Annotated in this window: 53 protein-coding genes, 1 tRNA gene, 1 pseudogene and 1 other annotated feature (1 of these 56 cut by a window edge); of the genes and pseudogenes, 32 read left to right on the top strand and 23 right to left on the bottom strand. The window is 66.6% G+C overall.

Going from position 1 to position 55,846, the window contains the following annotated elements; genetic code table 11:
* Positions 1-46, top strand: a pseudogene (locus ACODRZ_RS21000) (ArdC-like ssDNA-binding domain-containing protein) (its annotated part extends 86 nt beyond the left edge of the window); the annotation flags it as partial.
* A 60-nt stretch (positions 47-106) separates the two neighbouring features.
* Here ACODRZ_RS21000 and ACODRZ_RS20995 read toward each other — a convergent pair.
* Together ACODRZ_RS20995 and ACODRZ_RS20990 are read right to left on the bottom strand one after the other, a co-directional pair.
* Positions 107-490: a hypothetical protein gene (locus tag ACODRZ_RS20995; protein ID WP_488973160.1), complete on the bottom strand. Its 384-nt coding sequence runs from the start codon at positions 488-490 to the stop codon at positions 107-109.
* 31 nt (positions 491-521) lie between these two features.
* Positions 522-1,196, bottom strand: coding sequence for a ParB/RepB/Spo0J family partition protein (locus ACODRZ_RS20990; protein ID WP_488973157.1), 675 nt, complete (start codon positions 1,194-1,196; stop codon positions 522-524).
* Between the two features lie 368 nt (positions 1,197-1,564).
* Here ACODRZ_RS20990 and ACODRZ_RS20985 point away from each other — a divergent pair, with 368 nt between their 5' ends.
* The gene (locus ACODRZ_RS20985; RefSeq protein WP_488973158.1) at positions 1,565-2,251 is read left to right on the top strand and encodes a hypothetical protein; all 687 of its coding nucleotides are present in this window, start codon (positions 1,565-1,567) and stop codon (positions 2,249-2,251) included.
* A 520-nt stretch (positions 2,252-2,771) separates the two neighbouring features.
* A protein-coding gene (locus ACODRZ_RS20980) for an IS630 family transposase (protein WP_488986234.1) occupies positions 2,772-3,718 on the top strand; the annotation gives its coding sequence in 2 pieces (ribosomal slippage) (positions 2,772-3,108 and positions 3,108-3,718; 948 coding nt in all).
* Between the two features lie 54 nt (positions 3,719-3,772).
* Here ACODRZ_RS20980 and ACODRZ_RS20975 read toward each other — a convergent pair.
* Both ACODRZ_RS20975 and ACODRZ_RS20970 read right to left on the bottom strand, forming a co-directional pair.
* Entirely contained in the window at positions 3,773-4,531 is a 759-nt protein-coding gene (locus ACODRZ_RS20975) for a tyrosine-type recombinase/integrase (protein ID WP_488972528.1), read from the bottom strand.
* 282 nt (positions 4,532-4,813) lie between these two features.
* Positions 4,814-4,904 (bottom strand) — tRNA-Ser (locus ACODRZ_RS20970).
* A gap of 78 nt (positions 4,905-4,982) precedes the next feature.
* Here ACODRZ_RS20970 and ACODRZ_RS20965 point away from each other — a divergent pair.
* Together ACODRZ_RS20965 and ACODRZ_RS20960 are read left to right on the top strand one after the other, a co-directional pair.
* On the top strand, positions 4,983-5,987 hold the full coding sequence (locus ACODRZ_RS20965; protein ID WP_488972527.1) for a peptidylprolyl isomerase: 1,005 nt from the start codon (positions 4,983-4,985) through the stop codon (positions 5,985-5,987).
* Positions 5,984-6,310 (top strand): DUF1905 domain-containing protein, encoded by a 327-nt coding sequence (locus tag ACODRZ_RS20960; RefSeq protein WP_488972526.1) that lies wholly within the window; start codon positions 5,984-5,986, stop codon positions 6,308-6,310. The genes ACODRZ_RS20965 and ACODRZ_RS20960 overlap by 4 nt, the downstream gene beginning before the upstream one ends.
* Positions 6,311-6,369: 59 nt before the next feature.
* On the opposite strand, the gene ACODRZ_RS20955 is transcribed toward ACODRZ_RS20960, so the two are convergent.
* Positions 6,370-8,463 carry a RelA/SpoT family protein gene (locus ACODRZ_RS20955; protein ID WP_488972525.1) on the bottom strand — a complete coding sequence of 698 codons (2,094 nt, stop codon included), beginning with the start codon at positions 8,461-8,463 and terminating at the stop codon, positions 6,370-6,372.
* A gap of 333 nt (positions 8,464-8,796) precedes the next feature.
* Between ACODRZ_RS20955 and ACODRZ_RS20950 the strand changes: the two genes are divergently transcribed.
* The 6 genes from ACODRZ_RS20950 (at position 8,797) to ACODRZ_RS20925 (ending at position 13,670) form a co-directional block, all read left to right on the top strand.
* Positions 8,797-9,261 (top strand): PilZ domain-containing protein, encoded by a 465-nt coding sequence (locus ACODRZ_RS20950; protein ID WP_488972524.1) that lies wholly within the window; start codon positions 8,797-8,799, stop codon positions 9,259-9,261.
* A gap of 37 nt (positions 9,262-9,298) precedes the next feature.
* On the top strand, positions 9,299-10,027 hold the full coding sequence (rutB, locus tag ACODRZ_RS20945) for a pyrimidine utilization protein B (RefSeq protein WP_488972523.1): 729 nt from the start codon (positions 9,299-9,301) through the stop codon (positions 10,025-10,027).
* A gap of 3 nt (positions 10,028-10,030) precedes the next feature.
* Positions 10,031-10,414: a pyrimidine utilization protein C gene (gene rutC / locus ACODRZ_RS20940; RefSeq protein ID WP_008827797.1), complete on the top strand. Its 384-nt coding sequence runs from the start codon at positions 10,031-10,033 to the stop codon at positions 10,412-10,414.
* Positions 10,407-11,189, top strand: a complete 783-nt coding sequence (gene rutD / locus ACODRZ_RS20935) for a pyrimidine utilization protein D (RefSeq protein ID WP_488972522.1) — start codon at positions 10,407-10,409, stop codon at positions 11,187-11,189. Before rutC ends, rutD begins: the two co-directional genes overlap by 8 nt.
* 3 nt (positions 11,190-11,192) lie before the next feature.
* Complete coding sequence (gene rutA / locus ACODRZ_RS20930; RefSeq protein ID WP_488972521.1) at positions 11,193-12,263, top strand: pyrimidine utilization protein A; 1,071 nt, start codon at positions 11,193-11,195, stop codon at positions 12,261-12,263.
* 417 nt (positions 12,264-12,680) lie between these two features.
* Positions 12,681-13,670: a helix-turn-helix transcriptional regulator gene (locus ACODRZ_RS20925; RefSeq protein WP_488972520.1), complete on the top strand. Its 990-nt coding sequence runs from the start codon at positions 12,681-12,683 to the stop codon at positions 13,668-13,670.
* A gap of 45 nt (positions 13,671-13,715) precedes the next feature.
* Here ACODRZ_RS20925 and ACODRZ_RS20920 read toward each other — a convergent pair whose 3' ends face one another.
* The 5 genes from ACODRZ_RS20920 to tsaD all read right to left on the bottom strand — a co-directional run bounded on the left by ACODRZ_RS20920 (position 13,716) and on the right by tsaD (position 18,809).
* A complete protein-coding gene (locus tag ACODRZ_RS20920) occupies positions 13,716-14,333 on the bottom strand; it encodes a hypothetical protein (protein ID WP_488972532.1) in 618 nt (205 codons plus the stop codon).
* A gap of 154 nt (positions 14,334-14,487) precedes the next feature.
* A complete protein-coding gene (locus ACODRZ_RS20915; RefSeq protein ID WP_488972519.1) occupies positions 14,488-15,210 on the bottom strand; it encodes an OmpA family protein in 723 nt (240 codons plus the stop codon).
* Between the two features lie 31 nt (positions 15,211-15,241).
* The gene (locus ACODRZ_RS20910) at positions 15,242-16,783 is read right to left on the bottom strand and encodes a lipopolysaccharide biosynthesis protein (protein ID WP_488972518.1); all 1,542 of its coding nucleotides are present in this window, start codon (positions 16,781-16,783) and stop codon (positions 15,242-15,244) included.
* Positions 16,780-17,778: an NAD(P)H-dependent glycerol-3-phosphate dehydrogenase gene (locus tag ACODRZ_RS20905; RefSeq protein WP_488972517.1), complete on the bottom strand. Its 999-nt coding sequence runs from the start codon at positions 17,776-17,778 to the stop codon at positions 16,780-16,782. The genes ACODRZ_RS20910 and ACODRZ_RS20905 overlap by 4 nt, the downstream gene beginning before the upstream one ends.
* Positions 17,775-18,809 (bottom strand): tRNA (adenosine(37)-N6)-threonylcarbamoyltransferase complex transferase subunit TsaD, encoded by a 1,035-nt coding sequence (tsaD, locus tag ACODRZ_RS20900; RefSeq protein ID WP_488972516.1) that lies wholly within the window; start codon positions 18,807-18,809, stop codon positions 17,775-17,777. Before tsaD ends, ACODRZ_RS20905 begins: the two co-directional genes overlap by 4 nt.
* A 44-nt stretch (positions 18,810-18,853) precedes the next feature.
* Here tsaD and hemC point away from each other — a divergent pair, with 44 nt between their 5' ends.
* From hemC to ACODRZ_RS20885, 3 genes are all read left to right on the top strand, one after another.
* Entirely contained in the window at positions 18,854-19,804 is a 951-nt protein-coding gene (gene hemC / locus ACODRZ_RS20895; protein WP_488972515.1) for a hydroxymethylbilane synthase, read from the top strand.
* A gap of 124 nt (positions 19,805-19,928) precedes the next feature.
* A complete protein-coding gene (locus ACODRZ_RS20890; protein WP_488972514.1) occupies positions 19,929-20,639 on the top strand; it encodes a uroporphyrinogen-III synthase in 711 nt (236 codons plus the stop codon).
* Positions 20,639-21,544, top strand: coding sequence for a hypothetical protein (locus ACODRZ_RS20885; RefSeq protein ID WP_488972531.1), 906 nt, complete (start codon positions 20,639-20,641; stop codon positions 21,542-21,544). The genes ACODRZ_RS20890 and ACODRZ_RS20885 overlap by 1 nt, the downstream gene beginning before the upstream one ends.
* Positions 21,545-21,659: 115 nt before the next feature.
* Here the strand turns inward: ACODRZ_RS20885 and ACODRZ_RS20880 are convergent, their stop codons facing one another.
* Complete coding sequence (locus ACODRZ_RS20880) at positions 21,660-22,454, bottom strand: SPOR domain-containing protein (RefSeq protein WP_488972513.1); 795 nt, start codon at positions 22,452-22,454, stop codon at positions 21,660-21,662.
* Between the two features lie 3 nt (positions 22,455-22,457).
* Entirely contained in the window at positions 22,458-24,206 is a 1,749-nt protein-coding gene (gene argS / locus ACODRZ_RS20875; RefSeq protein WP_488972512.1) for an arginine--tRNA ligase, read from the bottom strand.
* 724 nt (positions 24,207-24,930) lie between these two features.
* Between argS and miaB the strand changes: the two genes are divergently transcribed.
* Both miaB and ACODRZ_RS20865 read left to right on the top strand, forming a co-directional pair.
* Positions 24,931-26,277: a tRNA (N6-isopentenyl adenosine(37)-C2)-methylthiotransferase MiaB gene (gene miaB / locus ACODRZ_RS20870; protein WP_488972511.1), complete on the top strand. Its 1,347-nt coding sequence runs from the start codon at positions 24,931-24,933 to the stop codon at positions 26,275-26,277.
* Positions 26,274-26,966: an alpha/beta fold hydrolase gene (locus tag ACODRZ_RS20865; RefSeq protein ID WP_488972510.1), complete on the top strand. Its 693-nt coding sequence runs from the start codon at positions 26,274-26,276 to the stop codon at positions 26,964-26,966. The genes miaB and ACODRZ_RS20865 overlap by 4 nt, the downstream gene beginning before the upstream one ends.
* A gap of 141 nt (positions 26,967-27,107) precedes the next feature.
* On the opposite strand, the gene ACODRZ_RS20860 is transcribed toward ACODRZ_RS20865, so the two are convergent.
* Positions 27,108-27,599, bottom strand: coding sequence for an RcnB family protein (locus tag ACODRZ_RS20860; protein WP_036525999.1), 492 nt, complete (start codon positions 27,597-27,599; stop codon positions 27,108-27,110).
* A 261-nt stretch (positions 27,600-27,860) separates the two neighbouring features.
* Here ACODRZ_RS20860 and ACODRZ_RS20855 point away from each other — a divergent pair, with 261 nt between their 5' ends.
* Positions 27,861-28,880, top strand: coding sequence for a PhoH family protein (locus ACODRZ_RS20855; protein ID WP_036525997.1), 1,020 nt, complete (start codon positions 27,861-27,863; stop codon positions 28,878-28,880).
* A 122-nt stretch (positions 28,881-29,002) separates the two neighbouring features.
* Here ACODRZ_RS20855 and ACODRZ_RS20850 read toward each other — a convergent pair whose 3' ends face one another.
* The 4 genes from ACODRZ_RS20850 to ybeY form a co-directional block, all read right to left on the bottom strand.
* The gene (locus tag ACODRZ_RS20850) at positions 29,003-29,725 is read right to left on the bottom strand and encodes a DUF2059 domain-containing protein (protein ID WP_488972509.1); all 723 of its coding nucleotides are present in this window, start codon (positions 29,723-29,725) and stop codon (positions 29,003-29,005) included.
* A gap of 295 nt (positions 29,726-30,020) precedes the next feature.
* Complete coding sequence (locus ACODRZ_RS20845; protein ID WP_172705104.1) at positions 30,021-30,905, bottom strand: LysR substrate-binding domain-containing protein; 885 nt, start codon at positions 30,903-30,905, stop codon at positions 30,021-30,023.
* 55 nt (positions 30,906-30,960) lie between these two features.
* Complete coding sequence (locus tag ACODRZ_RS20840; protein ID WP_488972508.1) at positions 30,961-31,878, bottom strand: hemolysin family protein; 918 nt, start codon at positions 31,876-31,878, stop codon at positions 30,961-30,963.
* Between the two features lie 7 nt (positions 31,879-31,885).
* Positions 31,886-32,392, bottom strand: a complete 507-nt coding sequence (gene ybeY, locus ACODRZ_RS20835; RefSeq protein WP_488972507.1) for an rRNA maturation RNase YbeY — start codon at positions 32,390-32,392, stop codon at positions 31,886-31,888.
* A 140-nt stretch (positions 32,393-32,532) separates the two neighbouring features.
* Here ybeY and ACODRZ_RS20830 point away from each other — a divergent pair, with 140 nt between their 5' ends.
* The 6 genes from ACODRZ_RS20830 to ACODRZ_RS20805 all read left to right on the top strand — a co-directional run bounded on the left by ACODRZ_RS20830 (position 32,533) and on the right by ACODRZ_RS20805 (position 39,331).
* Positions 32,533-33,696 carry an aminotransferase class I/II-fold pyridoxal phosphate-dependent enzyme gene (locus ACODRZ_RS20830; protein WP_488972506.1) on the top strand — a complete coding sequence of 388 codons (1,164 nt, stop codon included), beginning with the start codon at positions 32,533-32,535 and terminating at the stop codon, positions 33,694-33,696.
* Positions 33,693-34,304, top strand: coding sequence for an alpha/beta fold hydrolase (locus tag ACODRZ_RS20825; protein WP_488972505.1), 612 nt, complete (start codon positions 33,693-33,695; stop codon positions 34,302-34,304). The genes ACODRZ_RS20830 and ACODRZ_RS20825 overlap by 4 nt, the downstream gene beginning before the upstream one ends.
* The gene (locus ACODRZ_RS20820; RefSeq protein WP_488972504.1) at positions 34,301-35,086 is read left to right on the top strand and encodes a methyltransferase domain-containing protein; all 786 of its coding nucleotides are present in this window, start codon (positions 34,301-34,303) and stop codon (positions 35,084-35,086) included. The genes ACODRZ_RS20825 and ACODRZ_RS20820 overlap by 4 nt, the downstream gene beginning before the upstream one ends.
* On the top strand, positions 35,083-35,715 hold the full coding sequence (gene bioD, locus ACODRZ_RS20815; protein WP_488972503.1) for a dethiobiotin synthase: 633 nt from the start codon (positions 35,083-35,085) through the stop codon (positions 35,713-35,715). The genes ACODRZ_RS20820 and bioD overlap by 4 nt, the downstream gene beginning before the upstream one ends.
* Positions 35,716-35,735: 20 nt before the next feature.
* Positions 35,736-36,992: an adenosylmethionine--8-amino-7-oxononanoate transaminase gene (locus ACODRZ_RS20810; protein WP_488972530.1), complete on the top strand. Its 1,257-nt coding sequence runs from the start codon at positions 35,736-35,738 to the stop codon at positions 36,990-36,992.
* Between the two features lie 164 nt (positions 36,993-37,156).
* Positions 37,157-39,331 (top strand): TonB-dependent siderophore receptor, encoded by a 2,175-nt coding sequence (locus ACODRZ_RS20805; RefSeq protein ID WP_488972502.1) that lies wholly within the window; start codon positions 37,157-37,159, stop codon positions 39,329-39,331.
* Between the two features lie 187 nt (positions 39,332-39,518).
* Here ACODRZ_RS20805 and ACODRZ_RS20800 read toward each other — a convergent pair whose 3' ends face one another.
* From ACODRZ_RS20800 to ACODRZ_RS20790, 3 genes are all read right to left on the bottom strand, one after another.
* Positions 39,519-40,556, bottom strand: coding sequence for a DUF7064 domain-containing protein (locus ACODRZ_RS20800; protein ID WP_488972501.1), 1,038 nt, complete (start codon positions 40,554-40,556; stop codon positions 39,519-39,521).
* Positions 40,557-40,671: 115 nt separating this feature from the next.
* Entirely contained in the window at positions 40,672-41,502 is an 831-nt protein-coding gene (map, locus tag ACODRZ_RS20795; protein WP_488972500.1) for a type I methionyl aminopeptidase, read from the bottom strand.
* 37 nt (positions 41,503-41,539) lie between these two features.
* A complete protein-coding gene (locus tag ACODRZ_RS20790) occupies positions 41,540-42,367 on the bottom strand; it encodes a DUF4163 domain-containing protein (RefSeq protein WP_488972499.1) in 828 nt (275 codons plus the stop codon).
* Between the two features lie 49 nt (positions 42,368-42,416).
* Here ACODRZ_RS20790 and ACODRZ_RS20785 point away from each other — a divergent pair, with 49 nt between their 5' ends.
* The 7 genes from ACODRZ_RS20785 to ACODRZ_RS20755 all read left to right on the top strand — a co-directional run bounded on the left by ACODRZ_RS20785 (position 42,417) and on the right by ACODRZ_RS20755 (position 48,763).
* The gene (locus tag ACODRZ_RS20785; RefSeq protein ID WP_488972498.1) at positions 42,417-43,799 is read left to right on the top strand and encodes a leucyl aminopeptidase family protein; all 1,383 of its coding nucleotides are present in this window, start codon (positions 42,417-42,419) and stop codon (positions 43,797-43,799) included.
* Positions 43,800-43,907: 108 nt separating this feature from the next.
* Entirely contained in the window at positions 43,908-44,213 is a 306-nt protein-coding gene (locus tag ACODRZ_RS20780; RefSeq protein ID WP_488972497.1) for an SH3 domain-containing protein, read from the top strand.
* On the top strand, positions 44,210-45,133 hold the full coding sequence (argC, locus tag ACODRZ_RS20775) for an N-acetyl-gamma-glutamyl-phosphate reductase (protein ID WP_488972496.1): 924 nt from the start codon (positions 44,210-44,212) through the stop codon (positions 45,131-45,133). The genes ACODRZ_RS20780 and argC overlap by 4 nt, the downstream gene beginning before the upstream one ends.
* A gap of 372 nt (positions 45,134-45,505) precedes the next feature.
* Entirely contained in the window at positions 45,506-45,844 is a 339-nt protein-coding gene (locus tag ACODRZ_RS20770) for a P-II family nitrogen regulator (RefSeq protein WP_008832116.1), read from the top strand.
* Between the two features lie 104 nt (positions 45,845-45,948).
* Positions 45,949-47,358 (top strand): type I glutamate--ammonia ligase, encoded by a 1,410-nt coding sequence (gene glnA / locus ACODRZ_RS20765; protein WP_488972495.1) that lies wholly within the window; start codon positions 45,949-45,951, stop codon positions 47,356-47,358.
* Positions 47,359-47,753: 395 nt separating this feature from the next.
* Complete coding sequence (locus ACODRZ_RS20760) at positions 47,754-48,383, top strand: lysozyme (protein WP_488972494.1); 630 nt, start codon at positions 47,754-47,756, stop codon at positions 48,381-48,383.
* Positions 48,380-48,763, top strand: coding sequence for a DUF1801 domain-containing protein (locus tag ACODRZ_RS20755; protein ID WP_488972493.1), 384 nt, complete (start codon positions 48,380-48,382; stop codon positions 48,761-48,763). The genes ACODRZ_RS20760 and ACODRZ_RS20755 overlap by 4 nt, the downstream gene beginning before the upstream one ends.
* A gap of 114 nt (positions 48,764-48,877) precedes the next feature.
* Here ACODRZ_RS20755 and ACODRZ_RS20750 read toward each other — a convergent pair whose 3' ends face one another.
* The 3 genes from ACODRZ_RS20750 to ACODRZ_RS20740 all read right to left on the bottom strand — a co-directional run bounded on the left by ACODRZ_RS20750 (position 48,878) and on the right by ACODRZ_RS20740 (position 53,448).
* Entirely contained in the window at positions 48,878-50,368 is a 1,491-nt protein-coding gene (locus tag ACODRZ_RS20750; RefSeq protein ID WP_488972492.1) for a SulP family inorganic anion transporter, read from the bottom strand.
* Between the two features lie 74 nt (positions 50,369-50,442).
* Positions 50,443-50,498, bottom strand: a sequence feature (sul1 is cis-regulatory element that is thought to sense ions involved in sulfur or methionine metabolism; They are found in Alphaproteobacteria).
* A gap of 621 nt (positions 50,499-51,119) precedes the next feature.
* Entirely contained in the window at positions 51,120-51,953 is an 834-nt protein-coding gene (locus ACODRZ_RS20745) for an arginyltransferase (RefSeq protein ID WP_488972491.1), read from the bottom strand.
* 238 nt (positions 51,954-52,191) lie between these two features.
* The gene (locus ACODRZ_RS20740; protein WP_488972490.1) at positions 52,192-53,448 is read right to left on the bottom strand and encodes a threonine ammonia-lyase; all 1,257 of its coding nucleotides are present in this window, start codon (positions 53,446-53,448) and stop codon (positions 52,192-52,194) included.
* 181 nt (positions 53,449-53,629) lie between these two features.
* On the opposite strand from ACODRZ_RS20740, the gene ACODRZ_RS20735 reads away from it, so the two are divergent.
* Together ACODRZ_RS20735 and ACODRZ_RS20730 are read left to right on the top strand one after the other, a co-directional pair.
* Positions 53,630-54,565: an NAD(P)-dependent oxidoreductase gene (locus ACODRZ_RS20735; RefSeq protein ID WP_488972489.1), complete on the top strand. Its 936-nt coding sequence runs from the start codon at positions 53,630-53,632 to the stop codon at positions 54,563-54,565.
* Positions 54,562-55,846: amidohydrolase (locus ACODRZ_RS20730; RefSeq protein ID WP_488986233.1), on the top strand; the 1,285-nt coding region annotated here is incomplete at its 3' end. The genes ACODRZ_RS20735 and ACODRZ_RS20730, both read left to right, overlap by 4 nt.

The raw sequence follows: 55,846 nt of genomic DNA, 5'->3' as shown, positions 1-55,846 counted from the left end.
CTGGGACAAAGCCCGGTGCCCTTGCGCGATGCCGCATAACGCCGTGTCCGGACACCATATCGAAGAACCGGCGACACTTGTCATGCCGCCGGTCCACCACTCGGGGTTACGCCGCCTGCGGCATCCGCTCTTCGGCCTCGACGACGGGAGTATCCTCCGCATCGGTATCGACGGGGTCATCCGCCTCGACCTCCGCCGCCTCCTGCCCCACCGCCAGCCGCGCGGCCAACCGCTGGGCGCGTTCTGCGCTGCCGACCCCGCCCCGTTCCATGTAGGAACATGCCGGGAAGGCCATCCAGCGCGGCACCCAGCTATCGCGTTTCACCCTCCCGTTGGTCCCGGAAAGGCAATCGCGCACGATACCGCGCTGAACCTTGGTGGTGGCCTTGGCGTTCTGCGCAGCAATGCCCTCGGCCAGCAGATGGCCCATGACCTCACGGTCCCGTACCGCATCGAGCAGGGCATCGTCTGCCTGCCAGACATCAGCCATAGCGACGCCCATGTGCTGCCCAGCAGTTCGATCAGGCCCGTGCCGACATCCAGCCGCCCTTCGCCTTGGAACAGACCGAATGCTCCCAAGGATGGAACGTCTCGCCCTTGGGCATGACGACAACTTCGCCCCATCCGGCATCGCGATACTGCTCTACCCGATTTTCGACTTCGGGCACCTGAAGTAACCAAAAGGCGTCGGAAGAGGCGAAATAGGCCTCATTTCCGCACAAATCGGCGATGATTTCAATTCTGTAATCGGCCGGATCGAACAGCGCCGAGCCGACCGGGATCGAGGCTCCGCCCAGCAGCCACGCCTTGAGCCACGCCCCGGTCGGTGCCGTGGCCCGCTCGTCGTCGTGCAAGGCCAGCCATTCCTTCTGCTTCGCGTTGGATATCATGGTGAGATGCCGCAGCGACACCGCATCAATGCCGTACGCCCGGTAGAGATTGCGCAAGCGCGGGATCAGGTTGCCCAGCGCCAGCGTGCTGTTCACCTGCAAGGTCGTCAGCCCGAAGGTCAGGGCGATGCCGTCCACATCGCGGCCTTCCCGGACCAGCCGGGTGAACGTCTCGCAGCGGGTCATCTCGTCGGGATCGAGCCGGGCGATGTTCTCGATCAGCGAGGCTTCCAGTGCTGCCGCATCGTCCCCCGGCTCGATCACCGCGCAGGGCAGGTCTTCGATACCGCCGCCTTCTTGCACCACGGCCAGAGCCGCATGAAACCTGCGCTTGCCTGCCAGAATCTCGTAGGCCGGTGTATGCTCGCCAGCCGCAGATCCGCCTCGGTAAAACGGCCCTTCCTCATGCGTCTGCTCCTTCTCGTGGACAGACTCCACATCAGAATGAGGGACCTTGCGGGGGCAGGTCAGCTGAGATAGCGACACATGCGAATATCTGGTCTCGTTGCTGTCGCCTCTCTTTTGACCAAGGTGACAGTCTGATCAGAAAGACAAGCTACCTCGAATTTGGATGCAGACAGGCAATAGTTGCTTCAGAATTGGAGGTTGTTCCGTGACCCTAAATGCGAGCATCAAAGTACCATTGCGCCATCCCTTTAGCGAAGGTGGCAGCAATGCACATAACCATGTTTCGTCGAATTTCTTGCCTGCACTCAACCGCAATCCTTACCATCGCACTTACCTCATTTAGTTCAGCCGCATCAGCGGAAAATCTTTCAATAGAACCACCAGTCACAACTGAATTAATTGCTAGCAATAATTTTAACTTGGCCGACATTTCGAATACTCAATTGAACCACGATACGGAGGAACTTGCACCGCACTTCGGACCCACCGAGCCTTCTTTGCCGACATCAGATGAAGCCGCATCTCCGATCGTAGTGGATGGCGAGAAGGAAAAGAAGGTAGCGGTCGAACGACCGAAAAAGGTTAAGGAGCTGGCGCCAGATCTTGCGGAGTGGGATCGCCGTTTGATCGCAATGGGCAAAACCCCGCCCCAAAGAGGATGGAGCAAGACGCTCGCCCGGATGGAAATCGCCTACCATGTGATCCACACCATCGAAACCCTGCAGACACTGGAGTGCATGAATCGCCCAACATGCCACGAAACGAACCCAATGCTCGGGCGCAGGCCCAGCAAGAAGACGATATTGCTGTTCTCCGCTGGCACAGCGCTGGGTGTAAGCCTTATTGGTCGTGCCGCAGCAAAGACAGATCGATCAATTGCAAAGGTCTGGCTCGGGGTTCAGACTTCTATGTCCGGACTTTGGGTGACTTTAAATTACAACCAATTGAAATGATTATACGCAGCTTGCCTCCCGGGAATTCCTTGCTCATAGGGAGAGTCTTGGGGGCGAGTATCCCCAATGCTGGCCTGCACAAAGGCGGCGTGATACTGTGCTAGCGCGCAGGTTGTTTGCGACATCACGTCATGTTCAACAGTTCGGCATTCGCCAAAACCTAAAGCGGCAAAATAATAATTATAGTTCCAAAAATATTTCGTTAAGCATCTACACGCTCGCAACCTTCTTCGGTTGCACCGTAATCCCCCTTTGTTCCCGTTATTGCTCTTTTATAAAAGCAGACTTTGGGCAGCGACGAAGACCATAACCCGAGAACCCGTGACAGCGCAGTTACAGTTTCGTCCTCGAGCTCATTGACCCCATTTCCAAGACGCGAAATTGTTATGGGCGAAACGCCAACAGCGGTCGCAAGCGCGCGGGCATTAGAGCGGTTTCCACACGAACTGAATCGTTGGGGATTCCCTTTCGCTTGCCGATGTGATTCACGCTTTTTGCTGGTTGGAGGAGGCCAGCATGGATGGCGCGAACGCTTTCACAGGATCTTCGGGACAGGGTCCTCGCGGCGATTGATGGTGGGTTGAGTTGCCGCGCGGCAGCGGATCGCTTTGGTGTCAGCGCGTCGAGCGCGATCCGTTGGCGGCAACTTGCCCTGCAGCATGGCCATGCCGTCGCCAAGCCGCGCGGCGGAGACCGGCATTCCGGCAGGATCGAGGCCCATGGCGGCTTTATCCGGGATTTGGTTGCCGAGCAGGGCGACATGACCTTGGTTGAGATCCAGGCGCGGCTGTTCGAGCGGGGCGTGCCGGTTGGGATTGGCACGCTGCATCGCTTCTTCGTGCGCCACGCGATCACGCGGAAAAAAAGACTGGGCACGCGATCGAGCAAGACCGCCCCGACGTCCTGAAGCAACGCCGGCATTGGTTTGACGGCCAACTCGATCTCGCCCCGGAACGCTTGATGTTCATCGACGAAACGTGGACCGCGACTAACATGACCCGCAGCCACGGCCGCTGCCCCAAAGGCGAGCGACTGCGGATGGGCTTCCCGCACGGCCACCGCAAGACCACCACCTTGGTTGCCGGGCTGCGCATGACCGGCATGGTCGCGCCCATGGTGCTCGATGGACCAATCAACGGCGACTGGTTCGAAGCCTATGTAGCCCAGATCCTCGTCCCGGAACTGCGGCCCGGCGACGTCGTCATCATGGACAATCTGTCGAGCCACAAGCGCGCGTCGGTGCAGGTGCTCATCGAGACCGCTGGCGCGACCCTGCGCTTCCTTCCGCCCTACAGCCCAGACTTCAATCCGATCGAGAAAGCGTTCTCCCGCCTCAAAGCCATGCTGCGAAAAGCCGGCGAGCGGACCGTCTCTGGCCTGTGGGACCTCATCGGCAGGCTCGTCGATATCTTCAAGCCGGCCGAGTGCGCCAATTACTTCAGTTCTTGCGGATACGAACCGGAATGAGCGGAAACCGCTCTAATGTCAGATTTGAGGATCGGTTGCGGGGCACTTGAGTGGCTAGCTTGGGCAGATTGCCGTCAGGAAGCCCGTCTCGTCAACCCGCCAGATCGGCTGGAACGGCCCGAAGGCGTCCCCATCCCAGTCCACGCCCTCGAATTCTTTCCACTCGGCCGCGCGCACCATGCCCGGCCGGGCCTGCGTCAGCGCCAGGAAGCGCGAAGCGAGCTTCGTCACCGGCGACGCCCCACTCGCCTCGGCAGCGATCAGCACCTCGCGCGCCTCGGCCGGATCGGTAAGAGCGGGCTGCCTGCCCTTCTTCTTCATCGGCTGGAGCGCTTTCAGCACCACGGCGGCCGGATCTTCCTTCGCGATGCCTTCGCCTATCGCATAGACGAACACGGCCGACACGCGCTGACGCAGCCGCCGCGCCGTCTCGATCGATCCGCGCGCCTCCACCCGGCGCAGCATCTTCAGGATCGTGGGTGCATCGATGCTGGAGAGCGTCAGCTTTCCGATATGGGGGAACACATCTCGCTCGAGGCTGGTGATCACGTCCGTCTGGTGCACCGGCGTCCAGCGATCTTTCTGCAGGTCATGCCAGCCGCGCGCGATCGTCTCGAAGCTCAGCGCCGCCGCCGTCTCGATTCGCTCCTGCTCCTTCGCCTCCTGTCGCCGCTTGCGCGCGCCCGACGGGTCTTCGCCCTCGCGCAGCTTCGCCCGCGCCTCGTCGCGTTTAGCGCGGGCCTCGCTCAGCTTTACCTCGGGGTATGGCCCGAACGTGAGCAGCTTCTCCTGCCCGTGGAGGCGGAATTTCATGCGCCAGGACTGAGCCCCGTCTTCGTGATGTAGAGGTATAGGCCTCCGGCGTCGGCCAATTTATAAGGCTTCTCTCGGCCTTCCGCGTTCCGGACTTCCTTGTCTGTCAGCATGGCGCTCGGGGTATCGTACCCCCTCCTGCCCTTGATACCCCGACTAGTACCCCATGATACCCCTTGCAGGGAAGGAACAAAACGGGATCGATTGGGACAAGGTATAGCCGACCAAACGCAGGAAATCAGCCCCTTGCGGGACTGATCTGGACCGTTCTGGATGGGTTTGTGGCGGAGCGGGAGGGATTCGAACCCTCGATACGCTTTTGGCGTATACTCACTTTCCAGGCGAGCGCCTTCGACCACTCGGCCACCGCTCCGCATGCACTGGTAAGGAGGCGGCCACTAGCGAGTCGCGCGGGGTTTCGCAAGCGGTGTGGTGATGGCATGAAGCCTTCATGCGCAAATTCCTTTCCGCCCTTTCGCTTGCCGCCCTCGCCGCGCCCTCGCTGGCGGCTGCCGACAAGCCGGTGACGCCCAACGACGTCATCGATGCCGCCCCCGCCTCCGACTGGCAGCGCATCGCGCCGGGCGACCTGATGGTCATGGATCTCGCGCCCGGTGCCAAAGGCAAACCGCGTCGCGTGGTGATCCAGTTGATGCCCGCGCCGTTCTCGCAAGGGTGGGTCGGGAACATCCGCAAGCTGGTGGCCGCGCACTGGTTCGACGGGATCGCGGTCGTGCGGGTGCAGGACAACTACGTCGTGCAGTGGGGCGATCCCGATGGGGAGACGCCGGGCAAGGCGAAGGCGTTGCCCGCAGGATTGGCGGTCGTGCCGGAACGTTCCTATCAAGTCACGTTGTCCCGTGACCCAAACGATTGGCCCGAAACCGATCGCCGTTGGCCCAAGATCGCCGGACACATCCATGCACTGCAGCAGGTGATGAAGCGCTTTGATCAGGCCAGTCCGGCAGAGCGGAGCCCGGACGCCTATGCGCGCGCAGCAATGTGGGGCTTGGGGTGGCCTGTCGCCACCAACGGAGCCTCTTACTGGCCCGTCCACTGCTATGGCATGGTCGGCGTCGGTCGCAATCTCTCGCCTGATACCGGCACCGGGGCGGAGCTCTACACCGTGATCGGGCAGGCGCCGCGCCAGCTGGACCGCAACATCGCGCTCGTCGGGCGGATCATCGCGGGGATGGAGCATTTGTCCTCATTGCCGCGCGGGACGGGGGCGCTGGGCTTCTACGAAACACCGGAAGAGCGCACGCCGATCGTCTCGGTGCGGATGGGCAGTGAGGTGGCTGGCCTGCCCGCCTACGAATACCTCTCCACCGAAAGCGCCAGCTTCGCCGCCTACATCGACAAGCGCGCGAACCGGAAGGACAGCTTCTATATCCAGCCCGCAGGCGGGGTGGACGTCTGCAATGCTCCGGTGCCGATCCGAATGGTTAAACCTTGAGCACATACAGCGAGCATCTTCACCACACCGGCCGCCTGTGGCGCTGGACCGGCGGGGCGAACAACGGCACCTGGCACTTCCTCACCATCGACGGCGCGGCGGGCGAGGCGCTTTCGGGCACCGCGATCATGCGCAAGCTGGAAGGCACCGCGCGAGGGTTCGGCTCGCTCAAGGTCAAGGCGCGGATCGGCGCGACCGAGTTCGCTACCTCGGTGTTCCCAAGCAAGTCCGACGGCGGCTGGCTGCTGCCGGTCAAGGCCGCCGTGCGCAAGGCGGAGGGGGTCGGCGAAGGGGATGAGGTCGAGGTTTCGCTGACGTTCTGAGCCCCCTCCACCACTCGCTTCGCGAGCGGTCCCCCTCCCCGAGCAAGCTCGGGGAGGAATTAGATGCGTTCGGCGTCGGCTACCGCTTCGCTGGCGCGCAGGGCGCCGACGATGCGGGTGAGGTGCGCGAGGTCGGAGACTTCAAGGTCCACCTCGTAAGTGCCGAAGGGCTCGTCGCGCTGGGTCATCTGCAGGTTGGTGACGTTGGCACGGTTGCTGGCAAGGATCTGCGTCACTTCGGCCAGCGTGCCCGGACGGTTGTAGAGGATCAGTTGCAGCCGTCCGACCGCGCCAGTGGTCCGCTCGCCCCATGACAGGTCGAGCCAGTCGGCATCGACGCCGCTGGCCAGCGTCATGCAGTCGATCGCGTGAACTTCGACTTTGTGATCGGGGCGGCGCAGGCCGACGATGCGGTCGCCGGGGACCGGGTGGCAGCATTCCGCCAGCTCGAAGCCGACGCCCGCCGTGAGGCCGCGGATCGAGATCGCCCGCTCGGTGCGGGTCCATTCGGGATCGTCGGGCAGTTCCGCCGTGCTGCCGGGGACCAGCGCTTCCATCACCTGACGGTCCGACAGACGGCCCGAGCCGATGGCGAACATCAGGTCTTCCTCGTCGCGCAGGTCCAACCGCTCGACCGCGTGGGCGAGCGCCTTCTTGCCGACGCGCTGCGGCAGGCGACCGGCGATCTCGTCGTAGAGCTTGCCGCCGATCTCGGCCACTTCAGCGCGTTCCTTGGCGCGGACGGCGCGGCGGATGGCGGCGCGGGCCTTGCCGGTGACGACGAAGCCCAGCCACGAAAGCTGCGGCTCCGACGTGGTGCTCTTGATGATCTCCACCACGTCGCCGTTGGCCAGCTGCGTGCGCATCGGCACGTGCCGGTTGTTGATCTTCACGCCGACCGCTGCGTTGCCGAGATTGGTGTGCACCGCATACGCGAAGTCCACCGCCGTCGATCCCTTGGGCAGCTGGAACAGCGCGCCCTTGGGGGTGAAGGCGAAGATGCGATCCTGATAGATCGCCATCTTGGTATTTTCGAGCAATTCCTCGGCGTCGTGGCTGGCATCGACGATCTCGATCAGGTCGCGCAGCCAGCCGACCTGCCCGTCGGGCCGCGCGCCGCCCTGCTTGTAGGCCCAGTGTGCGGCGAGGCCGAATTCGTTGAGCCGGTGCATCTCGCGTGTGCGGATCTGTACTTCGATACGCATCGAGCGCTGGAAGATCAGCGCCGTGTGCAGCGACTGGTAGCCGTTCGACTTGGGCGTCGAGATGTAGTCCTTGAAACGACCCGGGATCATCTGCCACGCCTGATGCAGCACGCCGAGCGCGCGGTAACAGTCGTCCACGCTGTCCGTCAGGACGCGGAAGGCCATGATGTCGGTGATCTGCTCGAAGTTGACGTGGCGCTCGGCCATCTTGCGCCAGATCGAATAGGGGTGCTTCTCTCGGCCAGAAACCTCGACGTTGAGGCCCGCCTCGGCCAGCACCTGCTTGATCGACAGCGCCAGTTCGTCGACCTGCCCGCCCTCCTCGCTGCGGATCTGCGCGAGGCGGCCGGTGATCGTTGCGTAGCCTTCGGGTTCCAGCTGTTCGAAGGCGAGCAATTGCATCTCACGCATGTATTCGTACATGCCCACGCGCTCGGCGAGCGGGGCGTAGATATCCATGGTCTCGCGGGCGATGCGGCGGCGCTTGTCCTCCTTCTTGATGTAGTGGAGGGTGCGCATGTTGTGCAGGCGGTCGGCCAGCTTGACGAGGAGGACGCGCAAGTCCTCGCTCATCGCGAGCAGGAACTTGCGCAGGTTTTCCGCCGCGCGTTCGCTCTCGGTCATCACCTCGATCTTGGAGAGCTTGGTGACGCCGTCGACCAGCCGCGCGACGTCGGGGCCGAACAGCTTGTCGATCTCCTCGATCGTCGCCAGCGTGTCTTCCACCGTGTCGTGGAGCAGCGCGGTGATGATGGTCTGCTGGTCGAGCTTCAGCTCGGTCATCAGGCCCGCCACTTCGACCGGATGGCTGAAATAGGGGTCGCCACTGGCGCGTTTCTGGGTGCCGTGCTTCTGCACGGTATAGACGTAGGCACGGTTCAGGAGGGCCTCATCGGCCTCCGGGGCGTATTCCTTGACGCGTTCGACGAGTTCGTACTGGCGGAGCATGTCGGCTTGTCATGTCAGGTTTTACTGCACCGCGACAAGAGGGCGGCGACCAAAATGCAGATTTTGCAACGGAAGAACCCGGAACAGACCGGCACCCGGAGGCACCATAACGGCACCCAAAGCATCCCTACCGCCAATTCAATCGTTTTCACAGGGCAACTTACGTAAGGGATTTGTTAACCATCCGGGAACTGTGCGGCTGCACAATAAACGCGAACCGGCTGGCGCATCGTTCTCACCCCCCACCGCAGCGCCGCCGGTTCGACCGCGCCTGATTTTGCATCGGGCCGGACCATGCACTGGGGACACGAATGCGAAGAGGTAGCCGATCCCATGGCGAACATCGATGATTTCGCGAGCAGCGAGCGCCCCGAGTGGCTGAAAGCGCTGGCGCGGCGTGCTTCCATCTCGTCGGAAGCTGCCGCCGGCCAGGGCGCGCAACAGCAGCGCGCGCCGCGTGTGCGGACGCTGATCAAGGCCGTCATCGGCGGCGAGGGGCGCACGGGCGAGGACGTCATCGTGCGCAACGTCTCGCCCGGCGGCATGTGCATCGCCTCGCGCACCCTGCTGCCGACCACCGGCGAGATGCTGCGCGTCTCGCTGCCCGGACAGGCGGACCTGCAGGCGCAAGTGCGCTGGGTCGGCAAGGGTGAGTTCGGCGTGCTGCTGACCGGCGGCAGCGGGCTCGACCTCGATCGCATCCAGTCGTCCAACCGCCAGCGCAACGCCGGTTTCGCGGCCGCGCTGGAGCGCCTGCTGGGCGTCAGGCCGCAGGAGCCGCGTCCTTCGGCCGTCTAGCCTTGACCACCCCGGACCTGTGCTCAATAGTATTGGGGTGAGCGAGATCATCGTCGACCCGTCCCCCGGCTCCCACTCCTCCGCAGTGCTTCCTGCGCGGCCCGAGGCCATCCGGCTCGATCCGGCGACAACCGCCGTGATCGTCGTGGACATGCAGAACGCCTACGCCTCCAAGGGCGGCTACGTGGACGAGGCAGGCTTCGACGTCGGGCCTGCCGCCGCCACCATCGGCCACATCGCGGAGGTGCTGGGCACCGCGCGCGGCGCCGGGATGACGGTGGTGTTCCTGCAAAACGGCTGGGACGCCGACTATGTCGAGGCGGGCACGCCGCTCTCGCCCAACTACCACAAGTCGAACGCGCTCAAGACCATGCGCAAGCGCCCCGAACTCTCGGGCAAGTTCCTCGCGCGCGGGGGCTGGGACTACGAACTGGTCGATGCGCTCTCGCCGAAGGAAGGCGACCTTCGCGTCCACAAGCCGCGCTATTCGGCGTTCTTCAACTCGCAGCTCGATTCCGTCCTGCGCGCGCGCGGCATCCGCACGCTGGTGTTCACCGGCATCGCCACCAACGTCTGCGTCGAATCGACCCTGCGCGACGGCTTCCACCTAGAATACTTCGGCGTGCTGCTGGAGGATGCGACGCATCACCTCGGCCCCGATTTCATCAAGGAGGCCACCGTCTACAACGTCGAGAAGTTCTTCGGCTGGGTCAGCACGGTCGCCGATTTCCGCACCGCCGTGAGCCAGCTTCCTCCCAAGGAGTAATCGATGCCCTTCGAAGCCGTGAACCCGTCCGAGTTTCCCACCCCGATCGCGCCCTACTCGGCCGGGGCGAAAGCGGGCAACGTGCTCTACGTTTCGGGGATGCTGGCGCTGGGCGAAGGCGGCACCGTGCTGCATGTCGGCGACGCGGCGGCGCAGACCCGGCACGTGCTGGAGGCGATCCGCATCACCGTCGAGGCCGCAGGCGGCACCATGGCCGACGTCGCCATGAACCACATCTTCCTCAAGGACATGGCCGACTACGCCGCGTTCAACGCCGTCTATGCCGAGTACTTCCCCGGCGACAAGCCTGCGCGCTACTGCATCAAGACCGACCTCGTGAAGCCCGACTGCCTCGTGGAGATCGCGTCGGTGGCGCATCTTGCCTGAGGCGACCGGCCTCCACTACGAGTTCCACGGCCCCGAAGGCGCGCCCACGCTGATCCTGTCGAGCGGGCTCGGCGGCAGCGGCGCCTACTGGCAGCCGAACCTTGCCGCGCTCTCCGCGAACCACCGCGTCCTGACCTACGACCAGCGCGGCACCGGCCGCAGCGATCGCGCGCTGCCGGAAACGACCTCCATCGAGGACATGGCGCAGGACGTCATCGCGCTGATGGATGCGCTGGGCATCGCGCGGGCGCACTTCGTCGGCCATGCGCTCGGCGGCATGATCGGGATCGAGACCGCGCTTGCTTCAGGCCGGATCGACAAGCTCATCGTAATCAACGGCTGGCGCACCCTCTCCCCGCACACCCGCCGCTGTTTCGACACGCGCCTCGCCCTCCTGCGATATGCGGGGATCGAGCCCTTCCTGCGTGCACAGCCGCTGTTCCTCTACCCGCCCGACTGGATCGCCGCCAACGACGCGCTGCTCGAGGCCGAACTCGCGCACCACATCGCGGGCTTCCCCGGCGCGGAAACGATGGAAAAGCGCATCGCCGCCGTCGCCGCCTATGCCCCCTCGGCCGAGCGGCTGGCGCGGCTGGGCGAAACCCTCGTCATCGCCACGCGCGACGATTTCCTCGCGCCCTACGCCGCCTGCCTCGACCTTGCCAAGCCGATCCCCGGCGCTGAGGTCGCCAGCTTCGAGTGGGGCGGCCACGCCTGCAACGTCACCGATCCGGCCGGATTCGACCGTATCGCCTGCGCATTCCTGGAGTCCTGATCCATGCAAGTCGGCGTCTTCGTGCCCATCAACAACAACGGCTGGCTGATCAGCACGACCTCGCCGCAGTACATGCCCAGCTTCGATCTCAACAAGGAGATCGCGATCCGGGCCGAGAAGCACGGGCTCGACTTCCTGCTCTCGATGATCAAGCTGCGCGGCTTCGGCGGCAAGTCGGAGTTCTGGGAATATGGGCTGGAGAGCTTCACCCTGATGTCCGGCCTCGCCGCCGTGACCGAGAGGATCAAGATCTTCGCCACCTGCCCGACGCTGATCATCCCCCCCGCCTTCGCGGCACGGATGTGCAACACGATCGATTCGATCAGCCACGGCCGCTTCGGGCTCAACCTCATCACCGGCTGGCAGCCGCCCGAATACACCCAGATGGGCCTGTGGCCGGGCGAGGAGCACTTCCGCAACCGCTATCAGGTGCTGGACGAATATGCCCGCATCCTGCGCGAGTTGTGGGAGACCGGCCGCTCCGACTTCAAGGGCGAGCACTACACGATGGACGACTGCCTCGTGCGGCCGACCCCGCAGGGCGACATGAAGATCATCTGCGCGGGCTCCTCGGACGCGGGGCTGGCCTTCTCGGCCAAGTGGGCGGACTATGCATTCTGCCTCGGCAAGGGCGTCAACACGCCGACCGCCTTCGCCTTCAACAACGAGCGGCTGGCGAAGTTCACCGCCGAGACGGGGCGCGACGTGCAGGTCTTCGTCCTCGTCATGGTCATCGCCGCCGAGACCGACGAGGAAGCGCAGGCGAAGTGGCAGCTCTACAACGACGGCGTCGACATCGATGCGATCTCGTGGCTGGCCGATCAGGGCGCCAAGGACACCGTCAACACCGACACCAACGTGCGCCAGCTGGCCGCGCCCGAGGGGGCGGTGAACATCAACATGGGCACCCTCGTCGGCAGCTATGAGACTGTAGCGCGGATGCTGGACGAGATGGCCGAAGTGCCCGGAACCGGCGGCGTCCTGCTGACCTTCGACGACTTCGTGGAAGGGGTCGAAAACTTCGGCACCCGCATCCAGCCGCTGATGAAAAGCCGCGCGCATATATCCGGCTGAGGCGTGGAAATCCGTCTGACGGCCATGCGACACGCCATGCCGCAAGGTGGGTTTCCGGGCCGCCGGGAATCACGTCAAGGTGTGGCCACCCCCACAAAGAGTGCCCGGGGCCTGCAGGCAGGCCCCGGGCAGTTTGGTAAAGGATCGCATTGGAATTACCGATCCTTCGGGTCGCATCTACGCAGATGCCCGAAATGGTGATTCGGCGCATACCATGATCGTGGTATGCCCTCCTCAATCCGCCTCGTTTTACATGGGCTTGCGCAAAGTTGACGCGCAGTTCACATTGTTCCCCGGTCGCAGTCGGGGGGCAGGACCATACGAATCGAGGAACTGGGGGCGCTCTTCGCGCGCGCTCCGTTTGAAGAAGCCGGTTGGGAAAGCGCGCTGAAGGCTCTGGCCAGTGCGACGGGGTCGATGCGCGCGCAACTGGTCGCGATCGGCGAGCACCACACGTTCTTCAACCGCGTCACGGATACCTGGGAAGGCTACACCGCCGAGTTCGAGGCGATCGAGGGCCACCGGCCCGAAGTGAACTACCGCGTCGCGGCCTCACGCGCGCCCTACGAACTCGTCTGGGAGAAGGATTACGACGAAGTCCGCGCCGTCGCCACCAACGAGGCTTACATGGAGCACGTGCGGCGCCTCGATGCCGAACACGGCGCCCAGATCGTGCTCGACAGCGGACCGTCGGCCTTCTTCGGCCTTGCCGCCCTGCACGGCGCGAGCGACGGACGCACCACCGAAGCCCAGCGCGATGCGTTGAGCGGCGTCGCTCCGCACGTGATGGCCGCGATCCGCCTGCAGAGCGCGATCGAGCATCAGGGCGCCGAACTACTGCTCGGCTCGCTCGATGCGCTGCGCAGTGCCGCGATCCTGCTCGACGTGGTCGGCCGCGTGCGCTCGGTGACCGGGGCGGCGGAAAGGCTGCTCGCGCCCGACACGCTGCAGGTGCGCGGCGGGGCCTTGCGGGCGGTGCGGCCGGACCTCGACCGCGTGCTGCAGATGCGGATCGGCGTGGCGCTTGCCAACCGGCAGGCGATGCCCTCGGAACTGTGGATGCAGTCGGTGCGCGGGCCGCTGCTCGTCGAGGTCTGCCCCCTGCCGCGGCAGGACTGGAACTTCGGCTTCGCGCCCAGCGTGATCATCACCCTCAAGGCCCCGCTCGGCCTCGCCAGCGATCAGGGCGCCCGCCTCTCTGCCGCGCTCGAACTGACCCGGGCCGAGGGAGAGATCGTCGCGCTGCTGGCGCAGGGCAATTCGCGGCAGGACGTGGCCCGGATGCGCGGCGTCAGCGCGCAGACGGTGTCGAGCCAGTTGCGCACGATCTTTCAGAAAGCCGGCGTCAACCGCGAGGCCGAACTCGTCTCGATAGCCCGCGCCGTGATCGAAATGGGAAGTCGGTAACCCCCCCTTCGTCATTGCGAGCGAAGCGAAGCAATGACGAGGTTTTTACAGCTTCCCGAACTGCTCTTCGTAAGCGCCAGTATCGCCGCTAGACAGCAAACGCGCCTGCTCGACCCAGCTGTCGCGACGCGGGCGGCCCGCGAAGGCGCCGAGTTTGGTGTCGAGGTCGTCGAGGTCGGCGTCGCTCCACGCCGCCATCTGAGCGTAAGTCGTCACCCCCAGAGAGTGCAGCAGCGTCAGCATCTTGGGGCCGAGGCCCTTGATCTTGCGCAAGTCGTCCGCCGCGACGTCGCCCTCGGCCGTCTCCGCGATCGGCGGGGCCGGGGGAGCGGGGGTCGGATCGGGCTCGGCGGCGATGGTCTGGGGCGCCTCGGGCTCATGCGCGCGCGCCTCGTCCGCCTCTTCCTGCGCGGCGACGGCGATGACTTCGCCGATGCCCGCCATCGTCCCGGCCATCGCGGGCGGGTCGATGTGGTACTGCGAGGCGGGCGGCGCGTCGTCTATCAGCGCCTGGTTGCGCTGCGCGGGCGCCGCGCCCTCGTCGAGCACGTCGGGGCGATGCTCGCGCCGCGCCGGCTTCGAGCCGTGGATGAAGACCCAGTAGGCCACCACGATGCCCACGAGCAGCGCGATGATGAACACCAGCCAGTTCGCCTGAACCATTTCCAGCACGTCAGTTCACCTTCCTGCGATTCCATATTGCGGCGCCGATGCCGAAACCGATCCCGTAGGACAGCAGCACCGAGACGGCCATTTCCAGCCATAGCGGCAAGGCAGCGTCCTTTCCTAGTCCCTCAAGCCTATCATTCAGGTCTCATCATTCCGGCCCCGGCGTATCGATCGGCGTCGGCTTGACCGGCGCGGTATATAGCACCGAGAACTCGATGCGCCGATTGGCCGGGTCGAGCGGGTCCAGCCCCTCCACCGGCCGCGCCGAGCCGAGACCCGCCGCGCGCAGGTTCGTCGCCGGAATGCCCCGCGCGATCAGCGCCGAGCGCACCGCCTCCGCCCGCGCTTGCGAGAGCGCGACGTTCACCTTCTGGTTGCCCGAGGCGTCGGTATGCCCGGTCACCGCGATGATGCTGCCCACGCACGGCCGCAGCGAGCGCGCCACTTCGCCCAGCAGCCGCTCGCTCGACGGTTCGAGGCGCGTGCTGGCCTCGCCGAAGCGGATGGTGCGGGTTTCGAGGATGCGCTCGACGTCGTCCTGGCAATGGGCCGAGGCGCTGCGATCGTCGCCGTCCCGCGCCCAGCTCACCCCGGCGATCCCCGGCACCGCGGCGATGGCGGCGGCAACGGCCTTGCGCGTCTCGGGCGACAGCTCCCTGCCGCCCGAGAGCGCCGGATGGCGGGTCAGCCAGCCGTAGCGGTCGCGGAAGTTCAGCGTCACGCACTTGCCGCCCGCCGCATCGCGCGCGGCCGAGGCCTGCCGGTCGAGGTCGCCGATGAACGCAAGCCCCCGCGCCCGGGTGACGGCGAAGGACATGACCAGGCACAGCGCGGCTCCGGCGACGATCAACGATGCGCGGCGGGGATTCATGAGAGCAGCCTAAAAGGTCGAAGCGCGAATGTCAGCCGGGCAGTTGCCCGCCGAGCGGGGTTTCGACCTTCTTCGCCTTCTGGAACAGCCGCCGGTCCTCAGGCCCGAACGCCTTCTTCCAGATAACGAGGAAGTAGGCGCCCAGGATCGCCGGGATCCCGAAGGCCAGCGCCGCCCACTCCGGCAGGAAGCGCACCGCGAGGAAGCCGATCACGACGGCTGGCGCGGCGGCCCAGATCAGCGCCCAGCGCCAGTTGTTGATCGGCTCCTTGAGGATGCGCGCCAGCATCACCGACTTGACGATCGAGGACAGCCCCAGCGCCAGCATCAGCGCGCAGGCGGCGGCGGCGGCCTGGAACAGCGGGTTGAAGCCCAGCCGCTGCATCAGCACGATTCCGAAGAGCGTCAGCACGGCCTGCAGCGCGATGGTCCCGATCGAAACCCACAAGTTGCGCAGCCGCGCGACGTAGATCAGCGCCGCCTCGCTCACCACGGCGGTGGCGGCGACCACTTCGGCGGCGAGCAGGAACGCCAGCGCGCCCGTCCCGCCGACGAACTCGCGCCCGACGAGACCCATCACGCCATTGCCCGGAATGCCCAGCGCCAGCGCGATCCCCGCCTGCGAGGCGGTGATCCAGAACCCTACCTGACAGACCTGCCGGGCGATCGCGGCATAGTCCTTTTCCTTCAGGTTGCGGGTGATGACGGGGCCGAGCACCGGCTCGAAGCTAGTCTTGAGCTTCTGCGGCAGGCTCGCCACCTGCTGCGCCGCATAATAAACGCCGACGGCGGTGGAGGGCGCAAGGAAGCCGAGCAGGAAGATATCGACGCGCCGGGTACCCCACTCGATCGCATCGGCCAGCGCGATCGGCAGCGAGCGCAGCGCCAGCTTGCGCATCGCGCCGGGCCGGGGCTTCCACCCGCGCGGCAGGCCGTATTCGCGGAAGAACGGGATGAAGGCAGTGATCGCGGCGGCGTAGATCGAGGCAATATAGGCGATCGACAGCCCGCTTTCGGGCGCCACCCAGATCATCGCGCCCGCCATGATCGAGATCGTCCACGGCTCGACGATCGCGCGCGACCACACCGTCGGGCTCACCCGCAGGCGATAGGCGAGCGCGGCCAGCCAGATCTCGGTCATCGTGAAGGGCGGCAGCGCGATCACCATCAAGCGGTCGATCTGCGTATAGTGTCCGCCGGGGAACAGCACCCCCGGCACAAACCAGAACAGCACGGCGGCGGTGCAACTGGCGATCATCGCGAGGATCGAGCCGTCGGCGATGACGTTGGCCGGATGGACCTGCCCCTCGGTGTCCGACAGGCGCTGCGCAAGGCCGCGCTTCTCGCCCATGGTGCAAAGCATCGAGGTCAGTTCGATCAGCACCAGCGCCGAGGCGAAGCGGCCCAGCGCCGCCGGGCCATAAGCCGCCGCGCGGCCCGCGATGAACAGGAACGGGATGCGCGCGGCAAGGCGCAGGAAGAAGCCGAAGAGATTGGTTCGCCCACCCTTGGCGAGCGCGGCGATGTCGTCGCGCTCCTTGTCGCCTTGGGGTGCGGTATTGGAATCGGTCAAGAAAGGGGCTCCTGCTCGTCGCGCAGCGGGCGCGACAGGAGATCGTTGACGACCGCGCCGGCCGGGGCCTCGCCCTTCAGCAGTCGGTCGACCGCCTCGACGATAGGCATTTGCAGGCCGTCACGGCGGGCGAGGTCGGCGAGCACCGGCGCGGTCGCCGCGCCTTCGGCCACGCTGTTCTTGCCCGACAGCGCCTCGGCAGCGGTCAGCCCCTTGCCCAGCGCGAGGCCGAGCGAGAAGTTGCGGCTGGAGGTGGAGGAACAGGTCAGCACCAGATCGCCGAGGCCGCACAGGCCCGACAGCGTCTCGGCACGGGCACCGCGTGCGAGACCGAAGCGCAGCATTTCGGCATAGCCGCGCGCGATCAGCGCGGCGCGGGCGTTCTGGCCGAGGTTCAGCCCTTCAACCACGCCGCAGGCGATGGCGAGCACGTTCTTCACCGCGCCGCCGATCTCGGCACCGACGACGTCGTCCGAATAGTAAGGCCGCAGCGCCGGGCGGGCGAGCAGCGGCGCCAGCCGGTCCCACTGCGCGCGTCCGCCACCGCAGGCGAGCGTCACGGCGGTCGGCAGTCCGGCCGCGACTTCGTGCGCGAAAGTCGGGCCGGAGAGTACCGCCAGCCGCTCGGGCGCGCAAGCGCTGGCGGCGACGTCGGCCATCAGGCGGCCGGTCCCGGCCTCGATCCCCTTGGCGCAAAGCACGAGGTCGCGCTCACCCGCAGGCAGGCCCGCGATCACCGAGGCAAGGAACTGCGCGGGCACGACCACCAGCAGCGCCGGCAGCGCGGCGAATTCGGCCAGATCGCTGGTGGCGCGGATGGTGGGCGCCAGCGTGGCGCTCGGCAGGTAGAGGCCATTGCGTCGGTCGCGGTTGATCTCCTCGACCAGTTCCGCCTCGCGCGCCCAGAGCAGGACCTCTCTGCCGTCCGAGGCGAATGCCTGCGCCAGAGCCGTGCCCCATGCGCCTGCACCGATAACGCCGATCTTCGCGTTCATGCCTTCACTCCCGCACCGCGTACCGCCTCGGCCTCCGGATCGAGCGGCCAGCGCGGGCGCGCCGCCACGTCGAGCGGGTCGGACTGCCCGCGTTCGAACCGCTCCACACCGGCCCAGGCGATCATCGCCGCATTATCCGTACACAGTGTCAGCGGCGGTGCGATGAACGGCAGCGAATGGCTGGCCGCCAGCGCCTCAAGCGCGCCCCGGATCGCCTTGTTCGCCGCGACTCCGCCTGCGACGACCAGCGCGTTCACCGGCCCGCATTGGGCGAGCGCGCGGCGGGTACGATCGATCAGGCAGTCGATCGCGGCCTGCTGAAACGAAGCGGCAATGTCGGCGTCGGTGTACTCGTCCGACTGCTTCGCCCGCAACACCGCGCTCTTGAGCCCGGCGAAGGAGAAGTGCGGCTCGGCCGAACCCTTGAGCGGGCGCGGCAGCGGCACTTTCTTCGCGTCGCCCTGAAGCGCCAGCCGCTCCAGCGCCGGGCCGCCGGGATAGCCGAGGCCGAGCACCTTGGCGGACTTGTCGAAAGCCTCGCCCAGCGCGTCGTCGATGGTGGTGCCGAGGCGGCGGAACTGGCCCACGCCCTCGACCAGCAGAATCTGGCAGTGCCCGCCCGAGACCAGCAGCAGCAGATAGGGATAGGCTAGGCTGGCATCGGCAAGGCGCGGCGAGAGGGCATGGCCTTCGAGGTGGTTGACCGCGATCAGCGGCTTGTCGGTGGCCATCGCCAGCGCCTTGGCAGTGACGAGGCCGACCATGACCCCGCCGATCAGCCCAGGCCCGGCGGTCGCGGCGATCGCGTCCACCTGGTCGAGCGTCATTCCGGCATCGGCCAGCGTCGCCTCGATCAGCGGGGCAAGCCGCTCGGCATGGGCGCGCGCGGCAATCTCCGGCACGACGCCGCCGAAGGGGCGGTGCTCCTCGTCCTGCGAGGCGATGCGCTGGGCGAGGATCACCCTGCCGTCGGTGACCAGCGCCGCCGCCGTCTCGTCGCAGGAGGATTCGATGCCGAGAACTATGCTCATCCGGCCTTCCCCTGAACGACAATGCCCGGTAGCACAAGCCGCCGATGACCAACGATAAACAAGACCAGACCTTCCGCCCTGAGCGTTACAAATTGGGCACACGCCGTTCGCCGCTGGCGATGGCGCAGGCCCATGAAGCGCGAGACCGGCTCGCCCAGGCGCACGGAATCGATCCGGCGCATATAGAGATCGTTGCCGTCACCGCCAGCGGCGATCGCATCCAGGACCGCGCGCTCGCCGAAATCGGCGGCAAGGCGCTGTGGACCAAGGAACTCGACGCATGGCTGGCGAGCGGCGAGATCGACTTCGCGGTCCACTCGGCCAAGGACGTCGAGACGATCCGCCCCGAGGCTTTCACGATCGGCGCCATCCTTCCGCGTGAGGACGTGCGCGATGTGCTGGTGGGCGCGGAGAGCATCGCCGCGCTGCCGCCGGGCGCCGTCGTCGGCACCAGCGCCCCGCGCCGCGCCGCGCAGCTGCTCCACGCCCGGCCCGACTGCAAGGTGGTGACCTTCCGCGGCAACGTCGCCACCCGCCTCGCCAAGCTGGCGGCGGGGGAGGCGGACGCGACCTTCCTCGCGGCGGCGGGCCTCGTGCGGCTGGGCGAGACCGGCACCGGCCACCCGCTCGACGCCGAGGACTGGCTGCCCGCCCCGGCACAGGCGGCGATCATGATCGAGTGCCGCGCCGACGATGCGCGCACCCGCGCCTTCCTCGCCGCCGTGGACGACGCGCCGAGCCGCGCGCAGGTCCTCGCCGAACGGGCGCTGCTGGCGGGCCTCGGCGGCAATTGCCACAGCCCGATCGCGGTGCTGACCCGCAATGACAGCGCGCATCTGGTCATGCGCGCGGCACTCTACAGCCCCGATGGCGCCGAGCACATAACCGGCGAGGCGCGCTTCCCTGCCGGCGATGCGGAAGGCCCGCGACGGCTGGCGGCGGACCTGCTCGCACGGGCGGTTCCGGCCATCGCGGTGCATTTCAGTGGCGCATGACGCTCCGAGCGAGCGCGCCGGGCCGGGGCTTCGACAAGCTCAGCCTGAGCGGGTTTGGAGGTTTGCTCTCAACCCGCTCAGGCTGAGCTTGTCGAAGCCCCCTGCGCCAATACACGGCGCCTGAATGCTCCTGATCCTGCGCCCTGAACCGGGAGCCTCGGCCACGCTGGCGGCGGCGCGCGAACTTGGGCTCGACGCCTTGGCCTTCCCGTTGTTCGCGGTGCGCCCCCTTGCATGGGAGCCCGCCCCGCGCGACACCGTAGACGCGCTCCTCCTCGGCAGCGCCAACGCCTTGCGCCATGGCGGACCTCAGCTTGCGGCCTATAGCGGCCTGTCCGCCTATTGCGTCGGCGAGACCACCGCTCAGGCCGCGCGGGAGGCCGGAATGGGGGTCGCCGCTACCGGCCACGGTGGGCTGCAGAACCTGCTCGGCGTGCTCCAGCCCGGACACCGCCGCCTGCTGCGCCTCACCGGGCGGGAGCGCACCACGCTTGACGTGCCCGGCGACGTAACCGTCGTCACGCGCGAGGTCTACGCCAGCGAGGCTCTGCCCGCTCCGCCCGCATTGATCGAAGCGCTGGCCAGCCCCGTCCTCGCCTTGCTCCATTCCGGCGAAGCGGCCGCGCGGTTCGCGCAGGTCTGCGACGAGGCCGCTATCCCCCGCTCCCGCATCCGCCTCGCCGCAATCGGCCCGAGGGTCGCCGCCCGCGCCGGGGATGGCTGGGCGCAAGTGCGCAGCGCCGCGAGACCGGACGACGCCGCATTGCTGGCCTTGGCGCAGGAGATGTGCCAAGACACCGGCCCACGGACAGCAACCGCGACGACAAGGACTTGATGCAGGACATCCCTTCCGCCCCTCCCGGCGTTCCTCCGCAGCGCCGCTCGGCGGGCATGACGCTGTTCGTCGCGCTCATCGCCTTCGTGATCGGCGCGGGCCTCGTCGCCTGGCTGGCGACGCGCGGCTACCTGCCGACCCTGCTCGAAGCCGCGAACACCGCAACCCAGCCCGCGACGCCAGCACCCGGACCGAGGCTCGCCGCACCGCCCGCCGCGCAGATGTCGCAGATCGCGACCGTCGAGGGGCGGCTCGCGATGATCGAGGACCGCATGTCGCGCATCGACCTGCAGACCAGCGCTGCCGCCGGTAACGCCGGGCGCGCCGAGGGCCTACTGATCGCCTTCGCCGCGCGCCGCATGGTCGATCGCGGCGAGCCGCTCGGCTACCTTTCCGACCAGCTGCGCCTGCGCTTCATGAACGCCCAGCCGCGCGCGGTGCAGACGGTGGTGGATTTCGCCGCCAACCCCGTCACCATCGATGCGCTGAGCGCCCGGCTGGAAGCGCTGTCGCCGGAACTGACGGTCAGCACCGCCAACCGCAGCTTGTGGGAGCGGACGCGGCAGGAGATCACCTCGCTCTTCGTGGTGCGCCGCGATTCGGCCGCGCTGGCGAACCCGACCGCCCGCATCGAGCGCGCCCGCCTGATGCTCACCGCCAAGCGCATCGATTCGGCCATCGGCGAGGTCGAGCGGCTTCCCGGCGCCGAAGCGGCCGACAACTGGATCGCGGATGCGCGCCGCTACGAGGCGGTGCAGAAGGCTCTGGACCTGCTGGAGACGACGGCGATGCTGGAGCCCAACCGGCTGCAGGATTCGACCGGCCACTCGGTCGACCAGCCGAGCCCGCTGGCCCCGACCGCGCCTGCGGAAGAACCCGCGCCGGAGGCTTCGGAGGGGGCGTAAAAAATCATCCGCCGTCCTGGACTTGATCCGGGACGGTGGCGGTCTTTAGGCGCGAACTCGCTGCGCGCGCCGCAAGGTGGGTTGGTCCCGGATCAAGTCCCGGGACGACGAGTAATCAATTCTTGACCTGACAGCTCATCCCAGCCGCCTTCATGCCCGAGCACAAGGCCCGCGCCGCCGCGCCGTCGCCGGGGAGGGCCTGAAGGCGGTAGACGGTGCCGATGTCCGCCTTGCCCTGCACCACGCGGTGACTCATGCCGCCGAGCGGTTCGTACTGCGTCTTGAGCGTATTCCACCCGGCCTCCGCCGCCTCCTTCGAGGCATAGGCACCGACCTGCACACCGACCCCGCTGACCACCGGGGCAGCAGCAGAAGCCTTGTCGGTCGGCTTGGCAGCGCTCGGCTCGGTGGTGGTGGTGCGGAACCCCGGCGCGGGGGTATCGTCGCTCTTGTCGATCTGGACGGGGCGCGACTGGCCCTCGGCGACGGCGAAGCTGGTGTCGCCGGTGCCCGCCACGACTTCGCCGCCGGGGTTGTCGGGCTTGACCTTGTAAGGCGCCTTGGGCGCGGCGATCACGCCGCCATCAGCGACCAGCGGCTGCTCGGGGCGGCTCTTGATCGCCCAGATCACACCGCCGCCGATCACCGCCAGCGCGACGAGGCCGAGCGCGCCCAGCAGCACACCCTGCCCGATGCCGGAGCGATCTTCCTCATAACCCTCGTCGTCGCCTTCCAGCCAGGGGAGGCGCACGTCCTCCTCCAGCTGCAACTGCTGCGCGGTGGCGCCGAACGCGGCCGAGGCGGAGGCCTCGCCGTCCTCCTCGAAGTAGGGGCTGCCCTGCTTGCCCGAACCGAACACCGGGTTCTTCTTCTCCGGTTTCGGGAAATAGCCGTCGTCAGCGCCTGCCATGGATCACATTTCCTCCACCGCCTCGACCCCGAGCAGAGTCAGGCCGTTGCGGACAAGTTGCCCGATCTGCGCCGCCAGGAAAAGCCGCGCACCCGTCAGCTTTGCATCCTGCGCGTTAACAAACCGCTTTTCCACCCTGTCATTGCCGAGGTTCCAGTAGCCATGGAACGCGGCGGCAACGTCGCCGAGGTAGAAGGCGATGCGGTGCGGCTCGCGGGCGGCAGCGGCCGCCTCGACGATGCGGGGGAACTGCGCGGCCAGCTTGACCAGTTCCAGTTCCTCGTCGCCCAGCAGTTCGACGTGCTCGCCCGAGGGGGTGAAGCCGCCCTCGGCCAGCCCCTTGCGCAGCGTCGAGTGGACGCGGGCATTGGCGTACTGGACGTAGAACACCGGGTTGTCCTTGCTGGCTTCGACGACCTTGGCGAAGTCGAAGTCCATCTGCGCTTCCGGCTTGCGGGTCAGCATGGTGAAGCGCACCACGTCCTTGCCCACTTCGGTGACGACTTCGGCCAGCGTCACGAAATTGCCCGAACGCTTGGACATCTTCACCGGCTCGCCGTCGCGCAGCAGCTGGACCATCTGGACCAGCTTGATCTCGAATGGCGTGGGTTCTCCGTCAGCGCCGGTCATGGCGGCGACGGCAGCCTTGATGCGCTTGACGGTGCCCGCGTGGTCCGCACCCCAGATATCGACGAGGGCGTCGGCGCTCTGGGCCTTCTGGAAGTGGTAGGCGAGGTCGGCGCCGAAATAGGTCCAGGTGCCGTCCGACTTCTTGATAGGGCGGTCCTGATCGTCGCCGAACGCGGTGGACTTGAACAGCGGCAGTTCGACCGCTTCCCAGTCCTCCAGCGTCTTGCCCTTGGGCGCTTCGAGCACGCCGTCGTAGACGAGGCCCTTGGCGCGCAGCCAGGCTTCGGCCTCGTCGGGCTTGCCGCTGGCCTGCAGTTCCGCCTCCGACGAGAACAGGTCGTGGTGGATGCCGAGGAGCGCGAGGTCGTCCTTGATCATCACCAGCATCGCGGCGACGGCCTTCTTCTGGAACAGCGCCAGCCATTCCGACTCGGGTGCGGCAGCGTACATCTCGCCGAACTCGGCGGCGAGCTGCTGGCCTACCGGCACCAGGTATTCGCCCGGATAAAGCCCCTCGGGGATCGCGCCGACGTCGTGCCCAAGCGCCTCGCGGTAGCGCACGTGCGCCGAGCGGGCGAGCACTTGCACCTGCCCGCCGGCATCGTTGACGTAGTATTCCTTGGTGACCTTGTGGCCCGCGAACTCCAGCAGCGTCGCCAGCGCATCGCCGACGACCGCGCCCCGGCAGTGGCCCATGTGCATCGGCCCGGTCGGGTTGGCCGAGACGTATTCGACGTTCACCGTCGTCCCGCCGCCCATCGTCGAACGGCCGTAGTCCGCGCCGAGATCGGCGATCGCACGCAGTTCGGTCAGCCACGTGGCGGAGGAAAGTCGCAGGTTGATGAAGCCCGGCCCTGCGATCTCGGCAGACGTCACCGAATCGAGCTTCGACAGTTCCGCCACCAGCGCCTCGGCCAGATCGCGAGGCTTCAGGCCGGCGGGCTTGGCCAGCACCATCGCGGCGTTGGTCGAGAGGTCGCCGTGGGAGGGATCGCGCGGCGGCTCGACCGTGATCGCGCCTCGCTTGAGGCCGCCCGGCAGCGTGCCCGCTGCTTCCAGCGCATCGAGCGCGGCGGAAAGGTGGCCTGCGAAGGCGGCGTAAAGGGTCTGCGTAGTGCTCATGACGCGCGCGGATAGCCCAAGTATGGAAGAAGGGAAACAGGGCGCTGCAAGGTGACAGGTGTACACCGTTGACACGGTCCAGAGGGGAAAGGTGTCACCTTGGGCCGGAAAGTGTCACCTTGCGGGGGTAAGGTGACACATTTTGCGGGGCATGTGTCACCTTGTGAGGAGGATGTGTCACCTTGCGGTGTAACCTTGTGCGGCCGGGAAGGTTCGGGCGGAGCATGGGGATAATGTATCGGACTGGGCGGTCTGTAGGAAAGCGGGCGGTCCGTAAGCGCCCCAAGGCCCTCGTTCATATACCATCGTCATCCCAGCGAAGGCTGGGACCGCTATGACCATGATGAGTCCTGTTGGCTGGGCACTGGGAGCTTCATCCCGCCTCGCCGAAACACCGCGACATGACGATAGCGGTCCCAGCCTTCGCTGGGATGACGATCTGATTTTGAGACGGCAGCTTACCACCCAAACCCACCGTCACCCTGAACTTGTTTCAGGGTCCATCCGGCCGATCGCCCAGTTCATGAGCGGCTAAATCGACGGGGTGGCTTTCGCCTCCCGGCTTCGGCACCAACTGCCCGATGGATCCTGAAACAAGTTCAGGATGACGCAGGGCGAGGGCGCAATGGCGGTTCCCCACTCCTCATTGTCATTTCCGCACCATTGCCCTCCACCCCGGAGCAGCCCCCTGTCCAAACCCACCCTTTTGCGCTAACGGCGCGCGATGCAAACGACTGCGACTCCCCGGACCTACCGCGTCAAGAGCTTCGGCTGCCAGATGAACGTCTATGACGGCGACCGCATGGCCGAACTGCTCGCCGAACAGGGCATCACCGCCGCGCCGGAAGGCGAGGAGGCGGACCTTGTCGTGCTCAACACCTGCCACATCCGCGAGAAGGCGGCGGAGAAGGTCTATTCCGACATCGGCCGCCTCGTGAAGAACTGGGACCGCGAGGACGGATCGTCACCCATGATCGCCGTCGCCGGCTGCGTCGCGCAGGCCGAGGGCGAGGAGATCATGGCCCGCGCGCCCGCGGTAACGATGGTCGTCGGCCCGCAGGCCTACCACCGCCTGCCCGAGATGGTCCGCGCCGCCAGCGCGGGCGAGCGCGTCACCGACACCGACATGCCCGCCGAGACCAAGTTCGACGCCCTGCCCCGCCGCAAGCGGTCCGGCCCCACGGCGTTCCTGACCGTGCAGGAAGGCTGCGACAAGTTCTGCACTTATTGCGTGGTGCCCTATACCCGCGGCGCCGAAGTCTCGCGCCCTTATGCCGCGCTGATCGACGAGGCGAAGCTGCTGGTCGAGGCCGGCGCGCGCGAGATCACGCTGCTCGGCCAGAACGTCAATGCCTGGACCGGCGAGAACGCCAAGGGGCAGACGGTCGGTCTCGACGGGCTGGCGCGCGAACTGGCGGCGATCCCGGAGCTGGCGCGCATCCGCTACACCACCAGCCACCCCAACGACATGACGCAGGGCCTGATCGACGCCCACGGCGAGAACGCCAAGCTGATGCCGTTCCTCCACCTGCCGGTGCAGGCAGGGAACGACCGCGTGCTCAAGGCGATGAACCGCAGCCATACGGCCGAGAGCTACCTCAAGATCCTCGACCGGGTGCGCGCGGTGCGGCCGGACATTGCGCTGTCGGGCGACTTCATCGTCGGTTTCCCAGGCGAGACCGAGGCCGAATTCGAGGATACGCTGAGGCTGGTCGACGCGGTCGGATATGCGCAGTGCTTCAGCTTCAAGTATTCGCCCCGCCCCGGTACGCCTGCCGCGACGATGGACGACCAGGTCTCCGCCGCCGTGATGGACGAGCGGCTGCAGCGCCTCCAGTCGGCACTCAACCGCGACCAGCTGGCGTTCAACGCCGCAACCGTCGGCAAGACCTGTGACGTGCTCGTCGAGCGCAAGGGCAAGCACCCCGGCCAGTGGCTCGGCAAGTCGCCCTGGCTGCAGTCGGTCCACTTCACCGGCGAGGCGGAGGTCGGCCAGATCGTGCGCGTCGAGATCACCAGCGCGGGGCCAAACAGCCTTGGGGCAGTGCCGCTCGCCGCGGAAGTGGCGTGAGTCGCCAGCCACTCGTCCTCGTCCCCGGCCTGACCTGCGACGCGGAGGTCTTCCGCGCCCAGACTGCTTCGCTGGCGGACGTGGCGGATATGACCGTCGCCGATACGCTCAGCGACGGCTCGATCGCCGCCATGGCCGAGCGGCTGCTCGACGACGCGCCCGATACCTTCGCGCTCGCGGGGTTCTCGATGGGTGGCTACGTGGCGATGGAAGTGATCGCCCGCGCGCCGGAGCGGGTCACGCGGCTCGCCCTGCTCGACACCAGCGCCACGGCTGATGCGCCCGACTATGCCGCCGTCCGCCGCGCTGCCGTCAGGACCGCGCGGGAACGCGGCTTCGAGAAAGTGCTGCGCGGCAGCCTTGGCCTGCTGGTCCATCCGCAGGCGGACCCGGCGATCGGCGATGCGGTGGTGGCGATGGCCCTGCGCGTCGGGATCGAGGCGTTCGAGCGCCAGCAGGGCGCGATCATCGCCCGCGCCGATCCGCTGCCGGGCCTCGCCGCGATCACGGTGCCGACGCTGGTGCTGGTCGGCGAGGACGACCGCACCACGCCGCCGCACTATTCGCGCACGATCGCGCAGGCCGTGCCGGGTGCGACCTTGGTGACGATCCCGCAATGCGGCCACATGGCGCCGATGGAGCGGCCGGAAGCGGTGAACGCGGCGCTGCGTGAGTGGCTTTCGGCGTAGACGAGCCTGTCCGCCAACGGCAAGTCAAGGTCACACAGGTTCGTCATTGCGAGCGCAGCGAAGCAATGACGAAAGGCGGGCATCCACGAAAAAGCCCCGGAACTCGCGTTCCGGGGCTCTTCCTGCAAGGGGGCGTGCTTCTTACCAGAAGAAGCCGTTGTGCGCGGTGACCACGCGGCCGGTGCGGGTGTTCACCATGACCACGTCGTTGTTGTAGCGGACCCAGCGATGGCCGGCGCGCGGGGCGGGCAGGCGGTAGCGGGCATAGTCACGCACCCAGTAGCGGTCACCGTAGTAGGCGGGCTGGAAACGGTAGCCCACGGTCACCGGGCGATAGCGATAGCCGCGCGGGCCGACGTAGGCCGGGCGGCGGTAGTCGTTGCGATGCGACTGGCGATAGTCGCGCCAGTCCTCGCGCAGTTCCTGGCGGGAGTCGCGCACATCGCGGCGGGCATCGCGGACGTCGCGGCGGTCGCCGTAGCGCTGGGCCTGACGCAGGTCGCGCTCGTCGCGGCGGACCTCGCGGGCGCTGTCACGGACTTCGCGGGCGCTCTGGGCCGAGGCCATGGTCGGGACCGCGACGGTCGGCAGGGCCACACCGGCAGCCAGGGCAATCATGAAGAACTTGCGCACCTGTATTCTCCTTCTTCTCAAGAGCCGTATCCGGCCTTCTGATTGGAAACTGCCCGCGCGCTCCTGAACGATCCGGGAATGCGGCGTGCAGCGTGGGGACATAAGTGTCGCACCCTTGCGACAGTTGCATGCCGGAGCGCCGAAACGCGCAGTTATCCCCGACGAAACGCAGGAAATTTTGCAGAAACCTCCTTGCGGGGCGCGCCCTGTGGAGCCATCTTCACGATAGAACGAGACATCAATCTCGCATGAAAGGAGCACATGGCCCGCAAAGCAGCCCGTGCCGTTGATCCGGCGCAGTTCCGCCCCGAAACCCATCGCCGGGCGCGTGTCGAAATAGATTTCGACGAACCTGTGTTGCTGGGAGCCCTGTTCGGGCAATTCGATTCAAATCTGGTGCAGGTGGAGAACCGCCTCGGCGTGTACATCTCCGCCCGGGGCAGCAAGATCCAGATCGAAGGGCCGGACGATGCCGTCGCCCGCGCGCGCGACACCCTCAAGGGCATGTATCACCGGCTGGAGATGGGGCAGGCGCTCGATTCCGGCGCGATCGAATCGCTGATCGCGATGAGCACCGAACCCACCCTCGAAGGCATCATCACCGGCGACGCGGGCGCGCCGCCGATCATGATCCGCACCCGCAAGAAGACGATCGTGCCGCGTTCGGCGACGCAGATCGACTACATGCGCCAACTCGCGAAGTCGGACGTGATCTTCGCGCTCGGCCCGGCGGGTACGGGCAAGACTTACGTGGCGGTGGCGCAGGCCGTCAGCCAGCTGATGACCGGCTCGGTCCAGCGCCTGATCCTGTCGCGCCCGGCGGTCGAGGCGGGCGAAAAGCTGGGCTTCCTGCCCGGCGACATGAAGGACAAGGTCGATCCGTACCTGCGTCCGCTCTACGACGCGCTGTACGACTGCATGCCGCCCGAGCAGGTGGAACGCCGCCTTGCCAACGGCGAGATCGAGATCGCCCCGATCGCCTTCATGCGCGGCCGCACGCTGGCCGATGCCTTCGTCATCCTCGACGAAGCGCAGAACACCACGCGCGAGCAGATGAAGATGTTCCTCACCCGCTTCGGCCAGAACAGCCGCATGGTGGTGTGCGGAGACCCGCGCCAGGTCGACATCCCCGGCGGCGACCGCCATTCCGGCCTCGCCGACGCGGTCGCCCGGCTGGAGGGCGTGGACGGCATCGCGGTGACCCGCTTCACGGCGGCGGACGTGGTGCGCCATCCGATCGTCGGCCGCATCGTCGAGGCTTACGAGGGGCCGGACGCTTAAGAGAAAGGCCCACCCCCAACCCCTCCCGCAAGCGGGAGGGGAGTAGGTTGTGATTGCCCTCCCGCTTGCGGGAGGGCCGGGAGGCTTGGCCCGCAGCGCCTAGCCGGACGGGGTGGGCTTTGTTACTCCGCCGCCTTCTTCGCCTCGCCCTCGTCCAGCTCCTTGCGCGAGATGCCGAGCAGCCCGGCCAGCTTGTCCTTCTCGGCGCTCTTGAGGTCCGCGTACTTGCGCGGGGCGGGCAGATCGGCGGTGGATGCCTTCACCTTGTCGATGATCGCCGGCATTTCCTTCATCAGCCGGGGCATCAGCGCCTGCATCCTGTTCATGACCTCGGGCGACATCATGATGATGTAGGAATCCGCGGCGTAGGCCTTGCCCGTCGGCGTGGCGAAGAAGGCGTTCATCTCCTGCAGCTGCTTCGCGTCGAACCGCCCGGCGTAGGCGCTCGCCAGACCGTCGCGGATGTCGGGCTCGAACTGGGTCATCAGGCCCATCATGTCGGTCATCATCGTACGGGTGGTGGCCGACATGCGCTGCTTGAAGGCCGGGTCGTAGATCTCCATGATCTGCGCCATGGTGCCGCTGCCCAGCTTCTCGGTATCGACGCCGCTGATCCCGGCAAGGTCCTTGAGCGGCATCTGCATCATGGAATCCATGATGGAATCCATCATCTTGTCCATCGTGCCGTTCATGATCCGGCCATAGGTCCCGAGCGGGAACACGTAGTCGACCGTCTGCTTCGCAGCGGCAAGACGCGCCGGGTCGGTGGCAGCTACAGGCTCGGCCGCAAGAACAGGAGAAGCCGACGCCAGCAGGGCGGCGCAAGCGGTAAGGACGAAACGCATCTGAGATACTCCCACAGGCCCGCTCTAACGGGACGCCGCTGGGCATATCCCGTTCGCCGCTATGGGAAAAATGAAAATGACGGTTGGTCGTGGTCTGCCCCGGACCCGCGACCTCGCACTTCGTCACCCTGAACTCGTTTCAGGGTCCATCAAGCCGCAAACGCTGCGCGTGGGATAGCGAACCGCCCTCGCAGCTGGTGGAATCATACCCCCGAGGCAGCCTGCATAATGGACCCTGAAACGAGTTCAGGGTGACGGAGGCGTGGACTAGAGGGTCAGTCCCGCCCCCGAAAGGTCAAAGCCCCGCTTGCAGCAGCCACTCGTGGAAGATGCGCACCGGCCGCGCTTCCAGCGACTTGGGGCGACACACGAACCAGTAGCGGTACGGGCTCTCCACCTCGATGTCGTAGACCCGCGCGAGGCGGGTATCGTGCGAGCGGCGGAAATGGTCGTCGTGCATGATTGCGATGCCCAGACCCTGCGCCGCCGCCTCCAGCACCAGCTGGCCGGAATCGAAGCGATCGACCGAGGCCGGGTCGAGATCGGGCAAGTCGATCGCGCGCTTCCACGCATCGAGGCTGTCGGGCAGGTCCTGATGGATCAGGAACGTCTGGCGCGACAGCTTCGCCTCGTCGGGCACCGGACCCAGTTCCTCGGCCAGCGCCTGCGAGGTGATCGCATAGACCTTGTTGTGATCGAGCTGCACCCGGTAATACTGCGGGTCCGGCTCCTTCGCGAGGATGATCGCAGCGTCCAGCGTATCGCCGACGCGGTCTTCCAGATGCGCGCCGGTATCGATGTCGATGTGCAGGCGCGGATGCAGCTTGCGCAGTTCCGGCAGGCGCGGGAACAGCCGCTGGCCGCCGAACAGCGAGGGCACGCCCAGATGCAGACGCAGCACCTGACCGCGATCGATCTGCGCCTCGACCGCCTCGGCCAGTTCTTCCAGCTTGGGCGCGATGGCGGTGTAGAACGCCTGCCCTTCGTCGGTCAGCTTCATCGCCTGATGCTGGCGGGTGAACAGGCGCTTGCCGGTGAAGTCCTCCAGCGCGGCCACGCGGCGCGACAGGGCCGAGGGGCTGAGCGCCAGTTCGTTGGCCGCCGCCTTGGCGGAACCGAGACGCACCACGCGCACGAAAGCTTCGAGCGCACGCAGGGGAGGTAGACGACGTACTGGCACTGTTGCGGTCTTTTCACTCGGTTATGGCCGCCGCCGGAGGGTCCGGCGACAGCGGTTACTCGGCCTCGCTCTCCAACTCTTCCACGGGCGGATGCAGGCGCAGCCGCGTCACGCGCCGCTCGTCGCCGTCCGTCACCTCGATCTTCCAGCCGCTTTCGTGGTCCAGGACCGCGCCCACTTCGGGCACTTGTCCGGCCAGCACGAAAGCCAGGCCGCCGAGAGTATCCACCGCTTCCTCGACTTCGGCCAATCGCGGGTCGATCCGCTCGGCCACATCGTCCAGTTCGGCTCGGGCGTCCGCGTCCCACATACCTGCGTCGATTGCAACCAGCAATTCCTCGGGCGCATCGTCGTGCTCGTCCTCGATCGAGCCGACGATCTCCTCCACGAGGTCCTCGATGGTGATGATGCCGTCGGTGCCGGTGTACTCGTCGATCACGACCGCAAGGTGCGTGCGCTGCGCCCGCATGTCGGCCAGCACGTCCAGCGCGCCGCGCGATTGCGGCACGTAGAGCGGCTGGCGCATCAGCGTGGTCCAGTCCTCCGGCGGCGGCGCATTGCGGGCGAGCAGCGGGAACACGTCCTTGATGTGGATCATGCCCTTGATGGCGTCGAGCGTCTCTCCATAGACCGGCATGCGGCTATGGCCGTGCTCGGCGAAGGCCTCTACCACGTCCGCCCAACTGGCCGAGGCGGGGATCGCCACGATTTCGCTGCGCGGAATGGCGACGTCGTCGGCATCGTGCTCGCTGAAATGCAGGAGGTTGCGCAGCATCTGCCGCTCGATCGGCGACAGGTCGCCGGTCAGCGCGGTGCTGGTCTCACCTTCGTGCTCGTTGATGACTTCCTCAAGCTGGGCGCGCAGGGACTGGTCGCCCTCTGCGTGGAAAAGCCGCTTGAATGCACGCCAAAGCGTGTTGGTACTGTCCCCTTCTCCGAAACCGGAGTCGGCGTGGCGGCCATTGTCGGCCATCGTACGTTTAAATCCCTGTTGCTGCAGTGCGGTCCCCATATGGGTCGGGAATGCCTAAAACTGCAAGTGCCTTTGTTTCGAGCGCTTCCATTGCCTCAGCATCCTCGTCCGAAGTCTCGTGATCGTGGCCCGCCAGATGGAGCAGGCCGTGGATGATGAGGTGAGTGGCGTGGTGTTCGACCGGAATGCCCTTCTCCGCCGCCTCGCGCGTGCAGGTTTCGCACGCCAGCGCGAGGTCGCCGAGCATTTCGGGCGGCCCGTCCTCGTCCAGATCGAGCAGCGCCGCGCGCTCCAGCATCGGGAAGGAGAGCACGTTGGTCGGCTTGTCCTTGGCACGCCATTCGCGGTTGAGGACGTGGACTTCGGCGTCGCTGGTAAACAGCAGGCTGGTGGTAAGCCGCTCGTTGTCCAACTCCGGCGCGAGGGTAACGAGGGCTTCCAGCGCGGCCTGCGCGAGGTCGGCCCAGTCGGTCGCGGGGCTCCAGGGTTCTTCGATGTCGATTTCGAGGTCCATGGATTGCGCCTTATCGCGCGGGGTGGCCGGGGTCGAGCACATCGTCGTCCCGGACTTGATCCGGGACGACGAGGGTTCAATCCCCGCGTCGGACAAACCGCCCATTGTGCCAAGGACCCGCTTGCCATACCGGGCGAGGCATGAGCCGGCTCGATTCACACCTCGAGGCAGCGCTGGAGCGCGTGACCCGCGCCGGACAGCGCCGGACCTTGCGCGCCACGACCCTGCTGCCCGGCGGCCGGATCGAGCGCGCCGGGCGCACGATGCTCGACTTCTCCAGCAACGACTACCTCGGCCTCGCGCGCCACCCGCTGCTGGTGGAGCGCTCGGCCGAGTGGGCCGCGCGGGACGGCTCAGGCTCCGGATCTTCGCGGCTGGTGACGGGAACGAGCGCGGCGCACCTCGCCCTCGAAGCCCGCATCGCCGAATTCAAGCATTGCGAAGCGGCGCTGATCTTCGCGAGCGGCTGGCAGGCCAACGCGGCGGTGATCCCGGCGCTGCTCTCCGCCATTCCGGGCGTCGCGGTATTCACCGACCGGCTGATCCACGCCTCCATGCACGCAGGGATCGCGATGGCGGGCGTGCGCCAGCACCGCTTCCGCCACAACGACCTCGACCACCTCGAAACCCTGCTCGCAGAAAAGGGCGCGGACGCTCCCGCCCGCCTGATCCTGACCGAGAGCGTGTTCTCGATGGACGGCGACCGTGCAGACATGGTGCGCCTCGCCGATGTCGCCGAGCGCCACGACGCCGCGCTGTTCGTCGACGAGGCCCATGCCACCGGCGTGCTCGGCCCCGAGGGACGCGGGCTTTCGGCTCTGGTGCCGGGCAAGGTGGACCTCGTGATGGGCACCTTCAGCAAGGCGCTGGGCGGCTTCGGTGCCTACGTGGCCGGATCGCGGGTGCTGATCGACTACCTGACCAATGCCGCGAGCGGCTTCATCTTCACCACCGCCCCGCCGCCCGCCGTGCTGGGCGCGGTGGACGCCGCGCTGGACCTGCTGCCGGGCATGGATGCCGAGCGCGCGCACCTCGCCGCACTGGGCGACCGGCTGCGCGCGGGACTGACCCGCCTCGGCCTCGATCACGGCGCGTCCTCGACCCAGATCGTGCCCGCCGTGATCGGACCGGAGAACGAGGCGATGGCTCTCTCCGCAAGGCTGGAGGCGGCGGGCTTCCTCGCCTCCGCGATCCGCCCGCCGACGGTGCCGGCCGGGACCAGCCGCCTGCGCCTAGCCCTGCGCGCCGGGCATTCGGAGGCCGGTATCGACGCCCTGCTCGCCGCGATCGAGGCGCATCGGTGAAGCTCTTGTTCGCCCACGGCTGGGGCTTCGACCACCGTTTCTGGGAACCCCTCGCCGCGCTGCTGCCCGAGCGGGCGCACGTCATCGACGATCGCGGCTACTTCGGCGCGCCGCATGCGCCTGCCGTCGAAGGCTCCTGCATCGCAGTGACGCATTCCTTCGGGACGATGCGCGTCCTCGCCGCGCCGCCGCCGGGGCTCATCGGCATCGTCGCGATCAACGGGTTCGAGCGCTTCTCCGCCGTTCCCGGCCGCCCCGGTGTCCCGGTCCGCGTGCTCGACCGCATGCTGCGCCGCTTCGAGACCGACCCGCGCGGCGTGCTGGCCGAGTTCCGCAAGACTTGCGGCTCCACCGAGGCCTTCGGAGAAATCGACCCCGAAGCGCTCGCCGCCGACCTCCTGTGCCTGCGCGACGCCGCCCCGTCGCTGCCGGACGTGCCGATACTGGCGATCCACGGCGGCGCCGACCCGCTGCTCCCGCCCGAGATGCGCGCCGCCACGTTCACCGGAGCACAGGTCCGCCGCATCGACCACGAGGCGGGCGGCCATCTCCTCCCGCAGCAAGCCCCGCAGCTGTGCGCCGCCGCCGTTCGCGGGATGCTCGCATGAGCCGCCGCGAGCGCATCCGCAGCGCCTTCGCCGCCGCACCCGACTACGACGGCCACGCCCGCATCCAGCGCGAGGTCGCCACGACCCTCGCCGCGCGCATCGCCGCGCTGGACCTTCCGCCCGCGCCGCGCGTGCTGGAGATCGGCTGCGGCACCGGCTTCCTGACCTCCGCCCTGATGGATCAGGGCATCGGCGGCGACTGGCTGGTCACCGACATTGCGCCCGAAATGGTGGAGCGTTGTCGCGCCGCCCTCCCCGCTTCCGACAACGCACGAACCCTGCGCTTCGCTACCCTCGACGGCGAGCACGGCACCCCCGAAGGCGCGCCCTTCGACCTCATCTGCTCAAGCCTTGCGGTGCAGTGGTTCGACGATACGCCCTCCGCCCTCGCCCGCCTGTCGCAGTGGCTGGCGCCCGGCGGGCACCTCGTCGTCACCACGCTGGGACCGCGCAGTTTCCACGAGTGGCGCGCCGCGCACGAGGCCGAGGGGATCGCACCCGGCACCCCCGCCTACCCCCCGGTGGAGGCTTTCGCGACGCTCTCCCCCGAAACGCTGCTGGTCGAGGACGTGACCGAAACCCACCCCGATCCGCGCGCCTTTGTGCGCGCGGTCAAGGCCATCGGCGCGGGCACCTCCGCGCCCTCGCACCGGCCTCTCAATCCGGCGCAGCTGCGCAGCGTGATGGCGCGGTTCGCCCAAAGCGGATGCAACGTCACTTACGAGGTGGTGACCTGCCACTTGCGCCGCGCCCCGACATTTCCTTACGTGAGCCCCCAATGACCCAGCGCACCCTGATCGTGACCGGCACCGATACCGGCATCGGCAAGACCGTCTTCGCCGCCGCGCTGGCGGGGGCGCTGGGCGCGCATTACTGGAAGCCGGTGCAGGCCGGGATCGAGGAGGAAGGCCCCGACGCCCAGCGCGTCGGCTTTCTCGGCGGACTGCCCGAGGGCAAGGTGCTGGCCGAAGCCTATAGCCTGACCACGCCCTGCTCCCCCCACCTCGCCGCCGAGATCGACGGCGTCACCATCGACACCGCCCGCCTAGCCCTGCCGGAAATCGATGGCCCGCTGGTGGTAGAGGGCGCGGGAGGCGCACTGGTGCCGATCTCGCGCACCGAGACTTACGCCGACCAGTTCGCCCGCTGGGGCGAGCCGGTGGTGCTGGTGGCGCGCACGATGCTGGGCACGATCAACCACTCGCTGCTTTCGATCGAGGCCCTGCGCGCGCGCGGTGTGGACGTGCTCGGCGTGGCCTTCGTCGGCGATCCGGCGGAAGACAGCGAGGCCACCATCTGCGCGATGGGCAATGTAAAACGCCTCGGCCGCCTGCCCCGCCTCGATCCGCTGACTCCCGAGACGCTGGCCGCCGCCTTTGCCGCAAACTTCCGCCTGAAGGACTTCGCGTGACGCTACCGCGTTCTGGCTCTCTGGCCGCTTCCCCCGTCTGGCACCCCTTCACCCAGCACGGGCTGGGCGAGCCGATCCCGCTCGTCACCCATGCCGAAGGCGCGCTGCTGCACACGGCGGACGGGCGCACGGTGATCGACGCGATCTCGTCCTGGTGGGTGACCACGCACGGCCACTGCCACCCACGCATCATGGCCGCCGTGGCCGAGCAGGCCCAAAAGCTCGACCAGCTGATCTTCGCGGGCTGGACGCACGACCCCGCCGAGCAGGTCGCCGCCGGGCTGACCGCGATCATGCCCAGCGAACTGACGCGGGTGTTCTTCTCCGACAGCGGCTCCACCAGCGTCGAGGTCGCGCTCAAGATGGCGCTCGGCTACTGGCATGCGCAAGGTGAAGCGCGCCATCGCATCGTGGTGATGGAGCATTCCTACCACGGCGACACCATCGGCGCGATGTCGGTGGGCGCGCGCGGGGTGTTCAACCAGCCTTACGCGCCGCTGCTGTTCGACGTTGGCCGCATCCCCTACCCAGCCGCCGGGGCCGAGCAGGATACGCTCGACGCGCTCGAAGCCCTGTGCCGCGAGGGCGACATCGCCGCGCTGATCCTGGAGCCGCTGATCCTCGGCTCGGGCGGCATGCTGGTCTACGGCCCCGAAACGCTGCGGGCGATGCGCGAGATCTGCACCCGATACGGCGTCCTGTTCATCGCCGACGAGGTGATGACCGGCTGGGGCCGCACCGGCACCCTGCTGGCCTGCGAACAGGCCGACGTGGTCCCCGACATCCTGTGCCTGTCCAAGGGCCTGACCGGCGGCTCGCTGCCGCTAGCGGTGACGATGGCGACCGAGGCGATCTTCGCCGCGCACTGGTCCACCGACCGCGCGAAGATGTTCTTCCATTCCTCCAGCTACACCGCCAACCCGCTGGCCTGCGCCGCCGCCGCCGCCAACCTCGCCATCTGGGCCGAGGAGCCGGTGCGCGAATGCATCGACGACCTCGCCCGCCGCCAGTCGGCCTGGCTGGAGAAGCTGGGCCGGTTCTGCCACTTCGACAACCCGCGCACGCTCGGCACCATCGCCGCGCTGGACATGCGCACGATGGGCAGCGGCGGCTACATGGACAGCCTCGCGCCCGAACTCATGGCCTTCTTCCGCAGCCGCGACGTGCTGCTGCGCCCGTTAGGCAATACGATTTACGTGATGCCGCCCTACTGCATCACCGACGGCCAGCTCGATGAAGTATGGAACGCCATCGGCGAGGCCGTCGTCTCGTTCTGATAGCCCGCCTGGGCACTCCCGAGCAGCGAGCATGTTGCGTTACCGCGCTGCCACATTCGGCGCCAAATGCAATTGTCGCGCAATATTGCTATTGCGAATGATACGCATTCCCGTTAGCCGCGCCTGCAATCGGGTGCCTTGCATTCGCAATCAGGGGATTTCCAATGCAGTTCAAGTTCGCATTGATGGTGGGATGCGCCACCATTCTCGGCGCCACTCCGGCCGTGGCCCAGAGCGCCGGCGATGAGGCAGGCGATGACCAGATCGTCGTCACCGGCAAGTACACGATCGAGAACAAGATCGACACCGCCACCGGCCTTGGTCTGTCGGTTCAGGAAACCCCGCAGTCGGTCTCGATCGTGACCGCACAGCGCATCCTCGACCAGAACCTGATCAGCGTTAAGGACGTGATCGTGAACGGCGTCGGCGTCGCCGTCAGCGAAGTCGATGACGTGCGCAACTCGTTCTTCGCGCGCGGCTTCGAGATCCGCAACACGCAGGTCGATGGCGTGCCCGCAGCATGGACCCTCGCCGGCGGCAACGGCGAGACGAGCATCGACGTCTCGATCTACGAGCGCGTCGAGATCGTGCGCGGCGCCACCGGCCTGCTCTCCGGCGCGGGCGACCCGTCGGCCTCGGTCAACCTCGTGCGCAAGCATGCCGACGCCACCGAGCTGACCGGCTATGCCAACGCCAGCATCGGCAGCTGGAACACCTGGCGCCTTTCCGCCGACGTCGGCGGCGCGCTGACCTCGGACGGCCGCGTGCGTGCCCGCGTCGTCGGCCGATACGAGGAAGGCGAATACTTCATGGACATCCAGGACCGCAAGAAGTGGGTCCTGTACGGCGTGGTCGAGGCCGACCTCACCGACTCCACGCTGGTGCGCGCGGGCATCAGCCACCAGGACACCAAGCCCAAGGGCGCCAGCTGGGGCTCGCTGCCCACGTTCTACACGGACGGCACCACCACCGACCTGCCACGCTCGCAGACGACGGCCGCCGACTGGACCTACTGGAACAGCACCAACCAGAACATCTACGCGACGGTGCGCCAAGGCTTCGGCGACAACTGGAACCTGACGGTCAACTACAACCGCCTGAAGAACACCGGCGACACCCAGCTGCTCTACATGTACGGCGGCGTCGACAAGGCGACCGGCACGATCGAATCCAGCAACCCGTACAAGTCCAAGGGTCTCAGCGTCCAGAACAGCTTCGACGCGCAGTTGAAGGGTGAATTCAACCTGTTCGGCCGCGACCACGAGATCGTCCTGGGCGCGCTGCACAGCGTCCTGAAGCGCCACACCGACAACTATGTCGCGCCTTACACGGAGAACAATCCGGCCTGGGGCACCGGGCTGAATTCGTGGGCCACCAACACGCCGCTCATCGGCCAGAAGGGCCTGCCCTTCCCCGAGCCCGTCTGGGGCACCACCGCCGTGCGCAACGAACAGGAGCGCATCGAGCAGACCGGCTACTACGGCGCACTGCGCATGAACATCGCCGATCCGCTCAAGGTCATCGTCGGCGGCCGTATCTCCAGCTGGAGCCAGAAGGGCTTCGCCTGGAGCGGCACCAGCGACTACGGCGATGACAATGTGTTCATCCCCTACGTCGGCGCGCTTTATGACGTCGCCTCGAACCACCGCATCTACGCCAGCTACACCAAGATCTTCCAGCCGCAGAACTTGCGCGATCGCGACCTGAACCTGCTCGACCCGCTCAACGGCAATGCCTACGAGATCGGCCTGAAGAGCAACTTCTTCGGCAACGCGCTGCAGACCTCGATCGCGCTGTTCCGCATCGAGCAGGACAATGTCGGCATCACCGACGGCGCGCCGATCCCGGTCGAAGGCAGCACGCCGATCCAGCCCTACCGCGCCGCGCAGGGCGTCACCAGCAAGGGCTTCGAGATCGAGGCCACTGGCGAGCCGATGCCGGGCTGGAACCTCAACGCCAGCTACAGCCAGTTCAAGGCCAAGGATGCCAATGGCGCCATCGCCAATCCCGACCAGCCGCGCAAGCTGCTGAAAATCTTCACCACTTACGATCTTTCCGGCCTGCTGGACGGGCTGACCGTGGGCGGCGGCGTGAACTATCGCTCCAAGGCCTACACCGACGGACTCAACCCCTACACCGGCGCGGCCTTCCGCTTCCAGCAGGGCGGCTACACGCTGGTCAGCCTGATGACGCGCTACAACGTCAGCGAGGCGCTGCAGATCCAGGGCAACCTGGAGAACCTGTTCGACAAGAAGTACTACAGCCAGATCGGCTCGTTCAGCCAGTACCGCTACGGCGCGCCGCGCAACTTCACGATCAGCGCAAACTACAAGTTCTGATCGGGGCCTATTTCTGATCGGGGCCTATTTCTGATCAGGGGCTGGCGCCCAGATCGGCTTATACTGTTTCGTCATCCCCGCGAAGGCGGGGACCCATCCGATGACCGTGCAACCTGCCACCTCAGGAGATGGGTTCCCGCCTTCGCGGGAATGACGAAACGTGTTTTCGATCGACCGCGATCGCGATCTACAACTCCATCACGCTGGGCTTGCTCGACCGTTCGATCATGCCCGTCGTGCTCTCACCATCCCACGTGTATACCGCGTGCGCCTGCTGGACGATCGGCCAGTCTTTTGGCCAGTCCGGCGGCAGCACATGCCCGCCGCGAGAGCGGGTGTTCGCGAAGGTCTGCCCTCCGATCTCCACCCGGCGCCCGTCCACCGTCTCCAGCACGCAGGACACGTCCTCGCCGCCGGTCACGAGTCGCCGCAGCCAGGGGATCACCACCGGCCGCGCTCCGGTCCGCACCCCGTTCTCGATGATCCAGCCTTCCGAATAGCTCGGCGGCTCGCCTTCCCGCGGGGGGTAGGAGTTGAAGCCGAAGGCGCGGCCGTCCGGGAACACGGCGGACTGCCAGCAATGTCCCCAGAAGCCCGCGAAGGCGCGGAAACCCGTTCGGCGGATGCGCAGGCCATTGCCGCGAAACGCGCGCTCCTCGCCGTCGATGGAAAGCGTGCCGGTACAGCGGAACAGCTGTTCGTAACGCGGGCTCATGTAGTCGCCCTGCTTGCCGCCGAGCGCCTCGGCCGCTTCGGGCAGGATCGTGCCCGGCTCCCACGGGATCGCGGCCATCTCCATGTCTACGGTGAAGGCGACCTCGCTCCATGCGGTTTCGGCGAAATCCGGGTTTTCGAGGATCTCCTGCGCACTGGTCCGCGCCACCGAGCCTTCGAAGGCGGCGGTCCAGCGGCGGAACGGCTCCGCGCATTCGAAGCGTACCGGGCCGGTCCCGCGCACTGTCGGCCTTCCCTTCGCGTCATAAGGGGAGTGCGTCTCGCCATCCCCGCGCCGCGACCACAGGCGGCCGTCGGCGAAGGCGATGTCGAGCCACAGTTCGTGCCGATCCCACTGCGCGCCGACCGCCTCGACACCCACGCGCATGGCGAAGAGGCTGCTTTCCTCTTCGATCCACACGTTGATCGCATCGCGGATGCCATCGTCGGGTTTCTCGGCCACGACGAATTCGCGATCTTGCGCAATGCCGCCAGACAGGTCGATGACCATCGCTCTCCCTCCTCGTTTCGAGGGAGATTGTCATGCCGCGCGCGCCGGGTCATCCGCGAGGCCCACGCCGGGGCGATACCTCGCCATCCCGGACTTGCTCCGGGATGGCGAAGCGTCAGGCGTAAGGCGGCTTGTGCAGCCCCTTGGGGCTGGTGGTGAAGATCTCGCAGCCGTTCTCGGTAATGCCGATCGAGTGCTCGAACTGCGCCGACAGCGACTTGTCGCGGGTCACCGCCGTCCAGCCGTCGTTGAGCAGCTTCACCGGCGGCTTGCCGAGGTTGATCATCGGTTCGATGGTCATGAACATGCCCGGCTTGAGCAGAGGCCCGGTGCCGGGGCGACCGGCATGAACCACTTCGGGCGCATCATGGAACAGGCGGCCGAGGCCGTGGCCGCAGAACTCGCGCACCACGCCGTAGCGGTTCGCCTCGGCATAAGCCTGGATGGCGGCGCCGATGTCGCCCACGCGGTTGCCGGGCTTCGCCTGCTCGATGCCGATCATCAGGCACTCGTAAGTCACATCGACCAGACGGCGCGCCTTCAGCGGCACGTCGCCGACGAGGTACATGCGGCTGGTGTCACCGTGCCAGCCATCGAGCAACGGGGTGACGTCGATATTGACGATGTCACCGTCCTTGAGCGTCTTCTCGGACGGAATGCCGTGGCAAACGACATGGTTGATCGAGATGCAGCACGAATGCGCATAGCCGCGATAGCCCAGCGTCGCCGGGACCGCCCCGCCCGCGAGGGTCAGTTCGCGCACCTTGTCGTCGATCTCGGCGGTGGAAACGCCCGGCTGCACCATCGGCGCGATTTCGTCGAGGATCTTCGCGGCGAGCGCGCCGGCGCGGCGCATGCCCTCGAAGCCGTCGGGGCCATGCAGCTTGATGGTGCCGTCGCGCAGCAGCGCTTCCTGGCCGGGCTCTACGATCTGGTATTCGGTCATCCGCCCCAGATAGCGCATCCGGGGTGAAATTGCGAGATCAGGGTTTCACCGAGAAGGCCGAGCGATACTGCGGCTTGAGCGCGGCCATCACCTTGCCCGTCACCGGCACCGTCACTTCATAGCTGCCTTCCGCGTAAGGCCCGGCCTCATAAGGCGCGACGAGCACGCCGATGCGATCGAAGGTCTTGCGGTTGGTCGAGCCCAGGATCAGGGTCTGCGCGGTCGGGTCGATGCATTCGGTGAACATCTGCCCGCTGTCGCGCTGGACCGGCTCTCCGCGCTTGCCCGCGCGCGCCTTGTCGAGCCCGTCGCAGAACGGCGTGCGCAAGGCATCGCGCAGCGCATCCTGGCTGGTGAACAAGTCCAACGGCTTGCGCGCGGTATCCGCGCCGCGATCCCACAGCAGCGTTTCGAACCCGCTCATCCCGTGCGCGCCGCCGCTGTACTGGTACATCTCGGAGGACAGCGAGAGCCAGCCCGGCAGGTCGGTGACGACCTTCCAGTCCACCTGCATCGAATGCGCGTGATAGGGGAAGCCGTCCTTGGTCATCTCCGCCTTGTCGCTGCGCGCGGAGGAGACCAGTTCGCCCTTGGTATCGTCCAGCTTGCGGTCGAGCATCGCGCGCAACCCCGGCAGCGCCGCCGCCGCATCGGGGTAGGAATAGCCGAACTCGTAAAGGTCGTTCTCCTCCTTTTCCGAACGTCCCTTCACGGCGGGCGCTTCCGAGGGCGCTTCGGTGGAGGCCATCGGCAGCGCCTCTTCGCTGGCGACCGCCGTAGCGCTCGGCAGCGGATCGCTGTCGCTCGATCCGCTGCACGCGGCGGCAGCGAAGGCCAGAACAACAACCATACCGGAGTATCGCATCAAATTTCCTCTCGCACTCAGGCTCGGGTGGAGGCTAGAGAATCAGGCCATGAGCGACAAGAACGCATTGATCCAGCCCGACCGCGGCCAGCAGGCCGTCTCCATCCACCTCATCGACAAGGATGGACTGGAGAAATTCACGAAGGGGCTCACCGTTCCCCAGCGCGCCGTGCTGGAGGCCGCGCGCTTCGACGCAAGTGCCGGGGAATACGTCATTCTTCCCGAAGGCGATGGCTGGAGCGTGGCGGCAGGCGTGGCCGACGCCGCTACCCTCGGCGGCTGGTGCATGGCGAAACTCGCCGAGAAACTGCCTGCCGGAACCTATCGCCGTGCGGGTGGAGAACCGGGCGCGGCGATCTTCGGCTGGATTCTCGGCCAGTACAGCTTCGACCGCTACAAGGCCGACGCCGAGGACCACGACCCGCGCCTGCTCCTGACCGGCGAACCCGCGCAGATCGCCGCTCTCACCGCCGAGGCAGAGGCGGTCATGCTGGTGCGCGACCTCGTCAACACCCCCGCCGAGGACATGGGGCCTGCCCAGCTGGAGGCCGAGGCCGAAGCGCTGCACAAGGCGTTCCGCGCCGAGATCCGCGTCACGCGCGGCGAGGTGCTGGAGCGCGACTTCCCGATGGTTCACGCGGTCGGCCGTGCCGCGGGCCGCAGCCACGCGCCGCGCATGATCGAACTGGAATGGGGCGACCCGAAGAATCCGCGCATCGCGATCGTCGGCAAGGGCGTGTGCTTCGATTCGGGCGGCCTCGACGTGAAGCCCAGCGCCGGGATGCTGCTGATGAAGAAGGACATGGGCGGCGCCGCGCACGCCCTCGCCCTCGCGCGCCTGATCATGAGCGCCAACCTGCCGGTGCGCCTGCACGTGCTGGTCCCGGCGGTCGAGAACGCCATTTCCGGCAATGCTTTCCGCCCTGGCGACGTCCTGCGCAGCCGCGCGGGCATCACGGTGGAGATCGGCAACACCGATGCCGAAGGCCGCCTCATCCTGGGCGATGCGCTCACCCGGGCCGGAGAGAGCGAACCCGAACTCATCATCGACTTCGCGACCCTGACCGGCGCAGCCCGCGTCGCGGTCGGCCCCGACCTCCCCGCCCTCTTCACCCGCGAGGACGCGACGGCGGATGCCCTGCTCGCGGCTGGCAAGGCGGTCGACGACCCGTGCTGGCGCCTCCCCCTGCACGAAGGCTACCGCGAGTACCTCAAGTCCGACGTCGCCGACATCAACAATGCCGGTTCCAGCGGCTTCGCAGGCGCGAGCACGGCCGCGCTGTTCCTCGACCGCTTCGTGCCCAAGGGCGTGGACTGGGCGCATTTCGACACCTTCGCCTGGCGCCCCACCGCGAAGGCGGGCCGTCCCAAGGGGGGCGAGGCGCTTGGCCTGCGCGCGGCATGGCACATGCTGAGGCAGCGTTATGGCTGAACTTGCGAAAATCCCGTGTCTCGGCTAGGCGCGCGCATCTTTGACTTTGGAGACGCACCCGCGTTGGCATCTGTGGATTCGTATACTCGCCCTGACCAGACGGACGGCATGCTGGCCATGACCGGACCGAGCGCGAGCGCCGATCCCGGCTGTCTGCCCGTCCGCGGCGACCTCGCCCACATCAAGCTGGCAGGCCGCTATTTCGTGCCGCACTACGCCGTGCCGATGCCGCGCGCGCTCAAGTCCGGCGCGATCCTGCGCGTTTTCGGCCGCGACGATGCCGACGTAATCTCCGACCTGCCTGCAGGCGAAACCTTCAACGTGCTCGACATCGCCGGAAACTGGTCCTGGGGCCAGCTCGGCGATGACGGCGCGGTCGGCTACGTAGCTCTCTCGGATCTGGAAGCGGCATGACCACCAGCGTCTTCATCGACGGTGCGGCGGGCACCACCGGCCTCGAAATCGCCGACCGGCTGGCGGGCCGTAGCGAGTTCTCGCTCATCACGCTGAGCGATGACAAGCGCAAGGACGACGCCGCGCGGGCCGAGGCGCTGAACGACGCCGACGTCGTGATCCTGTGCCTGCCCGACGATGCCGCCAAGGCCGCCGTCGGCATGATCGCCAACGATCGCACCCGCGTGATCGACGCCTCCTCCGCCCACCGCGTCGCGGCGGGCTGGACTTACGGCTTCCCCGAGATCGTCGGCCACGACACCGTCGCGCAGGCCCGCTTCGTCAGCAATCCGGGCTGCTATCCCACCGGCTTCATCGGCCTCGTCGCGCCGCTGGTCCGCGCCGGACTGCTGCCCGCCGACTGGCCCTACGTGTGCCATGCCGTGTCGGGCTACTCGGGCGGCGGCAAGGCCCTGATCGCCCGTTTCGAGGACGACACCGACATCGCCTTCCGCGCCTACGGCCTCGCGCTTGGCCACAAGCATGTGCCCGAGATGAAGGCGCAGACGGGCATCGGCCACGATCCGATCTTCGCCCCCGCCGTGGTCCCCGCCCATCGCGGTATGCTCGTCGAAGTGCCGCTGCACCTTTCGATGATGCCGCAAGCCGGTTCGCCCGACGCCCTGCGCGCCGCGCTCAGCGAGTTCTACGCCGGCAGCAAGGTCGTGAAGGTCGAGGCCGACCAGCCCGACGAACTGCTGCTGCGCGCCTCGATGGAGCCGATCGACACCCTCACCCTGCGCGTGCTGGGTGCGAAGGACGGCGCGCAGGCGCGCCTCGTCGCGATCCTCGACAACCTCGGCAAGGGCGCGAGCGGGGCTGCGGTGCAGAACCTCAACATCATGGCCGGTCTCGACGAGACTGCGGGCCTGCGCCTCTAACTCGCCAAATTCGTCATTGCGAGCAAAGCGAAGCAACCCAGGGCAGCGTAAAGCTACCCTGGGTTGCTTCGCTTTGCTCGCGATTACACGGGGATGGCGCCCGCCGCGTAAAGCGCCATGCACAATTTTCAGGCACCCATTGCCCGAATATTGAACACAACATTTCCCAAACCCGCCACCCCATATGCGACAGATTGTTTACTGACCGGGTAAATCGCCCAAATCCGGTCTTTTCGCAGGCGCACACTCGGCCTATCAGTAGCGCCACCGCATTGGCACGATTCTTGATGGGAATCGCGCGCGAGGCTTCTGGTTCCCGGACCGGTTCCCTCAAGATACAGTCCGGGTGCAAGTGCAGGGGTCCAGGCAGGCGTGAAGAAAATCGAAGCCATCATCAAGCCGTTCAAGCTCGACGAAGTGAAGGAAGCGCTGCACGAAGTCGGCGTCTCGGGCATCACCGTCACCGAGGCCAAGGGCTTCGGGCGCCAGAAGGGCCACACCGAACTCTACCGCGGCGCCGAATACGTCGTGGATTTCCTCCCCAAGGTTAAGCTCGAAGTCGTCGTGCCCGACGCGCTGGCGGAGCGCGTGGTCGAAGCCATCGCCGACGCCGCGCAGACCGGCCGCATCGGCGATGGCAAGATCTTCGTCGTCCCCGTCGAGACTGCCGTGCGCATCCGCACCGGCGAACGCGACGACGACGCGCTGTAACGACACAGGAACGGGCTGCGACGGTGGGGGCCGTCGCATTCCCTCTATAAAATCAACCCTATCCTCTTTCGGGATCGGAAGAGTAACGCTGGAGAACCAAGAAAATGGCTAGTGCAAAGGACGTCCTCAAGAAGATCAAGGACGAGGAGATCGAGTGGGTCGATCTTCGCTTCACGGACCCCAAGGGCAAGTGGCAGCACCTGACCATGGTTTCGACCGTCCTCGGCGAGGACGAGCTGGAAGACGGCCTGATGTTCGACGGTTCGTCGATCGAAGGCTGGAAGGCCATCAACGAGTCGGACATGATCCTCAAGCCCGACCTCGACGCGGTCTACACCGATCCGTTCTCGGCCACCCCGATGCTGATCCTGTTCTGCGACATCGTCGAGCCCTCGACCGGTGAACTCTACGCCCGCGACCCGCGCTCGACCGCGAAGCGTGCGGAATCGTTCGTCAAGTCGGCCGGTTTCGGCGACACCGTGTTCGTCGGCCCCGAGGCCGAGTTCTTCATGTTCGACGACGTGAAGTTCTACGACGGCTACGACGGCAACGGTTTCAAGATCGACGACATCGAACTGCCGACCAACACCAACAAGGACTACGACGTGGGCAACCTCGCTCACCGTCCGCGTGCCAAGGGTGGTTACTTCCCGGTCGCTCCGGTCGACTCGGCTGTCGACATCCGCGCCGAGATGGTCTCGACCATGATCGAGATGGGTCTGCCCTGCGACAAGCACCATCACGAAGTCGCGTCCGCTCAGCACGAACTGGGCCTGACCTTCGGCAAGCTGGTCACCACTGCCGACCGCATGCAGATCTACAAGTACGTCGTGCACATGGTCGCACAGGCTTACGGCAAGACCGCCACGTTCATGCCCAAGCCGATCATGAAGGACAACGGTTCGGGTATGCACACGCATATCTCGATCTGGAACGAGGGTGAGAACACCTTCGCCGGCAACGGCTACGCCGGTCTGTCGGAGACCTGCCTGTACTTCATCGGCGGCGTCATCAAGCACGCCAAGGCCCTCAACGCCTTCACCAACCCGACCACCAACAGCTACAAGCGCCTGGTCCCGGGTTACGAAGCACCGGTTCTGCTCGCCTACTCGGCGCGCAACCGTTCGGCCTCGTGCCGCATCCCCTACGGTGCCGGCACCAAGGCGAAGCGCGTGGAATTCCGCTTCCCCGACGCGATGGCCAACCCCTACCTGTGCTACGCTTCGCTCCTGATGGCCGGCCTCGACGGCATCAAGAACAAGATCCACCCGGGCGAAGCCATGGACAAGAACCTGTACGATCTGCCGCCGGCCGAACTCGCCGAAGTGCCGACCGTCTGCGGTTCGCTGCGTGAAGCTCTGGACGCCCTCGCGGCCGACCACGCCTTCCTTCTCGAAGGCGGCGTGTTCACCGAGGACCAGATCGAAGCCTACCTCGAACTCAAGTGGCCCGAAGTGCTGCGCTGGGAAACCACGCCGTCGGCCGTCGAGTTCGACATGTACTACAGCGCCTGATCCTTCGATCAGCGCTGGCGACACGTTCGCCGAGAGGGGGCGTCCGGAGCAATCCGGGCGCCCCTTTCGCGTTCCGGGACAACGCCCTCTTTCGTCATTGCGAGCGAAGCGAAGCAATCCGGGGCAGTGTTACGCCCCCTTGGACTGATTCGCTTCGCTCGCAATGACGACCAATGAATGCTTAGCACCTGTCATTACAAATCCGGATAACGCTACCCTCCCTCAAGAATCCACTTTCCTACAATACCGGCGTGGATGTACCTCATGCGCATCCCGCAAGAGACGGGACCGTATCTGGCGGCGTAATCGCCGTATTCACACCTATTCGGGCGCACAAAATGTAGTTGTTCTGCACGCGATACTGCGTGCGCCGTCTGTAGCGAAAGGGCACGTACATGAATCGCAAGCCGATCTTTGATGCCGTCCGCAAGATGCTGGGCCGTCCGTTCACACAGGCCGAAGTCGATGCGCTGGACAAGGCCATCGACCTTTCCACCGGCGGGTTGACCGCCAGCCTCGCCCCCGAGCCGGTCGCCGCGAATCCCCCCGCTGCGGCGACCGGCCGCGTGCTGGGCGCCGCCGGGGCCAAGCTCATCAAGAAGTGGGAGGGCTGCGCCAGGCGCCTCGCCGACGGCACTTTCGCCGCCTACCCCGACCCCGGCAGCATCGACGGCAAGCCCTGGACGATCGGCTGGGGCTCCACCGGCTCGGACGTGAAGAAGGGCGTCGTGTGGACTCAGGCGCAGTGCGATGCACGCTTCGACGTCGACATGGTCGATTACGTCAAGGAAGTGGCCGCCTTTCTCGGCTCTGCCGCGACGTCGCAGAACCAGTTCGACGCGCTCGTCTCGTTCCACTACAACACGGGCAAGATTTCGAGTTCGACGCTGGGCAAGCTGCACAAGGCGGGTGACTTCGCCGGGGCGCAGGCCCAGTTCGGCAAGTGGGTCTACAACGACGGCAAGCCGATGGCGGGGCTCAAGAACCGCCGCGCGGACGAGGCCAAACTCTACGGGACAGCATGACCGAAACGAAGACCCCCGCGCAATTGATCGACGCACGCATTGCCGAACTTGGCGACTGGCGGGGGGAGGTGCTGGCGAGGGTGCGCGCGGTGGTCCTCGCCGCGCTGCCCGAAGCGGTGGAGGAATGGAAGTGGCGCGGCGTGCCCACATGGTACGCGGGCGGCGGCATCGTCTGCACCGGGGAGACCTACAAGGCAGTGGTCAAGCTGACGTTCGCCAAGGGGGCATCGGTGCCCGATCCGACAGGACTGTTCAACGCCAGCCTCGACGGCAACGTGCGCCGCGCCATCGACATTCACGAGGGCGATGCGATCGACGAGGCGGCGTTGTCGGCGCTGCTGCGCGAGGCGGCGGCACTGAACGGGGCCAAGAAGCGGTGACAGTGCTGCACGCGAGGGGGATTCGACAAGCTCAGGGTGAGCGGAGGTAGAGTAAACCTCTCAAACCCGCTCAGGGTGAGCTTTTCGAAGCCCCCTCGGCACAATCGGTAAGGGTCAGCCCGGCACCGCACCCGTCTCCACGCCGGTCCTGTCGTGAAGGGCGAAGCGGTCGACGATGTCCGCGCTCGCCCGGTTGTAGCCGATCACTTCAACGCTGCGTCCGTCGCGCTGGAGCCGCTCAACGATCTTGTCCAGCGCGCCGACGCCCGAGATGTCCCAGAAATGCGCTGCCGAAACATCGATCACGACGTGCCCGGCGCCCGCCTCGGCCTGGAAGGCGCGGATAAAGCGGTCAACCGAAGCGAAGAATATCTGGCCCGAGACCCGGTAGATGGCGATGCCGTTCACTTCGCCGCGCTCCACCGCGAACATGCGCTGGACCTTGCCTGCGAAGAACACACCCGAAAGCAGCACCCCCGCCAGCACGCCGAGCGAGAGATCGCGCGTCGCCACGACGACGCCGACCGTCACCAGCATCACCACCGATGACGTGGGCGGATGGCGCCTGAGATTTGCGATCGAGGCCCAGCTGAACGTCCCGATCGAGACCATGATCATGACCGCGACCAGCGCGGGCATCGGCACCCGGCCGACCCACGGCCCCAGCACCGCCAGCAGGAACAGCAGGAAGGCGCCCGCAACGAAGGTGGAGAGCCTGCCGCGTCCGCCCGAGGTCACGTTGATCACCGACTGCCCGATCATCGCGCAGCCGCCCATGCCGCCGAAGACGGCCGCCACCACGTTGGCACCGCCCTGGCCGATGCACTCCGCGCGCTTGTCGCTGTCGGTCTGGGTCATGTCGTCGACGATCTGTGCGGTGAGCAGCGATTCGAGCAGGCCCACCGCCGCCATCGTCAGCGAATAGGGGGCGATGATCCGCAGTGTCTCGAAGGTCAGCGGCACTTGCGGAAGCGCGAAGCTGGGCAGGCCCTCGGGCAGCTTGCCCATGTCGGCCACGGTGTTGACCGGCAGGCCCATGCCGATGGAGATCGCCGTCAGCACCAGTATCGCCACCAGCGGCGAAGGCACGGCCTTCGTCACGCGCGGGAACAGATAGATGATCGCGAGCCCGCCCGCAACCATGGCGTAAGCCTGCCAGCCCACGTTGGTCAGTTGCGGCAACTGCGCCATGAAGATCAGCACGGCCAGTGCATTGACGAACCCGGTAATGACCGAGCGCGACACGAACTGCATGACGAGGTCGAGCCGCAGCAGGCCCGCGATGGCCTGGAACACGCCCATCAGGATGGTCGCGGCGAAGAGGTATTCGACCCCGTGATCGCGCACCAGCGGCCCGACCAGCACGGCCACGGAGGCCGTCGCCGCCGAGATCATCGCCGAGCGCCCGCCGACAAGCGCGATGACCATCGCGATGGCCACCGAGGCATAGAGGCCGACGCGCGGGTCCACTCCGGCGATGATGGAAAAGCCGATCGCCTCGGGGATCAGCGCGAGGGCGACGACGATGCCGGCGAGCACGTCGCGGTGCACGAAGGCGGCATCACCGAACCACTCCCGGCGGTAACGGGTAAGTGTGTCTGACATGGAAATTCCACAACAAGGCACGGTTACAGAACGATGGGCACTCAATGGCGCCGAAGGTTTCAGAACATGTGTGATGTTGTCCGGCGGATCGGCGGCCGGAATAGCCACCCGGAATCTCACCGGGTCCTTGCGATTGCCGCCCCGTTAGCGCAGCCGCCCGCCGGTTTGCAAGTCGGTTGCCGGTCGGGAGGCAGGCCGATTGCTGCGGAGGCATCAAAGTTGGCTGGTGGCATCGCGCATAGGGCCTGGACAAGCTCAGTCCGAGCGGGGTCAGCTTCGGCAGTGCTACGACAGCTTGCGCCCCGTGGCGGACATCGACAGGTTGGCCCGAACCGCCTAATGCTGACAAAGTGCACGTCAGGGGACTTGAGAATGCGCTTATTGCGTTGGTTTTGGAACGTGCAGATTTCAGTCAGAGCGAGAGCTCTTATAGGGATATTGTCCTTAAGCGTATGCATCGGTTTGTTGATTGCCGGGCCTTTGCTGATTGATCACATGAGCGAAAATTCCTTATTCATCAAATTCACGGCGACGATGGGAATACTCGGCATCGTGGCGGGCGTTAGTTCTGTCTCGAAGTGGATGCGTGACCGGGGAATCATACGATAGCAGCGAAGCACTTGCGGCATGCCAATCCTGTGGGCTTATGTCCGCAAACCACCCTTACCGGACATGCCACCCCCGCGCAGCCAGCACTTGCCGGAATGCCCAAAGGCGCGGCGCAGCCTTTTGTCTCAGGCCCCCTTGGCCGTTACCCCTTGGTGACGGCAGGCATTCCGTCCTTGGGACCGGTCGCGCCGTCGCCGCGGTGCGGATTGGAGACGGCGGCGGCGATCAGGCGGTCGTGTTCGGCGGTGTCGATGCGTTCCCACCCGGCGCGGCCCAGCTTTTCCATGGGGCGGTAGCGCACCTTGTACTGCATGCGCGCCGAACCCTCGACCCAGTAGCCGAGGTAGACGTAGCCCAGGCCCATTTCCTGCGAGCGGCGAACGTGGTCGAGGATGATGTAGTTGCCTAGTCCCTGCCGCTCGCTCTGCGGATCGTAGAACGAGTAGATCATCGAGAGTCCGTCGCACTGGCGGTCGGTAAGGCAGGCACCAACGAGACGGCCGGGCACGACGCCGTCGGCGGAAGGCTCGCGATATTCGATGACGTAGCTGGTGACCGGCGTGTGCTCCACCATGTCGGCGAAGTCGACCTCGTCCATCGTGGTCATCCCGCCCTCGGGGTGGCGGACCGAGAGATAGCGCTGCAGCAGTTCGAACTGCTCGCTGGTGGACCAGGGGCGGCAGACGGTGGCGACGAGGTCCGAATGCGCCTCCAGCGTGCGCTTCTGCGTGCGCGAGGCACGGAATTCGGAGGCGACGACGCGCACCGAGACGCAGGCGTTGCAGTCGATGCAGGAGGGGCGATAGGCAACGGTCTGGCTGCGGCGGAAACCGATACGGCCCAGCGCATCGTTCAGCGAATCGGCGTGAGGACCCTTGAGTTCGGTGAAGACCTTCCGCTCGCTACGGCCCGGCAGGTACGGGCACGGCGCCGGGCTCGTCACGAAAAAGCGCGGGAATCGAACGGGAGCCGTCACCTAACTGGATCTTCCTCTAGCGTTGCGGCCGGCCTTTATGTCCGTCTGCTGTCCCAAATATGCATAGCGCTGCAGCGTCTTGCGAGTCTTTTAACCACAAAAACCGACCGGTTTGCGGTGAAATCGCCCCGGACTGGCGGTATCGACCCGCCGCCGTACCAATTCGGGGCGATGGACCGATGTAATCGTTACCTCGAAGGATATACCTCCATATCGCCCGAAGCCAATCCCTTTCGACTCATTCGGTTTCGACGAGCTTCACTTCATAGCCTTCGCGGCGCAGCCCGGCGACCAGCGCCTGCAGCTGTTCCTTGTCGCGTGCCTCGCACTCGATCTCGGTGACGAGCCCCTTCGCCGGAAGGTGCGTGAAGATGCGCTGGTGGAAGACCTCGATGATGTTGACGTTGTGTTCGTGGAAAATCTTGGCGACCTTGAACAGCGCTCCGGCGCGGTCCTGCAGGCCGATGCGCAGGCGGGCAAGACGGCCCGAGCGGGCGAGGTCGCGCAGCAGCACGTTCGCCAGCAGGCGCGTGTCGATGTTGCCGCCCGACAGCACGAGGCCGACCTTGCGACCGACGAACAGCTCACGGTTGTTGATCACGGCGGCAAGGCCCGAGGCGCCCGCCCCCTCCACCAGCGTCTTCTCGATCTGCAGCAGCAGCGCCAGGGCGCTTTCGATCTGCGATTCGCTGACCAGCAGGAACTCGTCGAGCAGCGGGCGCAGCACCTTCGAGGTCATCAGCCCCGGTGCGATCACCGCGATGCCTTCCGCCAGGGTATCGCCGCCGATCGGCAGGTTGGTGCCCTTGAGCAGGTTGTACATCGAGGGATAGAGCTGCGCCTCGACGCCGATCAGGCGGATCGCCGGATTGATATCGCGGGCGACGGTGCCCATCCCCGAGGACAGCCCACCGCCGCCGACCGGCAGCACCAGCGTGTCGAGGTCGGGCACGTCCTCCAGCATCTCCAGCGCCACCGTGCCCTGTCCGGCCGCGACATTCGGATCGTCGAAGGGGTGGACGAAGGTGAGGCCGAGTTCGCCTTCCAGCTTGCGTGCGTGGGCATAGGCCTCGTCGAAGCTCTCGCCCTCCAGCACGACCTTGCCGCCCACGCTCTCCGTCTGCATGACCTTTACCGTCGGCGTGGTCTTGGGCATGACGATGGTGACGGGCACGCCGAGCCGCGTGCCGTGATAGCTGAGGCCCTGCGCATGGTTGCCGGCCGAGGCGGCGATGACGCCGCGCGCCTTCTGCTCCTCGGTCAGCAGCATCAAGGCATTGAGCGCGCCGCGTTCCTTGTAGGCGGCGGTGAATTGCAGGTTCTCGAACTTGAGCCAGATCTCGGCGCCGGTGATCGCGCTCAGGGTTGAGCTGAATAGCGTCGGCGTGCGCACGACCATGCCCGAAATTCGCTCCGCCGCCGCGCGCACGTCGGATGCGGTCAGCGGGGCGTCGGTGACGTCCGCGGGAGCGATGTTGAGCAGAGTCTGGTCCATAGACCCGCGCGCCTACCGGAAACGGCGAAGGATGGAAAGGACGTCGTGCCCGGGCGCGGGAGCTTCGACGGGCTCCGGCTGAACGGATTCGGGAGGTTTTCACTAAATTCGCTCATGCCGAGCCTGTCGAAGGGTCGCCCATGGCGGTTTGCTTTTGGCCAAAAGGCGCTAAGAACGGGCTATGACCGAAGAGACCGTCCCCGAAGCCCCTGCCGTCCCGGCCGTACCCCCGCGCAAGGTCTCGATGATCGGGCTGGGCACCATGGGCGGCGCGATCGCGCGGCATATCGCGCAGGCCGGACACGAGCTGACGATCTACAACCGCACGCCCGAGCGCGCACGCAAGTGGCGCGACGCCAACCCCGGCCTCGCCCACCGCATCGCCGCCAACCCGGCCCACGCGGCGCAGGACGCTGACGTGGTCATCACCTGCGTCGGCAACGACGACGACCTTTCCGACGTCGTGCTCGGCCCCAACGGCGTGTTCCGCATGTTGAAGCGCGGCGGCACCTTCATCGACCATACCACCGTCTCGGCGCGCATCGCGCGGCAGATCTCGGTGGAGGCGCGCGACCTCAAGATCCACTGCGTCGATGCGCCGATGACCGGATCGCAGATCGGCGCGGAGAACGGCACCCTCACCCTGATGTGCGGCGGCCGCGACGATGCGCTCGAAGCCGCGCGCCCCATCATGGAGAGCTACTCCAGCCGCATCGTCCACGTCGGCAAGGCGGGCTCGGGGCAGATCGCCAAGATGGCCAACCAGATCTGCATCGCCGGCAATGTCGCCGCCTTGGCGGAGGCGGTGCGGTTCGCGCAGGCATCGCACCTCGACATGGACAAGGTCTACGAGGCGATTTCGGGCGGCGCCGCGCAGTCGTGGCAGATGGACAACCGCTGGAAGACCATGGACGCGGGCGAGTTCGACTTCGGCCTCGCGATCGACTGGATGCGCAAGGACCTCGGCCTCAGCCTGGAGGAAGGCCGCGGGCTCGGCGTCTCGCTGCCGGTGGCGGCGCTGGTCGACCAGTTCTTCTCCGACATACAGGCGCAGGGCGGCGGGCGACTCGACACGAGCGCCATCATCAAGCGGCTCCCCCAGAAGGGTAAATCGTGAATTCATGGATTGCGGCAGCGGCCACGCTGCTTTCGGGTACGGCGCTGGCATCTCCGGCGCTGGCCGACGTGCTCGTGGACAACGTCGAGGGCGTCACCCCTGACGGCAAGGGCGGCGTGGAGCGCTTCGAGGGCTTCCTAATCGACCCGGAAGGGAAAGTCGCCCAAGTCTTCCACAAGGGCGACAAGCGCCCCAAGAAGGTGGAATACAAGGTCGACGGCAAGGGCCGCATCCTCGTGCCCGGCATGATCGACGCGCATGGTCACGTCATGGCGACCGGATTCGCAAAGATGACGCTCGACCTGTCGATGACGAAGTCGCTCGACGAAGCGCTCTCGCGCATCGCCGCGTGGACCGCCGCGCATCCCGAGGCGCCGTGGATTCTCGGCGGCGGCTGGAATCAGGCGAGCTGGGGGCTGGACCGCATGCCCACCGCCGCCGAACTCGACACGGTGACCGGCGGCAAGCCCGCGTGGCTCACCCGCATCGACGGCCACGCGGGCTGGGCCAACTCCGCCGCGCTTGCGGCAGCAGGCGTTACCGCCACAACGGCAGACCCGGCAGGCGGCGAAGTGCTGCGTGTCGCGGGGTCGAAGGCTCCGGCGGGCGTGCTGATCGATGCCGCCACCGCCCTCGTCGAGAAGAAGCGCCCCAGGCCGCGCCCCGAGGATGCCGATACCGCGTTCGGCGAGGCGCAGCTGCAGTTCCTGGCGGCGGGCGTCACCACCGTCGCCGACATGGGCACCTCGATCGAGGACTGGCAGACCTTCCGCCGCGCCTCCGACAAGCACCAGCTGCGCATGCGCGTGGTCGCCTATGCGGGCGGGATCGAGGCGATGACGCTGATCGGCGGCCCCGGCCCGACGCCGTGGATCGACGACGACCGGCTCAAGATGAACGGCGTGAAGCTCTACCTAGACGGCGCGCTGGGCTCGCGCGGGGCGTGGCTCAAGGCACCTTACGCCGACGATGCGAGCACCAAGGGCCTGCCGCAGATGAGCCAGACCCAGCTCGGCAACCTGATGAGCCGCGCGGCGATGGACGGCTTCCAGGTCGCGGTCCACGCCATCGGCGACGAGGCCAATGCCACGGTGCTCGATTCGATCGAGGAACTGTCGCAGACCTACAAGGGCGATCGCCGCTGGCGCATCGAACATGCGCAGATCGTCGATCCCGCCGACATCCCCCGCTTCGGCCGCAATGGCGTGATCGCCAGCATGCAGCCGCAGCACGAAGCCTCCGACCGCGTCATGGCCGAGGCGCGCCTCGGCCCGCAGCGGC

The organism is Novosphingobium sp. FG90, from assembly GCF_057808725.1.
This window is presented reverse-complemented; position numbering and strand designations above follow the sequence as displayed.

What these genes read in the sequence shown, in the direction of transcription:
- ACODRZ_RS20995 (WP_488973160.1), bottom strand. Translation starts at nt 490, where the DNA reads ATGGCTGATGTCTGGCAGGCAGACGATGCCCTGCTCGATGCGGTACGG.
- ACODRZ_RS20985 (WP_488973158.1), top strand. Translation starts at nt 1,565, where the DNA reads ATGCACATAACCATGTTTCGTCGAATTTCTTGCCTGCACTCAACCGCA.
- ACODRZ_RS20975 (WP_488972528.1), bottom strand. Translation starts at nt 4,531, where the DNA reads ATGAAATTCCGCCTCCACGGGCAGGAGAAGCTGCTCACGTTCGGGCCA.
- ACODRZ_RS20965 (WP_488972527.1), top strand. Translation starts at nt 4,983, where the DNA reads ATGCGCAAATTCCTTTCCGCCCTTTCGCTTGCCGCCCTCGCCGCGCCC.
- ACODRZ_RS20955 (WP_488972525.1), bottom strand. Translation starts at nt 8,463, where the DNA reads ATGCTCCGCCAGTACGAACTCGTCGAACGCGTCAAGGAATACGCCCCG.
- ACODRZ_RS20950 (WP_488972524.1), top strand. Translation starts at nt 8,797, where the DNA reads ATGGCGAACATCGATGATTTCGCGAGCAGCGAGCGCCCCGAGTGGCTG.
- rutC (WP_008827797.1), top strand. Translation starts at nt 10,031, where the DNA reads ATGCCCTTCGAAGCCGTGAACCCGTCCGAGTTTCCCACCCCGATCGCG.
- rutA (WP_488972521.1), top strand. Translation starts at nt 11,193, where the DNA reads ATGCAAGTCGGCGTCTTCGTGCCCATCAACAACAACGGCTGGCTGATC.
- ACODRZ_RS20925 (WP_488972520.1), top strand. Translation starts at nt 12,681, where the DNA reads ATGCGCGCGCAACTGGTCGCGATCGGCGAGCACCACACGTTCTTCAAC.
- ACODRZ_RS20920 (WP_488972532.1), bottom strand. Translation starts at nt 14,333, where the DNA reads ATGGTTCAGGCGAACTGGCTGGTGTTCATCATCGCGCTGCTCGTGGGC.
- ACODRZ_RS20915 (WP_488972519.1), bottom strand. Translation starts at nt 15,210, where the DNA reads ATGAATCCCCGCCGCGCATCGTTGATCGTCGCCGGAGCCGCGCTGTGC.
- ACODRZ_RS20905 (WP_488972517.1), bottom strand. Translation starts at nt 17,778, where the DNA reads ATGAACGCGAAGATCGGCGTTATCGGTGCAGGCGCATGGGGCACGGCT.
- tsaD (WP_488972516.1), bottom strand. Translation starts at nt 18,809, where the DNA reads ATGAGCATAGTTCTCGGCATCGAATCCTCCTGCGACGAGACGGCGGCG.
- hemC (WP_488972515.1), top strand. Translation starts at nt 18,854, where the DNA reads ATGACCAACGATAAACAAGACCAGACCTTCCGCCCTGAGCGTTACAAA.
- ACODRZ_RS20890 (WP_488972514.1), top strand. Translation starts at nt 19,929, where the DNA reads ATGCTCCTGATCCTGCGCCCTGAACCGGGAGCCTCGGCCACGCTGGCG.
- ACODRZ_RS20885 (WP_488972531.1), top strand. Translation starts at nt 20,639, where the DNA reads ATGCAGGACATCCCTTCCGCCCCTCCCGGCGTTCCTCCGCAGCGCCGC.
- ACODRZ_RS20880 (WP_488972513.1), bottom strand. Translation starts at nt 22,454, where the DNA reads ATGGCAGGCGCTGACGACGGCTATTTCCCGAAACCGGAGAAGAAGAAC.
- argS (WP_488972512.1), bottom strand. Translation starts at nt 24,206, where the DNA reads ATGAGCACTACGCAGACCCTTTACGCCGCCTTCGCAGGCCACCTTTCC.
- miaB (WP_488972511.1), top strand. Translation starts at nt 24,931, where the DNA reads ATGCAAACGACTGCGACTCCCCGGACCTACCGCGTCAAGAGCTTCGGC.
- ACODRZ_RS20855 (WP_036525997.1), top strand. Translation starts at nt 27,861, where the DNA reads ATGGCCCGCAAAGCAGCCCGTGCCGTTGATCCGGCGCAGTTCCGCCCC.
- ACODRZ_RS20850 (WP_488972509.1), bottom strand. Translation starts at nt 29,725, where the DNA reads ATGCGTTTCGTCCTTACCGCTTGCGCCGCCCTGCTGGCGTCGGCTTCT.
- ACODRZ_RS20840 (WP_488972508.1), bottom strand. Translation starts at nt 31,878, where the DNA reads ATGGCCGACAATGGCCGCCACGCCGACTCCGGTTTCGGAGAAGGGGAC.
- ybeY (WP_488972507.1), bottom strand. Translation starts at nt 32,392, where the DNA reads ATGGACCTCGAAATCGACATCGAAGAACCCTGGAGCCCCGCGACCGAC.
- ACODRZ_RS20830 (WP_488972506.1), top strand. Translation starts at nt 32,533, where the DNA reads ATGAGCCGGCTCGATTCACACCTCGAGGCAGCGCTGGAGCGCGTGACC.
- ACODRZ_RS20820 (WP_488972504.1), top strand. Translation starts at nt 34,301, where the DNA reads ATGAGCCGCCGCGAGCGCATCCGCAGCGCCTTCGCCGCCGCACCCGAC.
- bioD (WP_488972503.1), top strand. Translation starts at nt 35,083, where the DNA reads ATGACCCAGCGCACCCTGATCGTGACCGGCACCGATACCGGCATCGGC.
- ACODRZ_RS20805 (WP_488972502.1), top strand. Translation starts at nt 37,157, where the DNA reads ATGCAGTTCAAGTTCGCATTGATGGTGGGATGCGCCACCATTCTCGGC.
- ACODRZ_RS20800 (WP_488972501.1), bottom strand. Translation starts at nt 40,556, where the DNA reads ATGGTCATCGACCTGTCTGGCGGCATTGCGCAAGATCGCGAATTCGTC.
- map (WP_488972500.1), bottom strand. Translation starts at nt 41,502, where the DNA reads ATGACCGAATACCAGATCGTAGAGCCCGGCCAGGAAGCGCTGCTGCGC.
- ACODRZ_RS20790 (WP_488972499.1), bottom strand. Translation starts at nt 42,367, where the DNA reads ATGCGATACTCCGGTATGGTTGTTGTTCTGGCCTTCGCTGCCGCCGCG.
- ACODRZ_RS20785 (WP_488972498.1), top strand. Translation starts at nt 42,417, where the DNA reads ATGAGCGACAAGAACGCATTGATCCAGCCCGACCGCGGCCAGCAGGCC.
- ACODRZ_RS20780 (WP_488972497.1), top strand. Translation starts at nt 43,908, where the DNA reads ATGCTGGCCATGACCGGACCGAGCGCGAGCGCCGATCCCGGCTGTCTG.
- argC (WP_488972496.1), top strand. Translation starts at nt 44,210, where the DNA reads ATGACCACCAGCGTCTTCATCGACGGTGCGGCGGGCACCACCGGCCTC.
- glnA (WP_488972495.1), top strand. Translation starts at nt 45,949, where the DNA reads ATGGCTAGTGCAAAGGACGTCCTCAAGAAGATCAAGGACGAGGAGATC.
- ACODRZ_RS20760 (WP_488972494.1), top strand. Translation starts at nt 47,754, where the DNA reads ATGAATCGCAAGCCGATCTTTGATGCCGTCCGCAAGATGCTGGGCCGT.
- ACODRZ_RS20755 (WP_488972493.1), top strand. Translation starts at nt 48,380, where the DNA reads ATGACCGAAACGAAGACCCCCGCGCAATTGATCGACGCACGCATTGCC.
- ACODRZ_RS20750 (WP_488972492.1), bottom strand. Translation starts at nt 50,368, where the DNA reads ATGTCAGACACACTTACCCGTTACCGCCGGGAGTGGTTCGGTGATGCC.
- ACODRZ_RS20740 (WP_488972490.1), bottom strand. Translation starts at nt 53,448, where the DNA reads ATGGACCAGACTCTGCTCAACATCGCTCCCGCGGACGTCACCGACGCC.
- ACODRZ_RS20735 (WP_488972489.1), top strand. Translation starts at nt 53,630, where the DNA reads ATGACCGAAGAGACCGTCCCCGAAGCCCCTGCCGTCCCGGCCGTACCC.